Below are 55,307 nucleotides of genomic sequence, written 5' to 3'. Positions count from 1 at the left end.
GTGGCGAGCCAGCGGCTGTGGCGGCGGGCGGTATGGAAGACCCGGGCATGGAACGCGCTGGAGAGCATCGTCCTGCTGGCGCTGTCCCTCTATCTCGCGACATGGATCTTCGGCGAGCGGACATGGCACGCAGCGATGATGGCCGCGGCCATGGTTGCGCTGCTGTGGTGGTCGCAACGCAAGCGCTATCGCCTGCGCGGCGAGGAACTGGGCACCGGCGATCCAGAACGCGTGACGCTGCTCGACCGCGAACGCGGTCGTGTCCGCGCGCGCCTGATCCGCAACAGCCTGGCGATCGGCTTGATCGTTCCGCTCTTCGCACTGGGCTTCGTCATGGCGCGTCTGGGCCGTGTCGGTGGCGTGCGGCCATCGGACGGCCAGTGGTGGTCTTCGCCCGCGGTCAAATGGCTGGCACTTGCCCTGCTGACCTGCGTCCTGATCCGGCTGGCGACGGCGTGGCTGCGCGATCGGCGCGCGATCGTCTATCTTGCAGATCTGGCCGAGGAATACCGCGCCGAATATCGCCGCGACCAGCCCAGCGCGCCCTGACTTTCACTCTTTTCAAAAAAAGTTCCGAGGCCGCGACAGATTTCCCGTCGCTGGGCGACTATGGTCAACGATGGCGCCGATGCCATCGCAATACGCTCATGGATCGTCGCATTCATTCCGGCGCGGGAGACACCCGTGCCGGAAGCCGAGAGAACTTGGCCATCACAGGTCGAGCAGGTCGGATGCGACATCTTCAGGGCGAAAGGGGCCTGAGATGACCAAAATGGAGCTTTCCGACCTGGATACCACCATCGCCTTCTACGGCCACGCCGCCGGCGACGAAATCGGTGGGCCGCCGTGCCTTGCCGTCTTCGTCGGCATTCTGGTCGGCAGCGGCAACACCGACCCGCGCGATCCCCCGCCCACGTTCTGATCGCCGGCCCGGCGGCGCCTCGCCGCGGACCAATTCGCCAATCCGTTGAGATCCCCAACCCGGGCGCCAGGCGGTGCCCGGGACAGGAGAAGTCATGCTTGCCAGCCCTCCCCTGTCCGCGTGGCTCGCCGATCGCGAGGCGCAGCGCACGACGCTCGACCGCAGCGTGGCCGCACATGTCGCCTGGCGCGATCAGGGTGCGTTCGCGCAGCTTGTCGCCCGCCTCGACCAGGCCGGCGGCGACCGGGACGGCGTGGTCGCCATCGCCATGGACGTGCTGGACGATGTCGATCTGGCGCATCGCTACGTCGCCGACATGCTCGCGCATCTGGCGGTCGATCCGTTCTTCACGCCTCCCCTCCGTTCGATCCCGGGGGCGATCGGCCAGGGCATCCGGTTATTCGATCATCCCGACCTGTCGGTCTCGCTGATCACCATCCGGGTCGACAGCCTAGCGGCGAAGAAGCGCCAGGACCCGAACGGTCGCGTGATCGCATTTTCGGGCGACCTCGCGCTGCGCCGGATGATCCGGGCGGGTGACGCCACCGTGCACCGCTTCGTCGCGGTGCCCGCGGGCCGGGACTTCCGGCTGGCCAGCCACCCGAGCTGCCGGCCGGGCATCAGCGAGAGCCTGTCCGATGGCGACCTGTTCGTGGTGGATGGTGCCTGCGAAAGCTTCACCTTCGCCCACGCCAGAAGCGCGATCGTCTATCTGGAATGCACGGTCCTGACCGGACGGGCGCCGTTCCGCGTCGAATACGACGCCGCAACCTTTCGCCCGCTGGCGGCAAGCTCGACCGATCTCGCCGCGTCGCGCGTGCAACTGATGCTTTCCACGCTCGGTGCGCTGGAAACGCCCGCAGTCGACCTCCCGCTCTACGATCGCCTGCTGGTGGACACCGACTTCGCGGTGCGTTGGCATACCGTCCGCGAACTGATGCGAGTCGATCCCGCCAGCGCCTGGCCGCGTCTCGCCCGCCTCGCCGACGATCCCCATCCCGACATCGCCGCGGCCGCCGCGCGCGCTCTTCACCAGCGAGAGGCCGCCTGATGCCACGCGTGATCGATACCAATGACGCGCAGGCCCTGTCGCTCGGCGACGTAATCGAGGCGCTGGAGGCCAATCCGTTCGATCCCCGCGACGAAGACGCTTTCTGCGCCTTCGGGACGAACCTGAAGCGCCTCGCGAACGACCGGGGCTTCCTGGCCCGGATCATCGCCGACGAACTGGCCACGCGGTGCAGCGGGCAGGCGACCAACGGCTATGGTGCGCAGGTTGTGATGCTCCACGCCGGTCGCGCGTTCACGATCCGCGCCAACATTTGGCCGGAGGCGGACCACAGCCTGGTCCGCGCCAACGGCCGGGGCACGTTCTTCTACGACGTGCCGCACGACCACAACGTATCCTTCCTGACGGTCGGCTATGCGGGTCCGGGCTATTGGAGCGATTATTACGACTACGCCTACGACGCGGTCGCCGGCATCCCCGGCGAATACGCGGGATTGCGGTTCGTGGAACGCAGTTGCCTGTCGCTTGGCAAGGTCCAGCTCTACCGCGCGCACCGCGACGTCCACAGCCAGCTGCCACCCGATCGGCTGTCGGTATCGCTCAACATCATGGAGGCGTCGCCCGCGTCTGCCTTCTGCGACCAGTATATGTTCGACACCGCGCACGGCACCGTCGCGAGCATAGGCAACCCGTCACCGCACGAACCCCTGTTCGCGACAGCCGCGGCGCTGGGCGATGCCGATTCGCTGGAGATGCTCGACCGGATCGCGACGACCCATCCCAGCACGCGCCTGCGCTATGCAGCGATCGCCGCGCGCGCCAGCGCCGCCCGAGACACCGCCCACCGCGTGGAGGTGCTCGAGGCGGGCTGCCGCAACACCGACCGGACCGTCCGCACACTGGCGCGGGCACGCCTGGCCGAGGTCGCCGACCTGGGGGCCTGGTTTGCCGGCACCGCGCCGATGACCAACAACAACACCCTGATTAGCAACGAAATCGGATAGATGTTTTGCTAGAAATATACAGTCTAGCATGAGCATACTTCTCTTGCGGCAAACAGTCGCTCTCAAGGAGAATAGCAATGACCAAGTTCGATACGGCACAGCTGCCCAACCTCGACTTCGAAGCCGGCATGATCGACTGCGGTTCGGTCGAAGGACTGAATTCCGGTGTACGCGCACTCGTGCACGAAGTCGTCGCAAGCGCGATCGATATCCTGGTTTAACTCACTCTCATATTTAGGAGCATCATCATGTTCGATTCCAGCAACCTGCCCGCCCTCGACCTCGAAATGGGCCTCGCCGACTGCGACAAGAGCGACGGCATCACCAGCGTCGGTGGCGTGATCATCGGCATCGTCACCGGCATCATCGCCGGCCTCTCGGCCGACGCCGTCGCCGAGTGACGTCACGGCGGCCCCGGCCGCCGTCAGATGTCCGCGAACGGTGACGCATCCGCCGCCACCGTTCGCGGACACCCGCTCGACGACCCGATCCATCGGGCGCGACCGGTACCAGGGAGAGATTTCGTGAAGAATAGCAGCGAGTGGGTGTCTCTGTTTCGCGACGAAGCCTATGTCGCCAATGTCGTGGACACCGCCAAGCGACTGGCCACGCACCACCGCGACCATTCCGGTCTCGGCGCTTTGGAGAAAGCCGCCGCCGGCTTTGGCGACGACGCGACCCGCGTCTTCGACCTGGTCGAGCAGACCCTGGATTTCGAGGCCGTGGCGACGATCCTGGATGTCGAGCGCGGGGCCTTTGCAGCCTCCAGCACCTATTCCTCGAAGTTCCAGGGCTATTCCACCGGTGCGCAGAGCGCGATGGCCCTGGCGCGCGCGCGCAATTTCATCTCGCTGGTGGTCGCGATCGATCCGCACATGCTGCGCCTCGCCAAGCGACGGATCGATGGCGACACGCGGTCGGTGTCGTTCGCCGGCACGCCGAATTCGGTGCGTGTGCTGAAGGGAACGCTGACCGCGCGCGTGTGGACGCTCTCTCCAATCACCGACAGCGACGATCTGGCGGCGATCGACCGCGCGGCGACGCCTGGCCAGCCGATCGAGCTGCAAGCTGGCGACGTGTGCCGCATGACCAGTTTCCAGACGCTGGAATATCTGCCGAGCCCAGGCCCGGTGCTGATGCTGATCAGCCAGATGTCGGACGGCGAGGCCCCGATGTCGGTGGTGTGCGATGCCGATACCGGGCGGATTCGCAGCACGCAGGCGATCGGCCAGGCGCCCAGCCGGCTGCAGATGCTGTCGACGTTGCTGCGCATGAGCGGTCGGACCGACGCGTGGGACGCGATCCGCGACCTGCTGTCCCACGAACTGCACTTCGTCCGCTGGCACGCGATGCGCGAACTGGTCGCGCTCGATCCGGGCCGCGCGCTCCCCGACCTGTTGCGACTGATGGAGACCGATCCCCAGCCATCGGTCCGGCGCTGCGCCCGCAGGACGCTGGATCTCGTCAACGCCCACCTGGCCGAAACCCGCGCCGCCTGACCGCGCCAACCAAGGGATATCCCGATGCCCATCGTCCGACCCTGCGACGACACCGACCAGATCGAACTCGGCGACATCCTCGCCTATCTCGACGATATCAAGATCGATGCCCGTGACGAGGCGGCGATGCTGGAGGCAGCGCCGATGCTGAAGAAGCTGGCGAACAACCGCACGTTCGTCGCCGACCTTGCGCTGAAGGAACTCAAGGAGCGCAAGAACCTCGATTCGATCGACAACAACTACACGCCGCAAACGATCATGCTGACGAAGGCGGATCGCGGGTATTTCATGCGCGCCAATTTCTGGCCGTCCGAAAACGACCATATCCTGCGCGCGTCGGGACCCAAGGCGTTCTTCTACCACGCCCCGCACGACCACAACTTCAACTTCCTGACGGTCGGCTACATGGGACCGGGCTATCGCAGCAACTACTACGAATACGACTATGGCGCGGTCGAAGGCTTCGCCGGCGAACCTGTCGCGCTGCGGTTCGTCGAACACTCGGCGCTCAGCCAGGGCAAGGTGATGCTCTACCGTGCGTTTCGCGACGTCCACGACCAGCAGCCGGGCGATGCCATGTCGATGAGCATCAACATCATGGAAAATTCCATGCGCGGCAATTTCATGGACCAGTACAGCTTCGACACCGACCACGGCTGCGTCGACGGCATCCTCAACCGGATCGGCGCGACCGCCCTGCTCCCGATGCTGGCGGTGTCGGGCGGCGACGACGCGCAGGATTTCCTGACGGAAACCAGCCGGTCGCACCGGTCGGGGCGCGTCCGCTGCATCGCGACCGACGCGCTGGCCGCTGTCCAGAGCAGTGCGGCCGCATCGATCGAGGTGCACCGACGCGGAGCCGCCAATGCCGATCCACAGGTTCGCGGGCATTGCCTGAAGCGCATCGCCGTCCTCGAACCGCTGCTCGCCTGACCGCCGGGGACATCGCCATGCCGACCGATCTTGCCGACAAGCTGCGCGAACTGAAGCTCTCGCCCGGGCGAAAGCTGCCGATGCCATCTATGGCGAGCACGCCTGCCCCGGCGCGCCCTCGCAGCGGGGGGCGTGGTCGCGGTATGGGAACAGTTGCGATGCTGGTCGGAGTCGCTGCGCTGGCGTTCTGGACCGGCGGGCGGCTGGGCGCGGGGCCGGTCGTGGCCGCCGCGCCGGCCGCACCCGCCCCCGCCGTCGCCGCGCCGGTCGATCGCGGCTTCAGCGGCTCCGGCCATGTCGTTGCCCGCCGCGCCGCCACCATCGCGGCGCAAGCCACGGGCATGATCCAGAGCATCGCCGTGGAGGAAGGCCAGCATGTCGCGCGCGGCGCGCTGATCGCCCGGCTGGACGATCGCGCGATGGTCGCCGGGCTCGCCCGCGCGCAGGCGGCCGTGGTGGCCGGGGGCGCGGAACTTCAGGGCCTGGCCGCACGCCACCGCGAACGCGCGCTCACCGAAGCGCGGTTTTCCGCGCTGGCCGCGCGCGGCTTTGCCCGCGGCGCCGATCTCGATCAGGCGCGCGCGGACCTGCAGGCCATCACCGCCGACATCCGCCGTGCCGAGGCGCAGCGCGCCGGAGCGGCGGCGGACGTGCGGTCGGCCGCGGTCTCGCTCGACCGGTTCAGTATCCGCGCGCCCTTCGCCGGCGTCGTGACCCGACTGAGCGCCCAGCCGGGCGAGATGATTTCACCGGTCAGCGCCGGCGGTGGCTTCACCCGCACCGGCATCTGTACGATCGTCGACATGTCGAGCCTGGAGGTCGAGGTCGATGTGGCGGAGGCGCAGATCGCGCGCGTCGCCGCCGGCCAGCGCGCGCGCATTACGCTCCAGGCCTATCCCGATCGTCACTACGCCGGCCGGATCATCGCGGTCGTCCCCGTCGCCGACCGGGCCCGCGCCAGTTTCCGCGTCCGCGTCGGCATCGACGATCCCGATGCGCGAATCCTGCCGGAAATGGCGGCACGCGTCTTTTTCCAGACGAAAGGGTGACCATGAACGACATGACCCACATCACAGCCGCGCCATTGCCTGCGCTGATCGAGCTGTCCGGCGCGGTGAAGACGTATCGCAAGGGGTCCGAGCAGGTGTCGATCTTCGACGGTCTCGACCTGCGGTTCGACGAGGGCGAGTTCGTCGCCGTGATGGGCCCGTCCGGATCGGGCAAGACGACCCTGCTCAACCTGCTGGGCGGAATCGACACCATCGATGGCGGCGACATCCGGTTCCAGGGCGCCTCGATCCGCGACCGGGGAGATGCCTGGCTCACCCGCTGGCGCGCGGCGCACGTCGGCTTCGTCTTCCAGTTCTACAATCTGATGCCCTATCTGACCGCGGCGCAGAACGTGGAACTGCCGCTCCTGCTGACGCCGCTGGGGGCCAAGGAAAGGCGACACCGTGCCGCGCTGGCGCTCGATCTGGTCGGGCTGTCGGACCGCAGCCGGCACCGGCCGGGCGAGTTGTCGGGCGGGCAGCAACAACGCGTCGCGATCGCCCGGGCGCTGGTAACGGACCCCGAACTGATCCTGGCGGACGAGCCGACCGGTGATCTCGATCGCGCAACCGCCGACGAAGTGCTCGACATGCTGGACCAGATCAGCCGCGTGATCGGCAAGACCGTGGTTATGGTCACGCACGATCCGCGGGCGGCCGAGCGGGCGCGCCGCGTGCTGCACCTCGACAAGGGACAGCTCGTGACCCGGCCGGAGCTGGTGCGATGAAATTCGCCTGGCTCGCCTGGCGCAATCTCGGCCGGCAGAAGCTGCGGACCGCGCTGATGCTCGTTGCGATCGTCGCCGCCTTCGCGCTCTACGGCACGCTCTTCGGCATGGATCGCCTGCTGGGCGGGGACACAGTTGCGGGCGGGCGCGATCTGATCGTTCATCACCGCGCCGGCCTGCTCCAGTCCGTCCCCGCCCATTACCGCACGACTCTGGCGCAGGTGCCGGGTGTCGACAGCGTCGCGGCGGTAGCGATCATCGGCGGCTATACCGGCGATCGCACGGCGAAGGTGCCGACCCAGATGGTCGATCCCGAACCCTATCTGGCGCAGAACCCGTCCAGCATCGTCCTGCCGGCCGACCAGCGGCGCGACTTCCTCGCCAGTCGGGACGCCGCAGTCGTCGATTCGGTCACCGCGCGCGAGCGGGGCTGGTCGGTCGGAGACCAGGTGGTCGTGACCAGCGAGATCGCGCCGCGCAGCGACGGCAGCTTCGACTGGCCGTTCCGGATCGCCGGCATCTACCACGCGACCGACGCCGACGAACGGATCAGCGGTGCGATCGCGCATCTCGACTATTATGCGCAAGCGGCAGCGCTGCGGTCCGACGGCGTGAACTGGTTCGCGATCCGGACTGCCGATCCTGCGCTGAACGACCGGATCGCCGGGCAGATCGACGCGCGGTTCGCCAACAGCGATGCCGAAACCCGGACCGAGCCCGCCGCGGCGATGGCCCGCGCGTTCCTGTCGCAGGTGGTCGATTTCGCGCTGGTGATCCGCGTCGTCGTGGCGGCCGCGTTCGTCACGGTGTTGATGATCGTCGGCAATACCATCGCCCTGATCGTGCGTCAGCGTCGGCGCGAATTCGGTGTGCTGCGCGCGATCGGCTTCGATGTTCGCCGCATCTCGGCGATGGTGGTGGGCGAGGCGCTGTTGGTGACGGTGGTCGGCGCGGCGATCGGCCTTGCGCTGTCGGCCGGACTGCTGACCCTGATTGCCGCGGCGATCACCGGCAACGCGCCGTCGGCGTCGGCCCTTCCGATCGGCGTGTTTGCCGGCGGCATCGGTATCGCCTGCATCTTCGGCATCGCCGTCGCGCTGCTGCCCACCTGGCGCGCCACCCGCATCGGCCCGGCCGAAGCCTTCTCGAGGAGCTGAACCATGTCCGCATTCTCCTCCACCGCCGCCGCGATCCGGATCACCCTGTCCAGCCTGCCCGCCCGCTGGCCGATGGCGCTGGCCAGCCTGGTCGGCATCGCGCTGGTCGTCGCGACGCTCCTCGGCTTCCTGGCCATGGCGGAAGGGTTCACCCGCTCGCTGGCCGGCGCCGGATCGCGCGATGTCGCCGTGATCGTCGGTCGCGGTGTCCGATCCGAACAGATCGGCGTGCTGACGCCCGAAACGCTCCAGATCCTCGAATCGCGCCTGGCCGACGCCGGCGTTCCGCTTCGTCGGTTGTCGGCAGAAACCGTGCGCGTGGTGGCCGTGCCCCGCACCGATGGCAGTACGGCCAGTATCGTGCTGCGCGGCGTCGGTCCGGCTGCGACCGCCCTGCGCCCGCAACGCCGATTGCCGGATGGCGCCGCTCCACCCCAGCCGGCCGAAGGTGAAGTGGTGCTCGGTCGCGCGGCCGCCGTGCAGCTCGGCGCGACTGCGGTCGGCACGAACGTTCGCCTGGGTGGACAGCAATGGCGCGTCGCCGGGATCGTCAGCGCCGACGGCAGCGCGCTTGAGTCAGAGGCGTGGATCGATGCCGGCGCGATGCGCACCGCCTTTCCCGACCAGCCCGCCGTCCAGTCGCTGCGCCTGCCCGTCGCCGATCCGGCGGTGCTGACCCGCCTTGCCGGGACGCTCGCCAACGATCCGCGACTGTCGGTCCGTATCGAACGGGAGGATCGCTTCTTCGCCGGCCAGTCGGCGGGACTGTCGCGGATGCTGCGCGGCATCGGCTGGCCCCTGGCCATCGCCATGGCCGTCGGTGCGCTGGCGGGCGCGCTCAACACGATGTTCAGCTCAGTCGCCGCCCGCGCCCGCGAGATCGCGACACTGCGCGCGATCGGCTTCGGACCCGGCGGCACGTTCGTCGCCACGTTTACCGAAGCCCTGGTGCTGGCGCTGGCCGGCGCCGCGCTGGGCGTGGCGATCGTCGCGCTGTTCCTCGACGGGCGCGTCGGCTCGACGCTGGCCGGCGGGGCCGATGTCGGCTTCGCGTTCCAGCTGACACCGGCAGCGATCGGTGCGGCATTCCTGTTCGCCGCCGTCGTGGGCGTCCTTGGCGGCGCGGCCCCCGCCTTCCGCGCCGCGCGCCAGCCGATCCTGGCGGGCCTGGCCAGCGACTCGCAGTGATGGAGATCATCGTCATGAACCGCCGTATCCGCTCGCCACTCGCCCGGGTGATCGCCGCAGGGAACCCGCCCCGGCTGCTGATCCTGGCCGCCATCGTCGTCGCGCTGTTCGATGTCGCCGCGACGCTTGCCTTCCCCGTACTGACCCGCGACCTGATCGACCATCTCGGCACGACGGGTACCGGCGCCGCGCTGACCAGTCCGCAACTCGTCCTGCTGGTCTGCGTCCTGGTCGGCGGTGCACTGTGCGGCGCGGCATCCGCCTACATGCTGGCGCGCGCGGGCCTGTCGATCCTGCACCGCACGCAGCGGCGCCTGTTCGAAAGCGTCGCCGATCGCCCGGTCGCCTTCTTCGACGGACAGGAAAGCGGCGCGCTGGTCAGCCGCATCACCGGCGACACCCGGGTGATCGCGCAGCTGCTGACCAACGGCATCTCAGGGCTGGTCACCGGATCGCTACTGCTGGTCGGCTCGGTCGTGGTGCTCGCCCTGCTCGACGGCCCTCTCACGGCGATGATCTTCGCCATCGTCATCGGGACGTTCGTGCTGATGGTGCCGATGGTGATGCGCCTTGCCGCCATCAACAAGGCGATCAACGGCCACACCGCCGACGTCGGCGCGGCGCTGACCCGCGTGTTTTCGGGCATCCGCCTCGTCAAGGCGTTCACTGCCGAGCCGATGGAGCGCGACCGTATCGCCGCGCATCTGGCGCATGGCGAGCTCGCCGGGCGACGTCTGGCCAAGGTGCAGGCGACGCTCAGCCCCGCCAACGGCCTGGCCATCACGGCGGCGCTGATCCTGCTGTTTACCTACGGAACCGCGCGGGTCGCCGCCGGCACGCTGTCGGCGGGCACGCTGACCGCGTTCATCCTGTACATCTTCAACATCATCGCGCCGTTGATCCACCTGTCGCGGTTCATATCGCAGTATCGGATGGCACAGGGTGCCGCCGAACCGCTCGCCGACCTGCTGCAAGCGCCCACGCCGTCGCGCGCGGTCGCTACGCCCGTGCGCTGGTCCTCGACCGATGCCGGCGACCTCGTGCTGGAGGACGTGCGCTTCGGCTACGGCGACGATCCTGTCCTGACGGTCGATCGGCTGGTGATCCCCGCCGGCGCACGCACCGCGATCGTCGGCGCCAGCGGCTCGGGCAAGTCCACCCTGCTGGCCCTGCTGGAACGCTTCTACGCCCCGCAGCACGGACGCATCCTGTGCGGGGGGGTCGACATTTCCCAAATCGATCTGACCGTGTGGCGCCAGGCGATCGGATATGTTCCCCAGACGCCGACGCTGGTGTCCGGCACGATCCGCGACAACATCGTCTATGGCGCACACGATATCGACGAGCCCCGCCTCCTTGCCGCTGCTGCCGCCGCCAATTGCCTCGAATTCGTCGATCGCCTGCCCGGCGGGCTCGACGCGGCGGTGGGAGAGAATGGCGTGCTGCTGTCGGGTGGCCAGCGGCAGCGCATCGCGCTCGCCCGCCTGTTCTACCGCGATCCGGTCATCCTCCTGCTCGACGAAGCGACCGCCAGCCTGGATGAAGCCAACGGCCAGCTCGTGATGCAGTCGTTCCAGCGATTGATGGAGGGGCGCACCACGGTGATCGTCACGCACCAGCTCGGCATGCTGCGCGATCTCGACCGCCTCTACACGGTGGTGGGCGGCCGGCTTGTCGAAACCGACCTGGGCGCGACCCGACCGGTCGTTCGCGAAACCCTGGCCGCGGCCAGCTGAGGCAAGGAGAACCGATATGCATGCCATGCTGCAAAGGGACATAATCGACACAGCACCGGCCCCGGTCGTGCCGGACGTGCCGATCGGCCTGCCCGACCCGCTGGTCGCGCAGATCCGACGCTGGCGGGTCATCCTAGCCAACGCCTATGAAACGCGCGGAACCCGCCGCGACCTGTTCGGCCACAACATGCTCGCCGACCCGGCGTGGGACATGCTGCTCGCGCTGGCGCTGGCCGCCTGCGATCGGCGCGAGATGACGGTGGGCGAGCTGTGTGCCAGCGGCCGGACGTCGATGACCACCGCGCTGCGCGTCATCGACTATCTGTCCGATCGCAAGCTCGTCAGTCGCCGGCCGAACCCGTTCGATCGCCGGTCGATCCTGCTGGCGATCAGCGAAACCGGCCTCACCCGCATGACCGCCTTGATCGAGCGATCGGCCGCCCGCCTGTCCTCCGCCAACCAGCCCCAGGAGTATTCGACATGTCTGATCTGACGACCGCCGCGCGTCCGCTGGTGACCGAACGCCTGTTTGAACTCACCCTGCTCGCCGCCGCGCTGTTCGAGACCGCCCATCTGCTGGGCCTGTTCGGACGCCGCGCGGAGGTCGACGGGACACCGCTCGCCATCGCCTTCACCTTCGGCGTACCGTGGCTGATGCCGCTGCTCGGCCTGGCGATCACCCGCACGGGCAGCGTGACCGCGAAATGGGTGCTGGTCGTCCTTGGCGCCATCGCGCTGCTGACCGCCGTGCGCGTGGGCCCCGGTCGCTGGAACGAGCCTGCGATCCTGCTGGGCGCGATCGCCGGCGTGTTGCAGATCGCGGCCATCGCGATGCTGTTCACCCCTGCGGGCCGGCGATGGACAAGCTGACCGACGACTAGGGCCTGTACTCAATTAGGACGGGGTCGTGACGGAGCCGATTTTGGTTCGGGGCAAGAAGCGAGGAGCGGAGCGATGCTATGGCATCGTGACCCCAGGGCTTTCTCGGCTCGCGACGCCGCCCTGGGCCAAAAACGGCCCGCGGCAAAGCCGTCGCCCGCAGGAAGGCGCTGGTCGTCGTCGCTTGCTTGCAGGTAGCGCCGCTACCTGCTGCGCGGCACTCCTCGCCAGCGCCTTCCTGCGGGCGATCACGATCCCCGTCCTGATTGAGTACAGACCCTAATCCGGTCGAGCGGCGGCTCAGCGCGCGATCAGTCGGCCGCCGCCGCGACGATCGCCGCCCAGCCGCTTTCGTCGACCACCGCCACGCCCAGGTCGGCGGCCTTCTTCAGTTTGGACCCCGCCCCCGGCCCCGCCACCAGCAGGTCGGTCCTGGCCGACACCGATCCCGCCACGCGCGCACCGAGCGACTCGGCCTGCGCCTTGGCCTCGTCGCGGCTCATCGTTTCCAGCGTGCCGGTGAAGACCACGGTCTTGCCGCTGACCTGCGACGTGCGGGTTTCGTGGACGATATCGGATGGCGCGACGCCGGCGGCGAACAGGTCGTCGAGCGCTTCGCGGTTGTGCGGTTCGTCGAAGAAGTCGAGCAGGGCGTTGGCGACCTCCGGGCCGATGCCGGCGACGCCGATCGCCTCGACCACCGCCTTGTCGCGGCGCTGGGCAAATTTGCGCTCCGGCTCGGCCGGGGTCGGCTGGGTCGCGGCACGCAGGGCGCCGGCCGTGGCGATCGCCGCCGACAGCGCGTCCCAGCTGCGATAGCGCCGGGCGAGGTCGCGGGCGGTGATCTCCCCCACATGGCGGATGCCCAGCGCAAACAGGAACCGGTCGAGCGGTGGCGTGCGCTTCGCATCGATCGCGGCGACCAGATTGTCGGCCGACACCGCGGCCCAGCGCTCGCGCGCCAGCAGGTCGTCGCGCGTCAGGCGGAAGATGTCGGCGGGCTGTGTCAGCAAGCCATCTGCGACGAACGCCTCGATATGTGTGGCACCCAGCCCGTCGATATCCAGCGCGTGGCGCGAGGCGAAGTGGCGCAGCCGCTCGACCCGCTGCGCCGGGCAGACCAGGCCGCCGGTGCAGCGTATATCGACCTGCCCCTCTTCTCTAACGGCGGAAGACCCGCAGGCGGGGCATTCGGTCGGGAAACGATAGGGCTCGCCCGGTGCGTCGCGGGTCAGGTTCTCGACGATCTGCGGGATGACATCGCCGGCCCGTTGCAGAACGACCCGATCGCCTTCGCGTACGCCCAGCCGTGCGATCTCGTCGGCGTTGTGCAGCGTCGCGTTGGACACGACGACACCGCCGACCGTCACCGGCTCCAGCCGCGCGACCGGGGTAAGCTTGCCGGTGCGGCCGACCTGGATGTCGATGCGCTCCAGCGTCGTCTGCGCGCGTTCGGCCGGGAATTTATGCGCCAGTGCCCAGCGCGGCGCGCGGCCGATACTGCCCAGCCGCTCCTGCCAGTCGAGCCGATCGACCTTGTACACGACACCGTCGATGTCGAAGGCGAGGTCGGCGCGCTGCGCCTCGATCGCGCGGTAGACGCCAAGCGCCGCCTCGACCCCGTCGCAGCGCTGGAACTGCTCGGCGACCGGGAAGCCCCATCGCCCCAATGTCGCGACGACCTCGGCCTGTGTCGCCCCCGGCACGGCGCTCGCTTCGCCCCAGCCGTGCATCAGGAACCGCAGCGGGCGACCGGCGGTGACCGCGGCGTCCTTCTGGCGAAGCGATCCGGCCGCGGCATTGCGCGGGTTGGCGAACTGGCGCGCGACCTTCCCCGTCGCATCCGCCTCCGCCGCCAGCCGCGCGTTGAGCGCGGCAAAAGCGGCTTTCTCCATGTAGATCTCGCCGCGCACCTCGAACACCGGCGGCGCGTCGGCGGGCAAGGTGCGCGGGATGTCGCGCTCGGGAATCGTCAGGACGTTGGCGGTCACATCCTCCCCCACCGCGCCGTCGCCGCGGGTCAGCGCGCGGACCAGCCGGCGATCCTCGTAGCGCAGCGAGCAGGACAGGCCGTCGATCTTGGGCTCAGCGGTCAGCACCACATCGGCGTCGGCGGCGAGCTTCAGGAACCGGCGGACGCGGCCGATGAAGTCGCGCACGTCGTCGTCGGAGAAGCCGTTGTCCAGGCTCATCATGGGCCGGGCATGGGCGACCTTGGCCAGATGCCCGGCAGGTGCCGCGCCGATCAGGCGGGTCGGGCTGTCGTCGCGCACCAGTGCCGGAAACGCCGCCTCGATCGCGGCATTGCGGCGGACCAGCGCGTCATAGTCGGCGTCGCTGATCTCGGGCGCGTCGTCGGTGTGATACAGGCGATTGTGGTGCGCGATCTCGCGCGCCAGACGGTCTAGCTCGGCCGCCGCAGCGGCTTCGGTGGTCGGCAACGCGCGTGTCATCGCAGTACCGGGTAATCGGCGTCGGCCAAATCGGCAATGCCGTGTCGGTTCAGCTCCGCTGGCGGGCGGCGCGCGGTGCGGGCGCGTCGGGCGCGATCGCGCGGTCGAAGGCGATGCCGGCGCGGTCGCCCGCCGCCCAGCGCACCGATGCGCCGACCAGCCGGCCGTCGCCCAGGTCGATGCGAACGCGCACGCCGCTGCTGTCGGCGGGAAATTCGATGCCGTCGATCAGCGCGCCGCCCGACGACAGGTTGCGGATGCGCACATCGCCGGTTTCGCCGCCGACGTCGAGCGTCGCCCAGCGCAGGACCTTCGTGCGCGGTGCCCGGCTGACCAGATGGCCGACCGGCGCCACGACGGCGCTGCCCGCGACGGCCCGGGCCAGAACCTCCGTATGCGGCACGGCCTTGCCGTACACCCATCCCTGGATCTGGGTGCAGCCGAGCGCACGGATCTGCACGATCTCGTCCTGCGTCTCGACGCCTTCCGCGGTCGTCTCCATGCCCAGCGTATCGGCCAGCGTCACGATGGCGCGGACGATGGCGGCGTTGCGATTGCTCGCATCGGCGACGCCGCAGACGAAGCTGCGGTCGATCTTGATCTTGTCGAACGGTGCGTGACGCAGATAGCCGAGCGAGGAATAGCCGGTACCGAAATCGTCGAGCGCCAGCCGCACGCCCAGCCGCTTCAGGCTGGCGAACATCGCTTCAGTCGATGCACCGTCGTTGACGAAGACGCTTTCGGTGATCTCCAGCTCCAGCCGTGCAGCCACGACACCGCTGGCCGCAAGGGTGTTGGCGATGATGGCGGGCAGCGCCGGGTTGGCGAACTGGATGGGCGAGATGTTCACCGCGACGCGGATCCCGTCCGGCCAGGCCGCGGCATCGGCGCACGCGCGACGCAGCACCCAGGTGCCGATCGACTCGATCATCCCGCATTCCTCGGCGATGGGCACGAATTCGGCCGGGCTGATGGGCCCCCGGACGGGGTGATCCCAGCGCAGCAGCGTCTCGTACCCGACCACGCGTTCGTCGACGACGGAGACGATCGGCTGGTAGACCAGGTGCAGCTGGTCGCCGACCAGCGCCTGGCGCAGGTCGTCTTCCAGTTGCTTGCGGCTGCGCGCCTCCTCCAGCATCTCTTCCCGGAAGAAGCGGTGGACGCCGCGGCCGTCGCCCTTGGCCGAATACAGCGCCAGGTCGGCATTGCGGACGAGCGCGTCGGCATCGCGCCCGTCGTCGGGGGCGACCGCGATGCCGATCGAACAGCCGATCGAGATCGACGATCCGCCAATGAAATAGGGTTGCGACAGCGCAGTGATGATCGTGTCGGCCAGCGTCGCCAGCCGGTCGCGATCGGCATCGCTCGGCACCACCACCTTGAATTCGTCGCCGCCCAGCCGGCCGACCAGCCCCGCATCGCCGACCGCGCGGGTCAGGCGTTGGGCGACCTGTTTCAGCAGCGCGTCGCCGGTCTGGTGACCCAGCGTATCGTTGACCGCCTTGAACCGGTCGAGATCGAGCAACAGCAGCGCCGCGGTGCGATAGCTCGCCGCGACCTGTGCCAGCGTCTGTTCCAGCGACAGCAGCATCCGCTGGCGATTGGCGAGCCCCGTCAGGCCGTCGAACAGGGCGAGTCGCGTGATCTCCGCTTCCGACCGGCGCTTGGCGGTCAGGTCGCTGCCCCAGCCGACAAAGCCCTGGAAATTGCCGTTGGCATCGACGATCGGGCGGCCGGAAATCGACCACCAGCGATCGGGATCGCCAGCGACCGCGCAGACCGAGTACTCGGCAAAGGACGTGCGCGACGACAGGTGGAACCCGAGCGTCCGTTCGGTCTCCGGCGTGTCGCTGTCGATGCGGAACAGGTCGGTCAGCGTGGCGCCGATTCCGCCATCGGCGGCGTTCACCTGCCCTGCGACCTTGTTCGACAGATAGACGATCGATCCGTCGCGGTCGGTCTGCCAAAACCAGCCTGATCCCTGTTCCTCGAATTCCTGCACCATCAGCAGCGCGCGCTGGCCGCGTGCCAGCGCTTCCGCCGCGACGCGGTCGGCGTCGGTGACCGACGACCGGGCATGGCCAAGACTGCGCAGGGAACGGATCATGCTCGACACCGCCACGAACTACCGCAGCGAGACTTAAGAATTTCCTCCCGGGCACTCACGCGTGATCGCGGTTTTACGTAATTTCCGTAGTGCCCGCTCGACCGTTGTCGCCGGCCGGATCGCTCCCTAAGAACCGGGTGCATGACCGCGACGCATTACGAGCAGCAGTATCTCGACCTCCTGCGCGACGTGTGGGAGCGCGGCGACGAGCGGCGCGACCGGACCGGCGTCGGCACGCGGTCGCTGTTCGGCCCGACGATGCGCTTCGACCTGTCCGACGATCGCGTGCCGCTGCTGACGACGAAGCGCGTCGCGTGGAAGACCGCGGCGCGCGAGATGCTGTGGTTCCTCTCGGGCAGCACCAACATCCGCGGCCTGGTCGAACAGGGCGTCCACATCTGGACCGACTGGCCGCTCGACGCCTACAACCGCGCAAGCGGCGAGACGCTGGACCGGGACGCGTTCGAGGCCCGCATCCTGGCCGACGACGCGTTTGCCGCACGCTGGGGCGAACTGGGCCCGGTCTACGGCAAGCAATGGGTCGACTGGCCGGTGTACGAACCGGTCGGCGACGGCCTGTATCGCAAGGCGGAGCGCGGGATCGACCAGATCGCCGCGCTCGTCACGTCGCTGCGCACCAATCCCACGTCGCGCCGGCATATCTTTACCGGCTGGAACGTCGCCGAACTCGACGCGATGGCGCTGCCGCCATGCCACATGACGTACCAGTATCACGTCTCCGGCGGCAAACTGTCGGGGATGCTGTGGCAGCGATCATGCGACCTGGGCCTGGGTTTCGCCTTCAACGCCTTTTCCGCAGCGCTGCTCGTCCGGATGCTGGCGCAGCAATGCGACCTGGAGCCGGGCGAGCTGGTGTGGAGCTGCGGCGACGCGCACGTCTATCTCAACCACGCGCATCTGGTCGCCGAACAACTGGCGCGCGAGCCCCGCGGCGAACCGCGCCTCACGATCGCGCGGCGGCCCGACAGCATCTTCGACTATGCAATCGGCGACTTCGCGGTCACCGGTTACGATCCGCACGCCCATATCGCCGCGCCGGTCGCGGTGTGACTGGCGGCAACGCGGCGTAAACGCCTTTACGGCTAAGCCTCCGCGATGGACAGCGCACGCTTCACGGTCGACGTACATCCCGACACGGGCCTGTTCGAATCCGCGATCATCGGGTTCTGGACCCTTGCCGACGTTCACGCCTTCGGTCGGGCCATCGCAGCTGCCGCCAAACGCATCCTTGACGAAACCGGTCGCGCGCCGGTGTCGGTGTGCGACTATACGCGCGCAGGCACCCAGTCGCAGGAGGTCGCCGAGGCGATGGAGGCGATGATGCGCGCGCCCGTCGTCCGGTCTCGCCGGATCGGCATGGTGACGGGGACGATGCTGTCGCGCATCCAGGCCCGGCGGCTGCTGGCCGAGCGGCCGGAGGTGCGGTTTTTCGCGACTCGGGAGGAGGCGCTGGCCTGGGTACTGGCGCCGGAGCCTCCCGACGCTGGTTGAGGGCCACCGTTTCAAGAAGATTTTATTCCGCCACTCCGTCAGACGGGATCGCTTCGCGACCCCGCTGCCCGCCGTGGCGAGTCCGCGATTTGCCTCGGCAAATCGCCGGCCGCCCGCTTAAAAAGAAAGAGGCCGCCGGGGCGTCTCACGACGACCCCGACGACCTCCGACATGGTCAGCGGCCGGAGAGCTCCAGCCCGGGAAACCATGCGAGCCTCTGCAACCTGACGCGGGCGGCGTTGATTGGGGGAGGATACCCCCCGCGCACCCTCACGGACCGGCGTCGCCGCCTGGTCCGCGCGTCAGGTCAGACGCGCGTCTCCCGAACGAACTGAACCGAACCCACTGCTGAACCATGAGACATCGGATCACCTCCTTTCGCTTGTTGAACACGATCGTGCCGGTTGCTCGGCACCCAGCGAATGTGAATCGTCCTGCCCGTGCTTTCAAGACTTGTTTTGCGTGCACATGCCGTAAGACTCCTCGGTTCGTCGCAAGCGCCGGCACTCAGCCGCGGCAGTCCTCGACGACGCGCAGCACTTCGGCCCAGGCCGGCACGACCAGCGGCGTGGGTCCACCCTCGACCACGAAGCGGCCGCGACTGAACCCCATCGCATCTAGCAGGCGATCGCCAGCGGGCAGCACCGCCTCCACCCCGCCCGCTACCGTCTGCGCGGCCAGGCTGCGCGCGGTCGTGCTGGTCCGCACGGTCAGCGTCGTCGTCGCGGTTCCGCCGCGCACCATCCGCACGACAGTGCCGGCGCGATCGCACGTCAGCGTCAGGACCGGCACCCCGCCCTGTCCGAACGTCGCCCGGCTGCCGCGCGGATCGGCCGCATAGCGCCACGTCCCCGGCGTCAGCGCCCAGTCGCGCCAGTCCGACGACGGCGGCGGTGCAGGGATCGTGGCCACCGGCATCCGGACCGGCCGGGGAATCGGCCGCGCAGGCGCGGGCGGCGGCGCCTCAGCCGTGGGCACGCAGGCGGACAGGGCGATCGATCCGGCCAGGCCGGCGAGGAGGAAAGGACGCATCACGGCTCCGTCATGGACGAGTGCACCGCCCGCCTCAACCACCGATCGGTCGGGACGGTATGCGCCGCGGGGGAACCGAGCCCCGCCCCGCCGGTTCCCCCAAGACGACACACCCAACCTGAATCAGGATTGAAAGAGATGACCACCGAAATCGACGCCGGCACGATCCTGCTGGTCCAGGCAAGCGTCGCCAACACGCTGAAGGTCCAGAGCCGCGACGGCAACAGCGTCGGCACGGTCCACGCGCTGATGGTCCACAAGGGCACCGGCCGCACCACGCACGCCGTGCTGAGCCTGGGTGGCTTCCTGGGGATGGGTAAGAGCTTCTACGCCGTGCCGTTCGAACTGCTGACCTACGACATCGCGCACGACCTCTACACGATCACCGTCGACAAGCGCCTGCTGGAAGGCGGCCCGAGCTGGGCGAACACCGCGCCGACGTTCGACCAGGCCTACGCCGACCGAGTCGCGGGCTATTACGGCACGAGGACCGAGGACCTGCGCGAGGGTTGAGCGTCAGGCGGCGCGAACGGCGTAGATTGCAGGACGGTAGCGGGGCTCCGGGATCGGTAGCCCCGTTTCCTGCGCGACCTCCAGCCACAAGTCGATCGCAACCTGAGCTTCCTCCATTGCCTCGATCGGGGTCCTCCCATGCGCGGAGCACGGACGAAGATCGGGCACGTCTGCAATCCAGCAAGAATCTTCGGCCGACCAGAACACGTTGATATGGTAGCGATGGTCCATCAATCTTCCACCGTCAGCTGATATTCTTCGATCATATCGAGAAATTCCCGCACCTGATAGGGCTTGGCCTCCTTGCCGCGCGGCTGGATCACCAAAAGTCTGTCGGCGGCTGCGTGACGATAGGCCCTGTGACTACCACGGATGCGCATCAGCACGAAGCCAGCAGCGAGAACCAATCGCTCGAAGTCGCGAAAGTTGAGCGTGCCGCCCGGGTTGGTCAGAACCGACGCATAAAGTTTGCCGATCTTGGTCATCGTACTGCCTCCATATCAGTACGAGAATATTGAAGTGATAACAGACGCTGTTCGCCCCGGAACGCCTTCCGGGGCGTCACCGCGCCCGCCGCGAGCCCCCCGCCATCCGCGTCTTCTGCTGCTTGCCATAGCGCGTCTTGCGCGTGCCGGGCTTGCCTTCGTTCGAGCGGCCCATCACCGGCGCGCGGTGTTCCTCGACCGGCAGGCCGAGTTCCTCCTGCTCCAGACTGCGGATTTCGTCGCGCAGGCGTCCGGCCTCCTCGAATTCCAGGTTCGCCGCGGCATCGCGCATCTTCTTTTCGAGCTCCTCGATGTACGCGCGCAGGTTGTGGCCGACCATGTGCGGGCGGTCCTCGTCGATCTCGACCGTCACCTGATCCTTCGATGCGACATGGGCGATGATGTCGCCGATGTTTCGCTTGATCGTCGTGGGCGTGATGCCGTGTTCGGCGTTGTACGCCTGCTGCTTCTCGCGGCGGCGGTTCGTTTCGTTGATCGCGCGTTCCATGCTGCCGGTCATGCGGTCGGCATAGAGGATCACCCGCCCCTCCACGTTACGCGCGGCGCGGCCGATGGTCTGGATCAGCGAGGTTTCGGAACGCAGGAAGCCTTCCTTGTCCGCATCCAGGATCGCGACCAGTCCGCATTCGGGGATGTCGAGCCCCTCGCGCAGCAGGTTGATGCCGATCAGCACGTCGTACACCCCCAGCCTGAGGTCACGGATCAGCTCGATCCGCTCCAGCGTCTCGACGTCGGAGTGCATGTAGCGGACCTTCAGACCCGCCTCGTGCATGTATTCGGTCAGGTCCTCGGCCATCCGCTTGGTCAGCGTGGTGACGAGGGTGCGGTAGCCCATGTCGGTGGTCTTCTTGCACTCCTGGATCAGGTCCTGAACCTGCTCCTCGACCGGCCGGATTTCGACCGGCGGGTCGATCAGCCCCGTCGGGCGGATGACCTGTTCGGCGAAGACGCCGCCGGTCTGCTCCATCTCCCATTCGCCCGGCGTCGCCGAGACATAGGTCGTCTGCGGGCGCATCGCGTCCCACTCGTTGAACCGCAAAGGGCGGTTGTCGATCGCCGAGGGAAGCCGGAAGCCATATTCCGCCAGCGTGATCTTACGACGGTGGTCGCCGCGCGACATGCCGTTGATTTGGCCGATCGTCTGGTGGCTTTCGTCGACGAACAGCAGCGCGTTCTCGGGCAGATATTCGAACAAGGTGGGCGGCGGCTCGCCCGGCATCCGCCCGGTCAGGAAGCGGCTGTAGTTCTCGATTCCTGCGCAACTGCCCGTCGCCGCGATCATCTCTAGGTCGAAATTCGTACGCTGCTCCAGCCGCTGTGCCTCCAGCAGTTTCCCTTCCGTCACCAGTTCCTGCAGCCGGTCTGCCAGCTCGAACTTGATCGCTTCGGTCGCCTGTTTCAGCGTCGGCCCGGGCGTCACATAGTGGCTGTTGGCATAGACGCGGACGTAATCCAGGCTGGCGACCTTCTTGCCGGTCAGCGGATCGAATTCCACGATCTCCTCGATGTCGTCGCCGAAGAACGACACGCGCCACGCGCTGTCCTCATAGTGCGAAGGAAATATCTCGAGATTGTCGCCGCGCACGCGAAAATTGCCGCGCTGGAAGGCGGCGTCGTTGCGCTTGTACTGCAGCGCGACCAGCTTGCGGACGATCTCGCGCTGGTCGACCGACTGGCCCTTCTTAAGGTCGAAGATCATCGCCGAATAGGTTTCGACCGAGCCGATACCATAGAGGCAGCTGACCGACGCGACGATGATAACGTCGTCGCGCTCCAGCAGCGACCGCGTCGCCGAATGGCGCATCCGGTCGATTGCCTCGTTGGTCGAGCTTTCCTTTTCGATATAGGTATCCGACCGCGGCACATAGGCCTCGGGCTGGTAATAATCGTAGTAGCTGACGAAATATTCGACCGCGTTGTTCGGGAAGAACGATTTCATCTCGCCATAGAGCTGCGCCGCCAGGATCTTGTTCGGCGCGAGAATCAGCGCGGGGCGCTGCACGCGCTCGATCACCTGCGCCATCGTAAAGGTCTTGCCCGATCCGGTGACGCCCAGCAGCACCTGGTCACGCTCGCCGGCTTCGACCTGCGTCACCAGTTCCTGGATCGCCGTCGGCTGGTCGCCGGACGGCTGGTATTCGCTGACGATTTCGAACCGTCGCCCCCCTTCCGCCTTGGGTGGACGTGCCGGGCGATGCGGCACGAAGCTCTGGTCGGTTTCCGGCTCGGCGAGGCTCTTGCGGATCTGGATTGCCATGGCCGGTATATGGGCCCTGTTGCGGTTTCGTTCCAGTGGGTCAGCGCAGCGAGCGTACCGCGGGCGTGTCGAGGCAGCGGAGCAGCGCGTTCCGCTCCATCGGCGGCGCGGACGCTTGCCCGTTGCCCAGTGGCGGAACGGCAAACGGCACCCCGATCGCGACCGGCGCGAAGCCGCGTTGCCCGGTACAGCGCATCGCCGCCGCCAGCAGTCTGGGTGGCGTGTCGTACGCCTCGTAGCTCAGGCGGAACGTGCCCCAGTGGATCGGGATCGCGGTCTGCGCGCCCAGCCGGCGATAGACCTCGACCGCGTCGAGCGGGCCGATGTGGCTGCCCGTTCCCATCTGGCCCGGGGTGAAGCGGAACGCACCGATCGGGAGGATCGCCAGCCGGATGGGGCCGAGCGCCGCGGCTTCGCCCGGCCAGCGTCCGTCGCCGAAGCCCGTGTCGCCGGCAAAGAAGATGTTGCCGCCCGGCAGCGTGATGACGAAGCTCGACCACAGCGCGCGATCGCGATCCGTGAACCAGCGACTGGACCAATGATGGTTGCGGGTCAGGTATACGCGGCCCCGCTCGGGGCAACCTGTCGACACCTGTGGTCGGTTCAGGCAGGCGCGGTCGTCGATGGCAACCGACTGTCCCCAGTCCGGCTTTCCGCCCGCGTTCGTGGCAATGCCGTTGTCCCGCAGGATCGCATCGTTGCCGGGCGCGGTGACGATCAGTGGGCGATCACGGCCCCACAGCCGCTTCAGCGTCGCAAGATCCATGTGATCGTAGTGATTGTGGCTGACGACGATCACGTCGATCCGCGGCAGGTCGACCAGCGCGATGCCCGGCGGCGCCACCCGTTTCGGGCCGAAGCCGAACGGCCCGGCGCGCTCGCTCCATACCGGATCGGTCAGGATATTGAGGCCCGCGGTCTGGATCAGGACGGTCGCATGACCGACCCAGGTCGCGACCATCGCATCGCTCTCGACCCGCGGCGCCGGTCGCGTCGGCGTTACCGCGACCTGCGCCGGCCAGGCCGGTCGCCCGCGGCTGCCGGTCGCCTGGTTCCACAAGAACCCGCCGCGGCCGCCGCCCGAGGGCAGGCGGATCGTATCTTCGCCGTCCGGATTGAAGAACCGCTCGCCATCGAAATGGCCGGTTGCCGGGCCGTCGTAATACCGCCGGTCGAGGAAGCGGGGCACGATCACAACCGCCAGCAACCCGGCGATCAAAAACCAGAGCAGGATCGCGCCGGACAGGCGAAGGATACGAGTCATATGTGCTTATCGCCGGGGTCGATGCCGGGTTCCAGAGCGACAGAGCTTGATCGACATTGCTGTGACAGATCGATGCCACCGCATCGCCGCATTTCGTTCATGATGCAGCAAGAAACCGTGGCGGAAATGCAACAAGGTCGGTTTTCCGCCGTTTATTTCGCATCGCAGCGCAACAAAGCCGAGGGATCGGCATTCAGCATGTCCCTAGACGGACGGGGCTCGCCACAATCGATGAGCCCAAAGTCCGACACTGTAACGAAGAAGGTTTTCTATGCGTAAGATCCTGACCGCTGCCGCGCTTGCGGCCATGACTGTTGCTGCGCCCGCGTTCGCGCAGGACGCGAGCACCGCCCCGACCGAAACCGTCGCGGCGCCGGACGGCACCCGCGCGTTCGGCATCGAGCCGTATTTCGGCATCCGTGGCGGCTGGGAGCAGTTCGACAGCGAAGGCAACCGCGCAGGCATCCCGCCGGTCAACCGTCGCGACAAGCTGAACGGCAGCCTGGTCGAAGGTCTGGTCGGCGTGAATATCCCGCTGGGCCCGGTATTCGTCGGCGCCGAAGGTAACGTCGCCAAGGGCGTGTCGGGCGACATCGACTGGCAGTATGGTGCCGCCGGCCGTTTCGGCCTGCGTGCCGGTGACTCGGGGCTGATCTACGGCAAGGTCGGCTATCAGTGGGTGAACTTCGCCAAGCGCGTCCCGACCAACCGCGACTATGATGACGTGACCTACGGCATCGGCTTCGAGGTCGGTCCGAAGAGCATCGGCCTGGGCGGCATCACCGGCAATTCGGGCTTCCGCCTGCGCGGCGAAGTGTCGACGTTCGGCAATGCCCACAGCTTCCGTCCGACGCTGGGTGTGGTCACCCACTTCTAAGCGGATGACGCTTCGGCCCGGTGACGTAAGCCGGGCCCGGTAATCTTGCGTAACGGCAGGCGGGTCGTCCGAAAGGGCGGCCCGCCTGTCTTTGTTGACCAACATGACGAATTGTTGTCTATAAACAATATGTCATCATCATCGGACAAGATCGCGATCTACAATCGCATCGCGGTGTTCCGGACCGAACGTGGCATATCCCGCCGCGATCTTGCCGAGGCGGTCGGCGTCAATCCGCAGACGATCGGCTATCTCGAACGCGGCGACTACGCCCCGAGCCTGGAACTCGGCCTGCGGATCGCTGCCTGGTTCGATGTGCCGGTCGAGGCCGTTTTTTCCTTCACCCCATTTCCCTCGCTCAGCGACGCGCTGCGTCGTGCCGGAGATCTGTGATGTCGCTCGACTTTCGCAAATGGACTGCGGAGGAGATGAAAAATCGACCACGGCGCGCCTCCACGCGCTGGCTCCTGGCCGGTAGCTTGGCAGTCCTTGCCGTGCTGCCGATCGCGGAGATGCTCTCATCCGGCGCGTCCGGTACCTTGCCGAACACTCTCCCCTTCATGGTGCCGCTGCTTGTCGGAACGATGCGATCGCCGTTCATGCGGGACACAAGCTTCACCGAACGCGGCATGGCGCAGTACGACGAGTTCGAGCGCGCTGCGATCGCCGCGGCGATGCGTCGGGCCTATCTCACCGTCTTCGTGCTACTGGGCTGCCTGTTCCTGTGGCTTGCCATCGGCGAATATCACGGCTGGCCGCTGCCGAGTTCGACGCGCCAGTGGCTGTCGATCGGCTTTGCTCTGCTGTTTGCGATGCTTGCGCTGCCGACAACCTATGCCGAGTTCATGGTTCCGATGCCGGACCCCGAAGACGAGTTGCTGTAAGCCGTCCTCAGGCCGGCTGCAGCAACCCTTCCTTCGCGATCCTGTCCCGCCACACCAGCGGGGCGAGCTGGTGGACATTCGCCCCGTCGCTGTCGACCGCGACCGTGACGGGGAAGTCGGCGACCTCGAATTCGTAGATCGCTTCCATGCCCAGGTCCTCGAACCCGACGACCCTGCTGCCCTTTATCGCACGGGCGACCAGATACGCCGCGCCGCCTACGGCCATCAGATAGGCGGACTTGTGCTCGGCGATCGCCTGCGTCGCGGCGGGGCCGCGTTCGGCCTTACCGACACAAGCGAGCAGGCCCTGGTCGAGCATCATGCGCATGAACTTGTCCATGCGCGTCGCCGTGGTGGGGCCCGCCGGACCGACGACCTCTTCGCCGACCGGATCGACCGGCCCGACATAGTAGATCACGCGGCCCCTGAAGCTGACCGGCAGCTCCTCGCCCTTCGCCAGCATGTCCGCGATCCGCTTGTGCGCGGCGTCGCGGCCCGTGAGCATCCTGCCGTTCAGGAGCAGGCGGTCGCCGTGCTTCCAGCCCTGCACTTCCTCGGGCGTCAGCGTGTCGAGATCGACGCGCTTGGCGGCCTTGTCCGGCGTCCAGTTGACGTCGGGCCACGCCTCCAGCTTCGGCGCCTCCAGAAACGATGGCCCCGACCCGTCGAGCGTGAAATGCGCGTGGCGGGTCGCGGCACAATTCGGGATCATCGCGACCGGCTTGCCCGCCGCGTGGCACGGCGCGTCCAGGATTTTCACGTCGAGTATGGTCGACAGGCCACCCAGTCCCTGCGCGCCGATGCCCAGCGCATTGACCTTGTCGAAGATTTCGATGCGCAGCGCCTCGATATCGTTCTGGGGCCCCCGCGCCTTCAGCGGCCCCATGTCGATCGGCTCCATCAGCGCCTGCTTGGCGAGCAGCACGCAGTGCTCCGCCGTGCCGCCGATGCCGATGCCGAGCATCCCGGGCGGGCACCAGCCCGCGCCCATCTGCGGCAGCATTTCCAGCACCCAGTCGACGATCGAATCGCTGGGGTTCATCATCTTGAACTTGGACTTGTTCTCGCTGCCCCCGCCCTTGGCCGCGACGTCGATCGAAACCTTGCTGCCCGGCACCATCGTGACGTGGAGAACAGACGGCGTGTTGTCCTTCGTATTGCGCCGCGTGAAGGCGGGATCGGCCAGCACCGACGCGCGCAGCTTGTTCTCCGGGTGGAGGTAGGCGCGGCGGACGCCTTCGTCGACGACCTCCTGCAAGCTGCGTGAGGTATCGTCGAGCACGCAGTCCATGCCCCATTCGACGAAGACGTTGACGATACCGGTGTCCTGGCAGATCGGGCGATGCCCCTCCGCGCACATGCGGCTGTTGGTCAGGATCTGCGCGATCGCGTCCTTGGCCGCCGCCGATTGCTCGGCGGTATAGGCTTCGCCCAGCGCGCGGATATAATCCATCGGGTGGTAGTAGCTGATGAACTGGAGCGCGTCGGCGACGCTCTCGATCAGGTCGGCGGTGCGGATCGTCACGGTCATGTCCCGTCCGTTACTGCCGACGCCCGCCGCCGCCAAGCCCGCACGCATCGCCGCCGTTTCGGCACCGAAGTCGCGGCGGTTGCGGTGGATCGGTCCTGCCCCGGCGCCCAACAGGCTGGTCGATGGCCGCCCTGCCGCTCCCGATCGATCGCCTGTCGCGGGCGCAGGCGCTGTTCGCCGGGCTGGCGCGGGCGGCGGGTGAAATGGCTGGCGTCGCCTATCTGACCGCCGACGCGCGCGTGCTGGCGCTGCGCATGATCCCCGGTGACGCCGACCGCGTGACCGTGCCGGCCCGCACCCTGGCGATCGACGCGCTGGCCTTCGGCGCGTACGGCGTCATCGTCGCGCACAACCACCCGAGCGGCGACCCGGCCCCCAGCCGGCACGACCTGGACCACGCCCGCACCGTCGCCCGCGCGCTGGGACTGGTCGATGTGCGGCTGGTCGATCACCTGATCGTGACGGCAGGCGCCGTGACGAGCCTGCGGGCGATGGGGATGGTGTGAGCCAGGCCGTTCGCTACGAACGGAAGCAGCGTTCTACCCCGCCCCGCCCGCGATCCGGCAGGGCTTGATCGCCTGCGGTTCCGGACGCGGGCCTTCGGGGCGAAACAGCGCGATGTAGCCGCCCGCCGACGGCATCGACCGCAACTCGATCCGCTTGTAGCCGACCGCGGCGAATTCGCATTCCAGGAGCGCCGGCGGCGTGCCGTGGTTCTGCGTCGAGCGATCGGCATCGACCACCACCACCGCGCCGTCCGTCTTGAGCGACGGGCGAAGGTTCCACAGGAACTCGTACGGCTGCTCGATCTCGTGGTACATGTGGACCATCAGCACGCGGTCGAAGCTGTTCTCGGGCAGTTCGGGATCGTCCGCCTCGCCCAACCGGACGCTGACGTTGTCGAGCCGCTCGCGCGTCACGCGCTGCGCCAGCGCATCGCGAACCTGGGGCACGATATCCTCGGCCAGCACACGGCCCTTCGCCCCTACCCGGCTCGCCAGGCGGATGGTGTAGTATCCCTCGCCCGCGCCGATGTCGGCAACGGTCATGCCGGGTTGGATGCGCGCCAGATCCATGACCTTGTCCGCCTCGCGCAGCCGGTCGCGCGCTTCCTCCGTCGACCAGCGCGGGCTGACGATGCGGGCGATCGGACGCTCGGGCGCGGGGAAGCGGGGCTCGTCGGTCTTGTTGGCAAGCGTCACCGGCGCGCCGGAACAGGCGGTGAGGAGCAGCCCCAGAACCACCGTGGCGACACGCATCAATCGACGTCCTCCACCTCGACCGCTTCGCCCGTCACCCGCTGCGACAGCGCCGCCGCCATGAAGGGGTCGAGCCCGCCGTCGAGCACGTCGCCCGGCGCGGTGGAGGTGACGCCGGTGCGCAGGTCCTTCACCAGCTGATACGGCTGGAGCACGTAAGAGCGGATCTGGTGGCCCCAGCCGATGTCGGTCTTGGTCGCATTCTCGGCGTTGGCGATCGCCTCGCGCTCGGCCAGTTCGCGCTCGTACAGCCGTGCGCGCAGCTGGTTGAAGGCCTCCGCCTTGTTCTTGTGCTGCGAACGCTGGTTCTGGCACTGCACGACGATGCCGGTCGGCAAGTGGGTGATGCGAACGGCCGAATCGGTCGTGTTGATGTGCTGTCCGCCCGCGCCGCTCGCGCGGTAGGTGTCGATGCGCAGATCGGCGTCGTTGACCTCGACCTCGATATTGTCGTCGATCACCGGATAGACCCAGACGGACGAGAAGCTGGTGTGGCGCCGCGCCGAGGAATCATACGGGCTGATCCGGACCAGGCGGTGCACGCCGCTTTCGGTCTTGGCATAGCCGTAGGCGTTCTCGCCCTTCACCAGCAGCGTCGCCGACTTGATGCCCGCCTGCTCGCCGGCGTGATAGTCGACCAGCTCGACCTTCATGCCGCGGCGTTCGGCCCAGCGCGTATACATGCGCTGGAGCATTTCGGCCCAGTCCTGGCTTTCGGTGCCGCCTGCGCCCGAATTGATCTCGATGTAGGTGTCGTTGGCATCGGCCTCGCCGGCCAGCAGCGCCATGACCTTATCGGCCTCGGCGCGCTTGGCCAGCGCCGCCAGCGCCTCGGTGCCTTCGCTGGCCATGGCGTCGTCGCCCTCGGCCTCGGCCATCTCGATCAGTTCGACCGTGTCGTTCAGCTCGCTTTCGATATCGCGCGTCGCGGTGATCGCCTCGTCCAGCCGGCGGCGCTCGCGCATGACGTCCTGCGCGGCCTTGGGGTCGTTCCACAACGCCTGGTCCTCGACGCGCGCATTCAGTTCGTCGAGCCGGCGCAGCGCGACGTCCCAGTTGAGGAACCGGCGCAACAGCGACAGCGCATCCTTGATCGTGTCGACGTGAGCCTGCGCTTCGGCGCGCATAACGGGAAACTCCAGAAAATTCATGGCGGGGCGCAAAACCCCGCTGTCGGGACACGCCCTAGTAGATACCGCCCTCGCGCTGCAAGAAATCGCTGTCGCGGGCCTTTTCGGTCGGCCGCGCCGTCGTCGTCGCCTGCGCCTTGGGCAGGTCGTCGGCGGTCGTGCGGCGCGCGCGACGGCCTTCGCTCTGCGGCTTGAACGCTTCCCAGATGACGCCCGCCTTCGGATCGTCGGAGGTCGGGAAGGTGCCGTAGACCGGGCGGCCGCTCATCCGGTCGATGCGGACCATGCGGATGCCCGGCGGCGCGCGGAACGGCACGACCGGCAGGCCTTCATAGGCTTTCACTGCGAACGACTTGAAGATCGGCGCGGCGAACGTCCCGCCCTGCACCGCGCTCCCCAGGTTCCGCGGCGTATCGTAGCCGATGTAGAGCCCGCCGATCATCTGCGGCGTGCCACCGACGAACCAGACGTCGGTCGGGCCGGTCGTCGTGCCGGTCTTGCCCATCATCGGACGGCCCAGGTCGCGCAGCACGGTCGCGGTGCCGCGCTGGACCACGCCTTCGGTGATGTGGACCATCTGATACGCGGTCATCGCGTCGATCGCCTGGCGCCAGCGGCGCTGCGGGCGCGGCATGGCCCCGCCGTCCCAGTCGGGCGCGTTGCACCCTTCGCACGGGCGCCAGTTCTCCGGCCAGATCACGCCGCCGCGGCGGTTCTGGACATAATCGACCAGCGATGGACTCATCTGCCGGCCGTGGTTGACCAGCATGGCATAGGCATTCGTCATCCGCGTGACCGTCGTCTCGCCGGCGCCCAGCGCATAGGAGAGGTACGGCGGCAGTTTACCGGTCGAGACGCCTAGGCGCTGGATGTAATCGACGACGCGCGGCATCCCCACGGTCGCGGCGGTGCGCACCGTCATCAGGTTGCGCGACTGTTCGATGCCCCAGCGCATCGTCTTAGGCCCGGCGGCGCGCATGTTACCGAAGTTGCGGAAGCATTTCTGCCCCAGCCGCGCGCCCTGGTAGACGCAGAACGACCCGTCGACGATGATCGACGCCGGGGTCATGCCGCTGGCGAGTGCTGCCGAATAGACGATCGGCTTGATGGTCGATCCCGGCTGGCGCATCGCCTGCGTCGCACGGTTGAAGCTGCCCAGGCGGCTGTCGAACCCGCCCTGCATGGCGAACACGCGGCCCGACGACGGTTCCTCGACCACGAATGCGCCCGACACCTTGGGCACGCTGCGCAGGCCCCAGCCGGCGCCGACCGGCGCGACGGCGATGATGTCGCCCGGCTTCAGCGCGGCGAACGCGGTTCCGCCGACGCCGCGCATCGGCATCTGTGCCGTATCGCGCGACAGCGTGCCGGTCTTGCCATCGGTGAAGCCGATGTCGGCGCTGCCGCTGCCCTTCGACACGACGATGGCGATGCGCCAGTCGAGGTAGTCGATGCCGAGGTTCGCCGCGATCAGCCGGCCGCGCCAGTCGTCCGCCGTCACGTCCTCATGCGCCAGCGGTCCGGCCCAGCCGCGCCCGGCGTCGTAGCGGAGCAGCCCGGCGCGCAGCGCGTCCTGCGCAAAGCCCTGGAGGCGCGGGTCGAACGAGGTTCGCACCCACAGCCCGCCGTCATACACACTGTACGGGCCGGCATCGCTCTTCTCGCCGTAACGCTCGAGCAGCTCGCGGCGCACTGCCTCCACGAAATACCCGCCGTCATGGTCGATGCGCACGCTCTGCCGCGGCACGGTGCCCAGCGGCTGGGCGACCGCGGCGGCATGCTGGGCGGCGGTGATGAAGCCGTTCTTCAGCATCTCGCCCAGCACCCAGTTCCGCCGGCCGATCGCGCGGTCGTAATGGCGTTCGGGCTGATAGTTGGACGGTCCCTTGGGCAGGATCGCCAGATAGGCGAGTTGCGCGAGACTGAGCTCGTCGAGCTCCTTGTCGAAATAGGCGTGCGCCGCCGCGGCGACGCCGGCGGCATTCCGGCCGAGCTCGATCTGGTTCAGGTACAGCTCCAGTATCTGCTCTTTGGTCAGCGCGCCTTCGATCTTGTACGCCAGCAGCGCCTCGCGCGCCTTGCGGACGTAACTGACCTCGTTGCCGACCAGCAGGTTCTTGGCGACCTGCTGCGTGATCGTCGATGCGCCGATCGGGCGCTTGTCGCTCTTCAGGTTGGTGATGAACGCCGCGACGATGCCGGGATAGTCGACCCCCGAATGTTCGAAGAAGGTGCGATCCTCGGCCGCCATGAACGCGCGGACCAGCAGCGGCGGATATTCGTCATAATCCAGCTCGACGCGGCGCAGGCGGGCGTAGCTCTGGAGCGGCTGGCCGTCGCGGTCGCGCACGTTGGTCGGCAGCGACGGTTCGTACGCCCGCAGCTTCTCGACCGACGGCAGGTCGCGCGACACCGCGACCCACAGGCCGGCGACGGCGGCCAGGCCGATCGCGGCCAGATAGGTGAGGATGCGGACCCAGCGCCGCGCCCACGCCCGGCGTATCCTGCCGGGCTCGCGGGGTTCACGCGCCGCGCGCGGCTCGGTCGGAAGGGGATCGGGCATTGCGCGGGCGTTCTATCGATCCGCGGGGCGGGAGGGAAGCACCGAGAAACAAAGAGGTTCGGATCCCGGCAGCACCCCGCCCGCCGCCTATTCCTCCGCCGATGCCATATCGACGCCACCACGTCCGGCCAGGCGCGTCGCGAAATGCACCTCGACCGCGCGGCGCACGCTCTCGGCCACCTTCTCGCGCCCCTCGCGCGACGCCAGGAAATCGGCGTCGTTCTGGTTCGAGATATAGCCCGTCTCGAACAGGATCGACGGCACGTCGGGCGCCTTCAGCACCATCAGCGACGCCATGCGGTGGAATGTCGCCTTGGTCGGCATCAACGGGCGAGCCTCGCGGCCGAGCACGCGAGCGAAGCTGGCGGAGGTGTTCATCGTCTCGCGCTGGGTCAGGTCGATCAGGATCTGCGAGATGTCCGCCCCCGCGTCGCCCAAGTCGACGCCGGCCAGCACGTCGGCCTTGTTCTCGCGCGCGGCGAGGCGCGCCGCTTCCTTGTCGGACGCGATCTCGGACAGGGTATAGACGGTCGCACCGGTCGCTTCCGGATTCCCTGCGCTGTCGCAGTGGATCGAGATGAACAGCGCCGCCCCCATCCGCCGCGCGATCTCGTAGCGCTCGCGCAGCACCAGGAAGCGGTCGTCGTCACGGGTCAGCGCGACGCGCGCGCGGCCCGACGACACCAGGTCGTCGCGGATCGCCCGGGCGACCTTCAGCGTCAGCTCCTTTTCCTGAAGCGACCCGTCCGGCGAGATCGCACCGGGATCATGCCCGCCGTGACCGGCGTCGATCACCACCAGCGGGCGATCGGCCGGTCCGACGACGCGCGGCAGCGGCAGCGCCTTTGTCACGGTGGGCACGCGCATGGTGACGCTGTAGCCGTTGGCGCGCGCCGGAGTGGCGAAGGCCATGTCGGGCAGGAAGGTCCTGCGCCCCTCCGCCGAGGCCCGCGCGAAGCGACCGTCGTCGACCGATTTCAGCTGGAGCGTCAGCGTGCGTCCGTCCTCGCCGAAGTGGCCGTCGGTGACGATCGCGGGTGTATCGAGGTCGAGCACGATCCGTGCGCCACCGTCGCGCGCCGCCTGTCGCACCCCGGCGATCGGTCCGCCGACGCTGGCGCTGCCGCCCGGCGTCGCCCCGCTCAGGTCGATCGCAATGCGCCGCGGCTCGTTCAGGACGAAGCTCGACGCCTCCGCCACGCGCTCGTCGAAGGTCAATATGATGCGGCCACGCTCGACACGAATGTCGCGCACGGTTCCCGCCCAGCTCGGCACGCCGGTGAACAGCCCGGCGACGAGGGCGAGGAAAGCAAGCACACACGACCTATGCCGCGTGCCCCCGGCGGCGGTCCAGCCAAAAGACATGAGGGTTATTCCCTTTGATCCCTGTGCCCTCTGCCTAGGCCTGCGTCCGCGAAAACGGGGTTGAGCGATCTGGTAAATTTGCCGTTCGGCATTTTTTTGCCGGCAAGGCGGCAAACGCATGCCGGTTCGACCACCGTAGCGGCGGCGCAACGACCGACGGTTGCCGGGGTGGCACATGGGTGCTACGCAAGCCAAGTCGGGAGGTGGGCCAACCACTTGGGATCGCCCGTTTGCCTGTCCCGACGCTTAGAACAGACCGCCGCGGCCGTCCGGTCGCGTGCGCGCAACCAGGTTGACGCTGACCCATGAGGCATACCCCGCTCCGCCTCCACCGCACCGCCCCGGCGGTTCGCGTGGGCGCTGCGGTCGCAACGGACCAAGTCTCCGCTGCGTGTGCGGTGTCAGCAGACGCACTTCGTATTTTCGCCTTCACCCCGGCCCGGTGCGCACCGCACGGGCCGCGAACCATAGACATGCGCGCGCCGCGCCCCAGCTGCGGAGCAGCGCGCGCCCGGAGACTTCACAATGACCACGCGTATGCTGATCGACGCACGCCACCGGGAAGAAACCCGCGTGGCCGTCGTCAAAGGGAATCGAATCGAAGAATTTGATTTCGAGAGTGCCGAGCGCAAGCAGCTCAAGGGCAACATCTATCTCGCCAAGGTAACCCGCGTCGAACCGTCGCTGCAGGCGGCGTTCGTCGATTACGGCGGCAATCGCCACGGCTTCCTGGCGTTCAGCGAAATCCACCCCGATTACTACCAGATCCCCAAGGAGGATCGCGACGCGCTGCTGCGCGAGGAGGCGGAACACGCCGCCGAGGAAGCCGCGCTGCGTGCCGAAGCCGAGGACGAGTTCCACGGTGACGAGGGCGGCGAGGTCGAGCAGGCCGACGACGACTTGGATCACGACGCCGATCACGACGACGACTCGGAAGAAGTCTCGGAAGGCGAGAACGGCGGCGAATCGTCGTCGCGCCGCCGTCGCCGCGGCCGTGGTCGCGGGGGCGACGACAGCGCGGTCGACCAGCTGCGTGAGCGCCGCATGAACCTGCGCCGCCGCTACAAGATCCAGGACGTCATCCGCCGCCGCCAGGTGCTGCTGGTGCAGGTCGTGAAGGAAGAGCGCGGCAACAAGGGCGCGGCGCTGACCACGTACCTGAGCCTCGCCGGCCGCTACTGCGTACTGATGCCCAACACCGCGCACGGCGGCGGCATTTCGCGCAAGATCAGCAATGCGGGCGACCGCAAGCGGCTGAAGTCGATCATGGCCGACCTGGCGCTGCCGCCGTCGATGGGCTGCATCGTCCGCACCGCCGGCCTCCAGCGCACCAAGATCGAGATCAAGCGCGACTTCGACTATCTGGCACGCCTGTGGGACGGCATCCGCGAGGAGACGCTGAAGTCGGCCGCCCCCGCGCTGGTCTATGGCGACAGCGACCTGATGAAGCGTGCGATCCGCGACATCTACAACAAGGACATCGACGAGGTCATCGTCGAGGGCGAGGACGGCTATCGCCAGGCCAAGGAGTTCATGAAGCTCCTGATGCCGAGCCACGCCCGCCGCGTGAAGCATTACAGCGACCCCGTGCCCCTCTTCCAGCGCGCGCATGTCGAGGACCAGCTGGCGGCGATGTACCATCCGGTCGTCCAGCTGAAGTCTGGCGGCTATCTGGTCATCAACCCGACCGAGGCGCTGGTCAGCATCGACATCAACTCCGGGCGTTCGACCCGCGAGCATTCGATCGAGCAGACCGCGACCGCGACGAACCTAGAGGCCGCACAGGAAATCGCGCGCCAGCTGCGCCTGCGCGACATGGCGGGCCTGGTCGTCATCGACTTCATCGACATGGACCACGGATCAAACGTCCGTAAGGTCGAGAAGGCGATGAAGGAGGCGTTGAAGGACGACCGCGCCCGCATCCAGGTCGGCCGCATCTCGTCGTTCGGCCTGATGGAGATGAGCCGCCAGCGTCTGCGCACCGGCGTGCTCGAAGCCTCCACCCGCCAGTGCCCGCATTGCGAAGGCACGGGCCTGGTCCGCACCGCATCGTCGGCGGGCCTCAGCGCGCTGCGCCTGATCGAGGACGAGGCCGCGCGCGGCCGCGGCGCCAACATCACGCTGCGGGCTTCGCAGGAAGCCGCCTTCTACCTGCTCAACAACAAGCGCGCCGAACTGGCCGAGATCGAGGACCGCTACGGCGTCCAGGTCGAGGTGCTGTCGGACGGCGAAGTCGAGGGCGCGCGCATGTCGGTCGAGGCGAGCGGCCCGCCGCCCGCCCACGCACCGCGCTTCGACGCACCGATGCAGGATCTCGACGAGGACCTGCCGGAAGAGGACGACGAGGACGAGGTCGAGGAGGCCGAAGAGGCCGAGGACACCGAGGAAGTCGAGGAGCGCCCGGCCCGCCGCGAGCGCGCCGAGCGTCCCGAAGGCCGCGACGACGACGGCGAAGGCCGCAATCGCCGCCGCCGCCGTCGCCGCGGGCGTCGCGGTCGCGGTCGTGACGAAGGCGAGGGTCGCGAAGACGGCGAGGTCGAGGGCGAGGCTGACGCCGCAACCGAGAGCGACGCCGACGTGACCGAGGACACCGACGCCGAGCCGGCCGAGGCGCCGATCGCCGAGACGGCCGCTGCCGACGAGGGCGAACCCCGCCGTCGCCGTCGCCGCGGGCGTCGTGGCGGTCGCCGCGAGGCCGGTGATCGTGCCGAGGCCGCCGAGTTCGTCGGCGAGCAGCCGGCCGACGACGTGTCGCCGGAAGCCGAGGCCGAGGCAATCGTCGCCGCCGCACCGGAACCGGTGGCCGAGGACGCCCCGGCCAAGCCGCGCCGCTCGCGCCGCAAGAAGGCGGACGCGATCGACGGCGAGGCCCTCGCGGTCGAGGCACCTGTCGCCGTCGAGGCACCGGTCGCCGAGGACGCACCGGCCAAGCCGAAGCGCACGCGCCGCAAGACGCCTGCCGCAAGCGAGGCCGAGACGGTCGAGGCGCCAGTTGCCGAGGCTCCGGTCGAAGCCGACGCCGAGGCAGCACCCAAGCCGCGCCGCCGTCCGTCGCGCAAGAAGGCCGATGCCGCGCCTGCCGCCGACGCCGCCGACCTGCCGGCGGTGACGGTCGCACCGACGGTCGAAACCGACGCCGCCGTCCCGCTGGACGACGCTGCCGGCCCGGCCGAAGGTACGGACGACGGCTTCGACGAAACCCCTCGCCGCGGCTGGTGGCAGCGGACTTTTGGCGCCTGACCCAAACCGATCCTCCCCGCGAGCGGGGAGGATCGATAGCCTTCACGCCCCATTCAGCCCCGGATCGCCACGACCCCGCACCATGGCGCCACCCCTGACCCAGTTCCTTCGCCGCGGAGTCGCCGCGCTGGCCGCCGTCGCCGTGCTGGCGGCGCAACCCGCCGCTGCGCAATCGATCCTGCGCGATGCCGAGACCGAGGCGCTGTTCGCCGACATGTCGCGCGGCATCGTGACCGCCGCCGGCCTGAACCCCAAGAACGTCCAGGTCGTCGTCATCAACGATCCCTCGATCAACGCGTTCGTCGCGGGCGGGCAGATCGTCTACGTCCACTCCGGCCTGATCGATGCCGCGACCAGCGCGAACGAAGTCCAGGGCGTGATCGCGCACGAGGTCGGGCATATCGCCAACGGCCACATCCCCTTGCAGGACCGCGGCTACAACGGCGCGATGGGTATCTCCATCCTCAGCCTGGTGCTGGGCGTCGCGGCGATGGCGGCCGGCGCGGGCGAAGCCGGGGCGGGCATCCTGGCGGCGGGCCAGCGCGCGGCGCTGGGCAAGCTGCTGGCCTTCACCCGCGTCCAGGAATCGAGCGCGGACGCCGCCGGTGCGCGCTACCTCTCCACCGCCGGCATCACCGGCAAGGGGATGCTCAGCTTTTTCAAGAAGCTCCAGAACATGGAATTCCGCTACGGCATCAGCCAGAGCGAAGGCAGCTACGATCGCACCCACCCGCTGACCGGCGAACGCATGGCCGCACTCGATGCGGTGACGCGCGGCACGCCGTCGTGGAACACGCCATCCGACGCGGGTATCGAGGCGCGGTTCAAGCGCGTGCAGGCGAAACTGCGCGGCTACGTCAACGACCCGAAGGAAACGCTGGTCAAATATCCGGCCAGCGACCAGTCGGTGCCCGCGCATTACGCCCGCGCCTATGCCTACCACCTGTCGGGCTATCCCGATCAGGCCGCGGTGGAGACGGCCGCGCTGGTCAAGGCGCTGCCGCACGATCCCTATATCCTGGAACTCCAGGGCCAGATCATCATGGAGGCGGGCAACCCCAAGGGGGCCGTCGCGCCGTTGCGCGAAGCGACCGAAGCCTCGCGCAACGCCCCGCTGATCGCCACCACCTTCGGCCATGCGCTCGTCTCGACCGACGACCCGAAGGACCTGGACGAGGCGGAGAAAGTGCTGCGGACCGCCGTCCAGCGCGACGGGCAGAACCCCTGGGCGTGGACGCAGCTCGGCACCGTCTACGAACGCAAGGGCGACATGCCCCGCACCGCGCTCGCGACCGCCGAGCGCGCGAACCTGACCGGCGACACGCGCACCGCACTCGTCTCGTCACGCGCGGCGATGACCGGCCTGCCCAAGGGCAGCAGCGACTGGATTCGCGCGCAGGACATCTACCTCGTCTCGCAGACCGCATGGGAAGACGAAAAGAAGGATCGCCGCCGGTGACGCTAAGACCGTGGATGCTCGGCGCCCTCCTGCTGCTCGCCGGGGTGCTGGGCGGGGCTGCCGCGTTCGGCCTGCAACAGCTGCAACCCGCCCCCGGCGATGTCCGCGCATACCTGCTCGCCCATCCCGAGGTCCTGCCCGAGGCGATGGCCAAGTTGCAGGAGCGTGAGACGGGCAAGCTGGTCGCCGCGAACCGCGCCGCGATCTTCACGCCCGTCCCCGGCATGGTCGGCGGCAACCCGAACGGCGACGTCACGGTCGTGACGTACATGGACTATGCCTGCGGCTACTGCCGCGCCAGCCTGCCCGAAATCGAACAGCTTCTGGCGTCCGACCCGGGCGTGCGGATCGTCTACCGCGAACTGCCGATACTGAGTGCGGACAGCCGCACCGCCGCGGCGTGGGCCGTGGCCGCCGCCGAACAGGGCAAATACCTGCCGTTCCACACCGCATTGTTCGCCGCCGGTCGCCCGACGCAAGACGCCGTGATGGCCGCGGCGGCAAAGGCCGGGCTGGACGTGGCGCGCGCGCGGACCGTCGTCGCATCGCCGACGACCGCGGCCGAACTCGACAGGAACCTGCGCACCGCCGGCGCGATCGGCATGACAGGCACCCCGGCCTGGGTGATCGGCGACCGCATCGTGTCGGGCGCGATCCCGCAGGAGCAGCTGGTCACGGCGGTAAAGGCGGCGCGCGACCGCGGCTGACACGACCCGTCCTTGTCCGGCACGGGATCGCACCCTAGCTAGGCAAGCAAAGGGGCCAGCCATGCCGGACACGATCCTCGCCGTTCGCGGCGTCTGCAAGACCTATGGCTCCGGCCATCACGCGCTCGACGACGTCACGCTCGACATCCGCCGGGGTGAAATCTTCGCGCTGCTGGGACCCAACGGCGCGGGCAAGTCGACGCTCATCAACACCATCTGCGGCGTGGTGACGCCGACGGCCGGTACCATCACCGTCGGCGGACACGACGCGATCCGGGACTACAAGCCCGCGCGCATGATGATCGGGCTGGTGCCGCAGGAACTGTCGGTCGACATGTTCGAAACCGTGCTGGCGACGGTCAAGTTCAGCCGCCGCCTGTTCGGGCGATCCGCGCACGACAACTACATCGAACAGCTGCTGCGCGACCTGTCGCTGTGGGAGAAGCGCGGCGCCAAGATCATGGAACTGTCGGGTGGCATGAAGCGCCGCGTGCTGATCGCCAAGGCGCTCGCCCACGAACCCGACATCCTGTTCCTCGACGAACCCACCGCCGGCGTCGACGTGTCCCTGCGCCGCGACATGTGGAAGCTGATTGGCGGTTTGCGCGAACGCGGCGTCACGATCATCCTGACGACGCATTACATCGAGGAAGCCGAGGAAATGGCCGACCGCGTCGGCGTCATCACCGGCGGCAAGCTGCTGCTGGTCGAGGAAAAGGCGGCGTTGATGGCGAAACTCGGCAAGCGCGAGCTCGACCTGGCGTTGCAGGACCCGATGGCCGCGATCCCGCCGGAGCTGGCGGAATGGCACCTCAGCCTGGAAAACGACGGCCATACGCTGCGCTACGTCTTCGACGCGCAGGCCGAACGCACCGGCATCCCGTCGCTGCTGCGCAAGCTCGGCGAAATGGGGATCGGCTTCAAGGACCTGGAGACGTCGAAATCCAGCCTGGAGGATATCTTCGTCGACCTAACCGCGAAGAAGGCGGCGTGATGGGCGGCACACATATCCTCCCCGCTCGCGGGGAGGGGGACCATGCGCAGCATNGGGGGGGGGGGGGGGGGGCGCGTGCGACGAGTGGGCTGGCAGGTGGGCAACCCCCTCCACCACCGCCTGCGGCGGCGGTCCCCCTCCCCGTGCCGGGGAGGATTTGAAAAGTGAACACCCACGGCATCTGGGCGATCTATCGCTTCGAAATGGCGAGAGCGCTGCGCACCCTGTGGCAGAGCCTGGTCACCCCGGTCATCACCACCAGCCTGTATTTCGTCGTCTTCGGCGGCGCCATCGGCAGCCGGATGCAGGCGGTCGACGGCGTCGGCTACGGCGCGTTCATCGTCCCCGGCCTCATCATGCTGTCGCTCTTGACCCAGAGCATCGGCAATGCCTCGATCGGCATCTATTTCCCGAAATTCACCGGCACGATCTACGAACTGCTGTCGGCCCCCATCTCCGCGTTCGAGATGGTGCTGGGCTATGTCGGCGCAGCGGCGACCAAGTCGGTCGTGCTCGGCCTCATCATCCTCGCCACCTCGGCGTTCTTCGTGGATTTGCGAATCGAACACCCGCTGGCGATGATCGCGTTCCTGATCCTGACCAGCGTCGCCTTCAGCCTGTTCGGCTTCATCATCGGCGTCTGGGCAAAGAGTTTCGAACAGCTGAACTTCGTCCCCGCGCTTCTCATCACCCCGCTCACCTTCCTTGGTGGCGCCTTCTACTCGATCTCGATGCTGCCCGAACCGTGGCGCACCGTCAGCCTCTTCAACCCGGTCGTCTATCTGGTGAGCGGTTTCCGCTGGAGCTTCTTCGGCCAGGGCGACGTCAGCATCGCGTGGAGCTTAGGGTTCACCGCGGGCTTCATGGGCGTTTGCCTCGCGGTGATCGCGTGGATCTTCAAGAGCGGATGGCGGATGAAGAACTGAGCGAGCGGCACGCGGCAGCGCAAACGCCGGTGTCGCGCATCGTCATAACGCCGTCCGCACGCTCAACAGCTCGGGAAAGAACCCCTGCTCCAATACCTTGGCGAGATACGCGACCCCGGCCGTCCCGCCGGTCCCGGTCTTGAACCCGATCACCCGCTCGACGGTCTTCAGATGCCCGAAGCGCCACAGCTGGACGTGATATTCCAGGTCGACCAGCTTCTCGGCCAGCTCGTACATGTCCCAGTGCGTCTTGGCATCGGCATAGACCGCCGCCCACGCCGCCTCGACCGCGGGCGATGCCGCATAGGGCTGGGTCCAGTCCCGCTCCAGCCGGTCCGCGGGCACGTCGAAGCCGCGACGTGCGAGCAGGCGCAGCGCTTCGTCATACAGGCTCGGCCGCGCCAGCTCCCCGGCAAGCGCCGCGGCGACCTCGGGCTCGCCGGCATGGACGTCGATCATTTCGGGCTTCTTGTTGCCCAGCAGGAATTCGATCGATCGATACTGGTCCGACTGGAACCCGCTCGACGTGCCGAGCGTCCCGCGCATCGCGGTGTAATCGGCCGGCGTCATCGTCGCGAGCACTTCCCACGACTGGATCAGCTGTGCCTGGATGCGCGCGACGCGGCTCATCATCTTGAACGCCGTGTTCACGTCATCGACGATCAGCGCATCGCGCGCGGCGCGCAGTTCGTGCAGGCACAGCTTCAGCCATATCTCGCTCGACTGGTGGATGGCGATGAACAGCAGTTCGTCATGCGCCTCGGAAAGCGGCGATTGCAGGTCGAGCAGCTCGGGCAGGCGCAGATAGCTGCGATAGGTGATTTTCGACATGGCGCCATCCTACCCCGTTCGCGCCGAGCTTGTCGAAGGGCCGTCCTTTCTTCTACCGATTCCGCGACTACCGGAGACTGAAACATGAAGACCCGCGCCGCCGTTGCGTTCGAAGCGAAAAAGCCGCTGGAGATCGTCGAGCTCGATCTCGAAGGCCCCAGGCCCGGCGAAGTCCTCATCGAGATCATGGCGACCGGCATCTGCCACACCGACGCCTACACGCTGGATGGGCTCGACTCGGAAGGCATCTTCCCGAGCGTGCTGGGCCATGAAGGGGCCGGCATCGTTCGCGAGGTCGGCGCTGGCGTGACCAGCGTGGCGCCGGGCGACCACGTCATCCCGCTCTACACGCCCGAATGCCGCCAGTGTAAGTCGTGCCTCAGCGGCAAGACCAACCTGTGCACCGCGATCCGCGCGACGCAGGGCAAGGGCCTGATGCCCGACGGCACGACGCGGTTCAGCTACAAGGGGCAGCCGATCTTCCATTACATGGGCTGCTCGACCTTTTCGAACTTCACCGTCCTGCCCGAAATCGCCGTCGCGAAAATCCGCGAGGACGCCCCGTTCCAGACGAGCTGCTACATCGGCTGCGGCGTCACGACCGGGGTTGGCGCGGTGACCAATACCGCAAAGGTCCAGGCGGGCGACACTGTCGTCGTCTTCGGCCTGGGCGGCATTGGCCTGAACGTCATCCAGGGCGCGCGGATGGTCGGCGCGAACCGCATCGTCGGCGTCGACCTGAACCCGGACCGCGAAAGCTGGGGCCGTCAGTTCGGCATGACCGACTTCATCGACGCGCGCGGGCTGAGCCGCGAGGAGACGATCGCGGCGGTCGCCGCGCTGACCGACGGCGGGGCCGACTATACCTTCGACTGCACCGGCAATACCGAGGTCATGCGTACCGCGCTCGAATGCTGCCACCGCGGCTGGGGGACGAGCATCGTCATCGGCGTGGCGGAGGCGGGCAAGGAGATCAGCACCCGCCCGTTCCAGCTTGTCACCGGCCGCAACTGGCGCGGCACCGCGTTCGGTGGGGCCAAGGGGCGCACCGACGTACCGAAGATCGTCGACTGGTACATGAACGGCAAGATCGCGATCGACCCGATGATCACGCACGTCCTGTCGCTCGAAGAGATCAACAAGGGCTTCGACCTGATGCACGCGGGCGAAAGCATTCGATCGGTGGTGGTGTACTAATCATCGTCACCCCCGCGCAGGCGGGGGTCCATCTCCCGCTCCAGCCCCGCGGCCAATCCGGGAGATGGATTCCCGCCTTCGCGGGAATGACGGATACTTCAAAACAGAAGAAGAGCAAAACCATGTTCAGTCACATCATGCTCGGCGCGAACGATATCGAAGCGTCCAAGGCATTTTACGATGCAACGCTCGGCGCACTCGGCGCGAAGCCCGGCCGCGTCGATCCCTACGGCCGCGTGGTGTACCGGCACGATGGCGCGACCCTGTTGCTGACCAAGCCGATCGACGGCCAGCCGGCGTGCCACGCCAACGGCGGCACGATTGGCTTCGCCGCCGCGTCCCCCGAAGCGGCCGACGCCTGGCACGCGGCGGGTGTCGCTCATGGCGGCACTGCTATCGAGAATGCGCCTGGCATCCGTGACGGCGGCTTCGGCAAGTTGTACCTCGCCTATCTGCGCGATCCTGCCGGCAACAAGGTCTGCGCGCTGCACCGCGTCGTGGAGTAACCGTCTCCACCTCCCCCGTTCGCCCTGAGCTTGTCGAAGGGCTGTCCTTCTTGTCATATGCCGACCGGTCGAAGACCAAGGCGGTGCTTCGACACGCTCGGCACGAACGGTGTGAGTGGCTGGCGGTGTTCGCCCACGCAACCAATCCCGCGCCCACACATTGCCCCCTTCGAGCCGCTTTAGAACCGGGCGGCGTCGGAGACCGCCTATGCCCGCCGCCACCCGACCGGGGTTGCTCCATCCGCTGCACGCGATCCTGCTCGCCTTTCCCGTCGTGCTATTCACCGGCGCGCTGGTGTCGGACATCGCCTATCTGAACACGGCCGAGATGCAGTGGTCGAACTTCGCGGCATGGATGATCACCTTCGCGCTCGTCTTCGGCGGGCCGGTGCTGCTCTGGTCGCTCCTGCTGCTGCTCCGGCGGCGCAACCGTGGACCGGCGCGACTGTATTTCGCCGGCCTTGCGGTCGCCTGGGTGCTCGGCCTCGTCAACGCGTTCCAGCATAGCCGTGACGCCTGGGCGTCGGTCGGAATGCTGGGCCTGCTGCTTTCGCTGGCCTCGACCGGCCTGATCCTTGTCGCCGGCTGGATCGGCTTTTCCGCCACCGTCGATCGGGAGATGGTTCGATGACCTCGCGCAAGATCGTCGCGCTCGCCCTCCCGCTGGCGCTCGCCGCGTGCGGGGGCCAGCCGCAGGACCTGAACCAAACCGGCGCCGACCCGCAACTGCCCGCGCAGGACCAGACGCTCGTCCCGCCGATGAAGATCGCCAAGCCGATCGGGTGGGGCAATGCGGTGCCGACCGTCCCCGCAGGCTTCACCGCGACCGCGATCGCCACCGATCTCGCCATTCCGCGCCAGATGCTGGTGCTGCCCAACGGCGACCTGCTGGTGGCCGAGGGGCGCGGCGGTCACGCGTCGGCGCTCCGCCCGAAGGACGTGATCGCGGGCTATATCAAGAGCCTGGGGACGACCAGCGTGCCCGGCGGCGACCGCGTGACGCTGCTGCGCGATACGAACGGCGACGGGCGGCCGGACGTGCGGACGGTGTTCATCTCCGACCTCGACGCGCCTTACGGCCTCGCCTTTGCCAATGGCTATGTCTACGTGGCCAACCAGGGCGACCTGCTCCGCTTTCCGTACCAGGACGGCGCGACGCGGCTGACGCGCGGCGAGCGGATCACGAAGCTGCCGTCGGAAGTCAACCACCACTGGACCAAGTCGCTGACGGTCAGCCCCGACGGCCGGCGCCTGTACGTCGGCATCGGCTCCAACAGCAATGTCGGTGAACGTGGGCTGGAGGTGGAGGAGGAACGCGCGGTGATCTGGGAGATCGATGCCGCGACCGGTGCGCGCCGCACGCTCGTCACCGGGATCCGCAATCCCACCGCGCTCGACATCAACCCGGAAACGGGCGCGCTGTGGTCGGTCGTCAACGAACGCGACGAACTAGGGCCGCGGCTGGTGCCCGACTATATGACCGAGATCCGCCCCGGCGCCTTCTATGGCTGGCCCTACAGCTACTGGGGCCAGAACGCCGACCCGCGCGTCCACCCGCAACGCCCCGACATGGTCGCCAAGGCGACGCGGCCGGACTATGCGCTGGGCAGCCACGTCGCCGCCCTTGGCCTGTCGTTCGCTCGGAACGGCGGCTTCGGCGGCAACTATACCAACGGCGCCTTCGTCGGCGAACACGGCAGCTGGAACCGCCAGGACCTGGCCGGATACAAGGTCGCGTGGATCCCGTTCGCAAAGGGCCGGCCCGCCGGCCCGCCGCAGGATTTCGTGACCGGCTTCATCACCGGCGACAAGGCCCGCGGCCGCCCGGTGGGTGTGGCTTTCGATCCGCAACGCCGCGCGCTCTACGTCGCCGACGATCTCGCGAACACGATCTGGCGGGTGGCGCCGACCGGACGATGATATGAAAACGGCCGGCGTTGCCGCCGGCCGTTTATTTGGTTCAGTCGCGCCGCGGCAAAGCAGCGTCGTCGGTCGTCGCTTTGGCGACGCCGGCCGGGCCGCCTGAGTGGGCGCCAGCCGCAGCTGGCGCTGTGGCGTCGCTTCAGGCGGCCTTGGCGCGGCTGGCGCGCTTGCGCTCGTTCGGGTCCAGGTGACGCTTGCGCAAACGGATCTTCGTCGGCGTGACTTCGACCATCTCGTCGTCGTCGATGTAGGCGATCGCCTGTTCCAGCGTCATCTTCTTGGGCGGAGTCAGGCGGACGGCGTCGTCCTTGCCCCCGGATGCGCGGAAGTTGGTCAACTGCTTCGCCTTCATCGGATTGACCTCCAGGTCCTCCGTCTTGGCGTTCTCGCCGATGATCATGCCCTCGTACAGGGCCTCACCGTGACCGACGAACAGGATGCCGCGATCCTCGAGCGGGCCCAGCGCATAGCTCTGCGCTTCGCCGTTGCCGTTGGAGATCAGCACGCCGTTCTTGCGGCCTTCGATCTGGCCTTTATGCGGGCCGTACTTCTCGAACAGCCGGTTCATGATGCCGGTGCCGCGCGTGTCGGACAGGAATTCGCCGTGATAGCCGATCAGGCCGCGCGACGGCGCCGAGAAGGTGATGCGCGTCTTGCCGCCACCCGACGGGCGCATGTCGGTCATCTCGCCCTTGCGCTGGTTCATCTTGTCGACGACCGTGCCGGAGTGTTCCTCGTCGACGTCGATGACGACCGTTTCGTACGGCTCCGTCTTCTGGCCGTTCTCGTCGCGGAACAGCACGCGCGGACGGCTGATGCCGAGTTCGAAGCCTTCGCGCCGCATCGTTTCGATCAGCACGCCCAGCTGAAGTTCGCCGCGGCCGGCGACTTCGAAGCTGTCCTTGTCGGCCGCTTCGGTCACCTTGATCGCGACGTTGGTTTCCGCTTCGCGCATCAGGCGGTCGCGGATCATGCGGCTGGTCACCTTGGTGCCCTCACGACCCGCCATCGGCGAATCGTTGACCGCGAAGCGCATCGACAGCGTCGGCGGATCGATCGGCTGCGCCTGGATCGGGATCGATACCTCGGTATCGCAAATGGTGTTCGACACCGTCGCGACGCTGAGGCCCGCCAGCGAGATGATGTCGCCGGCACGCGCTTCCTCGACCGGCACGCGCTCCAGCCCGCGGAAGCTCATCAGCTTCGACGCGCGACCCGTCTCGATCACCTTGCCGTCCATGTCGAGCGCGTGGATCGGCTGGTTGACCTTGACCACACCCGACTGGACGCGGCCGGTCAGCACGCGGCCAAGGAAATTGTCGCGGTCGAGCAGCGTGACGAGGAAGCTGAACGGTGCGTCCTGATCGAGCGAGGGCGGCGGCACGTGATCGACGATCTTCTGGAACAGCGGCTCCAGCGTACCTTCGCGGCGCGTGGGATCGTCGCTGGCATAGCCGTTGCGGCCCGAGGCGTAGAGAACGGGGAAGTCGAGCTGCTCGTCAGTCGCTTCCAGCGTCACAAACAGATCGAACACTTCGTCCAGCACTTCCTGGATGCGCTCGTCCGGACGGTCGACCTTGTTGACGACGACGATCGGCTTCAGGCCCAGCGCCAGCGCCTTGCCAGTCACGAACTTCGTCTGCGGCATCGCGCCTTCCGACGAATCGACCAGCAGGACGACGCCGTCGACCATGCTCAGGATGCGCTCGACTTCGCCGCCGAAGTCGGCGTGGCCGGGCGTATCGACGATGTTGATCCGCGTGCCGTTCCATTCGATCGACGTCGGCTTGGCGAGGATCGTGATCCCGCGCTCCTTTTCGAGATCGTTCGAATCCATCGCGCGCTCTTCGACGCGCTGGTTGTCGCGGAAGGTGCCCGACTGGCGGAACAGCTGGTCGACCAGCGTCGTCTTGCCATGATCGACGTGCGCGATGATGGCGATATTGCGGAGGTTCATCGAAAATCCCGGGATGCGCCGCGGTAAGTCGCGGGCGTTCACGGGCGGGCCCTTAGCGCAAATGCTGCGTTGCGGGAAGGGGTGGGGTCAGGCCGCGGTCCAGTCCTCGACCCGCAAACCTGCGACGCGGGCGAATTCACGGGTGTTGTTGGTGACGAGCGTAAGGCTGCGGGCAAGCGCCTGACCGGCGATCAGGGTATCGTACGGACCGATCGCGGTTCCCACTTTACGAAGCGTCGCGCGGACATCTCCCGCGGCACGGGCGTCATTCTCCGTGAAGTCCAGGCGTTCGAACGGGAGATCGTCGATCGTCCGCAAATGATGCTCGGGCCTGTCGCTGACGAACGCGCCATAAGCAAGTTCATGCGCCACGATCGTCGACAGCCCGATCGTTCCGTAATGCAGGGCGATCCGGTCACGGACCACGGGATGCTGATGTCGCGTCAGCGCAACGATGGTATTGGTGTCGAGCAGAAAGCGCATCAGTCGAACAAGGGCGGTTCTGGCATGGTTTCGGGGCCGGGCCGGTCGAGCGCTGCTTGCGCGGCATCTTCGTCCCAGCTGCCGGAAACGCGGTCGATCCACGACAGATCGTTCGCGTCCTTTGCCTCCAGAATCACACGCCCCCCCTCGCGGCGGATGCGAACTTCCTCGCCCTCGAACCGGAATTCCTTGGGCAGGCGCACCGCCTGGCTGCGCCCGCTCCAGAACAGTTTTGCGGTCTTGGGCGTGTTGCTCAGGTCGTTCATCGCGCACCGCCTCCTTGCGGTTGATATATAGCAGCGGTATCCAGCATTGTCAGCCAGCCAAACTGTATTATGTGTCTAGTGCACAAAGGATAAGGGCGATCATGGCCACCCAGACGACGACTGCCGAACCGACCCTGACGCTCACCCCGCCCGATCCGGTGCCCACCGTTCAGGCGGAAAAGGCTGCCGGACTGGTCCCGGTCGATGCCGGTACCCGGTCGAAGCTGGAGGAGCGCGTCGATACCTTCGTGACCGACCTGGTCGCGCAGGATGTCAATTCGCCCGAATTCGGCAAGCGGGTCGATGCCATCACCGCGATGGGCGCGCGTGAAATCCGCGAGGCGGCGGGCCAGTCGAACCGCTTCCTCGATCGCCCGGTCAAGGCGATGGACAAGGACAGCGGCGTCGGCGCCGATCTCGCCGCGCTGCGCCGGACGATCGAAGACCTGGATCCCGGCAAGCAGGGCAGCCTCACGTCATCCAAGAAATTGTTCGGCATCATCCCCTTCGGCAACAAGATGCGCGACTATTTCGACGGCTATAAATCGTCGCAGACGCACATCTCGACCATCCTGAAGAGCCTCGCCTCGGGCAAGGACGAGCTCCTCATGGACAATGCCGCGATCGACGTGGAGCGCCAGAATCTGTGGAACGCGATGGGGCGTCTCGAACAGATGATCCACCTGTCGAAGACGATGGACCAGGCGCTGGAGGACAAGGCGAACGATCTCGACCACAGCGATCCCGCCAAGGCCAAGGCGATCCGCGAGACCGCGCTGTTCTATACCCGCCAGCGCACGCAGGACCTGCTGACCCAGATGGCGGTTACGGTGCAGGGCTATCTGGCGCTCGATCTGGTCAAGAAGAACAATGTCGAACTGGTGAAGGGCGTCGACCGCGCCAGCACCACGACGGTGGCCGCGCTGCGCACCGCCGTGACGGTCGCGCAGGCGCTGACCAATCAGCGCCTCGTACTCGAGCAGATCACCGCGCTCAACACCACGACCGCGAACATTATCGATTCGACCGGCAAGCTGCTGAAGTCGCAGACCGCGACGATCCACGAACAGGCCGCCGCCTCAACCATCCCGATCGAGACGCTCCAGCGCGCGTTCCAGAACATCTACGACACGATGGACGCGATTGACGTATTCAAGCTGAAAGCGCTCGACAGTATGAAGACGACGGTCACCACCCTGTCGAATGAGGTCGAGAAATCGAAGGGCTATATCGCCCGTGCCGAGGGCCAGGCGCAGGCCAGGGTGGCGGGTCCGGCGACCGATCAGTTCAAGCTGGAATCGCTCTGATCCGATGAGCCAGGTCGACGACCAGATCGCGCGCTCCACCGAAATGCTGGATCGCACCCGCGCCAATTCGCGGGGCGCGTCGATGCGGTCGCGCAAGAGCCGCCAGAGCGACATCGGTAAGCGCGTCGCGCGGATCGCGATCGTCGATGCGATGATCGTGATCGGCGCGATCGTCGTCGGCTTCTTCATTCCGCTCGGCATGTTCGGCGCACTGGCGGTCATGGCACTACTGATCGCGGCGACGGTCCTGCTCGCGATCGCGCCCGGCGTGCCCGAAGTGAAGGCCGAGGCGCTACCCTCCGCGCCCCTGCGCACGCTGCCCGTGCAGACCGAAGCCTGGCTCGATCGCCAGCGCCCGGCCCTGCCCGCCCCTGCCCAGACCTTGATCGACGCGATCGGCGTCCGGCTCGATACGCTCGGGCCGCAATTGACCGCCCTCGACGATGGCGCACCGCTCGCGGTCGAACTGCGCAAGCTGATCGGCGAGCAGCTGCCCGAACTGGTCAAGGGCTACGCCGCCGTCCCAGAACCCCTGCGCCGGACCCCACGTAACGGGCGCACGCCCGACCAGCAACTGACAGACGGGCTGAAGCTGATCGAGGAGGAGATCGGCGAGATGTCGGCAAGCCTCGCGCAGGGCGACCTCGACCGCCTGTCGACTCGCGAGCGCTATCTGCAGATCCGCTACCGCGAGGATGGGGTGGAGGGTTAACCCGCCGCCTTCGCCGCCCGCTCAGCCAATCGCTCGACCGCCGCGTCGTGGATGCCCGGCGCGGTCGCCAGCACGCCGAACGCCTTGGCGCTGGGCGTATTGAACTCCAGCCGCCCACCGAACGCGTCGGTCACCGTCGCGCCGGCCTCCTGCGCGATCAGGACGGCGGCGGCGATGTCCCATTCGTTGCCCCAGCGCAGCGTCGCCAGCAGGTCGGCTTCTCCGGCCGCGACCATCGCTATGCGCAGCGCGATCGAGTTGGGCTTGGCGACGACGACCAGATCGCGATCTTCACGCGGCAGGCTGTCGGTCGGGGCGCGGCTACCGGCGAGCTGGGTGCGAGCGGCGACGCGTAGCGCCTCCCCGTTGCGCACCGCCCCGCCACCCAGCGTCGCGCTCCACAGCTCGTCGCGGGCGGGGGCGGCCAGCACCGCGACGACGGGCCGCCCGTCCTCGACCAGCGCGACCGATACGCACCAGCCGATCCGGCGGCGGATATAGTCGCGCGTGCCGTCGATCGGATCGACCACCCACAGCCGGCGCTTGCCCAGCCGGATGGGATCGTCGACCGTCTCCTCCGACAGCCACGCCGCGTCGGGATCGATCGCCGCGAGCCGGTCCTTCAACAGCGCATCGACCTCCAGATCGACCGCGCAGACCGGATGACCAGGCGCCTTGTCCCACGTCTCGAAGCCTTCGTCCCACCGCTGCATGGCAAGCGCGCCCGCTTCGTGCGCGGCCGCGACGATGGCGGTGACGACGTCAGGCACTGGCGACCGTCATCCCGTCGATCCGGAGCGTCGGCGCATTTATGCTGCCGCGGAATTCCAGGTCGTTCGCCGGGGTCAGCGCGGCGAACATGTCCCGCAGGTTGCCGGCGATGGTGAATTCGCTGACCGGGCGCGTCACTTCGCCGTTTTCGATCAGGAAGCCCGCCGCGCCCATCGAATAGTCGCCGGTCACGCCGTTGATGCCGTGGCCGATCGTCTCGATCACCAGCACGCCGCGGTCGATCTCGCCGATCAGCGTGTCGCGCGGCACATGGCCTGCGGCCATGTAGAGGTTGGTCGCACCGATGCCGGGTGCCGAGCCGACGCCGCGCGTGGCATGCCCGGTCGGCTCCAGCCCCAATTGCCGGGCCGAGGCGCTGTCGAGCAGCCACGTCTCCAGCATGCCGTCTCGGACGATCTCGGTCGGCGACACCGGCAGGCCTTCGCCGTCGAACGGCCGAGAGCGCAGGCCGCGCGGCCGGTGCGGATCATCGACGATGGTGACGCCGGCCGGAAACACGCGCTTGCCCATCGCATCGAGCAGGAAGCTGGTCCGCCGCGCGATCGCCGGACCGGCGATGGCACCAAGCAGCGCGCCGAGCAGTCCGCCCGACAAGCGCCGGTCGAACACCACCGGCATCGCGCCACCGGCGATCCGCCCCGAGCCGACCCGCGCGGCGGTGCGCTCGCCCACCAGCCGCCCGGTCGCCTCGGGCGCCTCGAGCAGGCTCTGGTGGCGCGCGCTGTGCGCAGCGTAATCGCGCTCCATCGCGCCGGTCGGCCCGGCGAGCAGCGATGCGGACTGACCGTAGCTGCTGAGCGTGTAGCCGCCGGCGAAGCCATGGCTGGTGGCCAGACCGATGACGATGCGCGACGCCGATGCGCTCGCGCCGTCGCTCTTGGTCACGCCAGCGACGCTGCGCGCCGCGCCCTCGACCGCCAGCGCGCGGGCCTTGAGGGCGTCGGGCGCAGGATCGCCGCCGTCGTCGAGGTCGAGGTCGGGCGCCGTGCCCTTCAACAACCGCTCGACGGGCGCCAGGCCGGCCCACGGGTCCTCCGGCGCCAGCCGCGCCATCGCCACCGCGCGATCGACCAGCGTGTCGAGCGCGTCGTCGGACAAGTCGGATGTCGCGACGCTCGCCGATCGCGTGCCGACGAACAGCCGCAGGCCAAGCTCCGAGCTTTCCGACCGGCCGACGTCCTCCAGCGCACCGTCGCGCACCTGGACCGCGGTCGACCCGTCGGCGACGAAGACGGCATCGGCGGCATCGGCCCCGGCGGCGCGGGCACGCTCGACGATGCGATGGGCGTGATCGGTGGCTTGGGAAGCGGTCAGCATGAGTGGCAGGTAGGGAGCCGGGGGCTCAAGGTCAAAGCACCGTGCCGACGCAGGCGCACGCCAGCGCCATCAGCAGCCCGGCGTTGCGGTTCGACCGGAACCGGGCAAGCGCATTGGCGCCATCCGCAGGGCTAAGCGTCGCGACCTGCCAGCCGAGATGCGCCGCGATCGGCAACAACGCGACCAGCGCCAGCGGATCGGGCCGCGTCAGCCACACCGCCCCTGCCCACAGTGCGACCGCGGCGGCGTAGAAGCCCGCAACGCCGCCGCGCACCGCCGCGCCCATCGCCCGCGCCGACGATCGGACGCCGACCATCGCGTCATCCTCGATATCCTGGAGCGCGTAGATGGTGTCGTAGCCGATCACCCAGGCGATCGATCCGGCGTAGAGCAACGCGCCCGCCAGGCTGAGCCCCCCTGTCACCTCGACCCAGCCGACCAGCGCCGCCCAGCTGAACACCATCCCCAGCCACGCCTGCGGCCACCAGGTGATCCGCTTCATGAAGGGGTATGCCGCGACCAGCGCGAGGCTGGCCAGCGCGACGATCGCCGCGGGCAGGTCGAGTTGCAGCAGGACGACCAGACCGATCAGGCTGAGCGCCACCAGCCACGCCCACGCCGCCTTCACCGACACCGCGCCGCTCGCCACGGGCCGGCTGGCGGTGCGGGCGACCTGCGCGTCGAGATCGCGGTCGACGATGTCGTTGTACACGCACCCCGCCCCGCGCATCGCGATGCTGCCCAGCAGGAACCACCCGATCAGCGGCCAGCGCGCCTGCAAGCCCCCCGCGAGCAGCACTGCCCAGGCGCCGGGCCAGAACAGCAGCCACCACCCGATCGGCCGGTCGAACCGAGCGAGCAGGGCATAGGCGCGCACCCGTGGCGGCAGGCGTCCGACCAGCCCGCGGTGTTCGCTGTCGGGGACGATCTGCGGCGCCTTCATCGCGCGGAAGTTGAGAAAGTTGAGACGTGCGACACTGTCATCGATCGGCATCGAACGGCTGTGCGGGGCGGGCGACGGACCATCCCCGCCCTGTGGCAGATTGCCGCGATGTAGGAAAATGGTTCGTGGCGGAACCCTCCGGCCGGACAGGCCTTGTTCAAGCAGGCAGCGTAAAGCTGCCGCGTCTGTCTGTTGTGGAAAGTTCGCCCATGCGTATCGCCCTGTCCCTGCTCACCGCCGCCCTGCTCGCCACCCCGGCTGGGTCCGCCCCTGCGCCTAAATGGCAGGGCGTGTGGCGCAACGCCGCAAACAGCGTCCACATTCGGACCGCGCCGTGCGGTCGTGGGGCGATGTGCGGTACGGTCGTCTGGGCGAATGCCAAGGCTAAGGCGGATGTCGCCGAGCGTGGTGGTCAACTGGTCGGCGCGCAGCTGTTCCGCAATTTCGAACAGGGCCCGGACGGCGTTTGGGAGGGCGAGGTCTACGTCCCCGACATCGACCGCAGCGTCTCGGGCACGATCATGCTGGAGGGCGCGAACACGCTGGTCGGCGAAGGCTGCCTGTTCGGACGGCTGGGCTGCAAGCAGCAGGTGTGGACGCGGGTCGCGGGGAAGAAGTGACCCCTCTCGACTAAGTACAATCTACTGGGCATCTGAACCATCATGATCGCCACCCCCGCCTGGCCGCCGCAATCGACCCCGCGCCTGTTCGTCGCGACACCGCTGTCCGAAGGCACCGCGGTCAGGATCGAGGGCGGGCAGGCGCATTATCTCGGCACCGTCATGCGGACGAAGGCGGGCGATCCGGTGAAGCTGTTCGACGGGGTCAGCGGCGAATGGCTGGCCGTGGCGGAAGTGGTCGGCAAGCGCGACCTGACGCTGGTCGTGCGCGAGCGGTTGCGCCCGCCCGAAGTGGTGCCCGACCTGTGGCTGGTCGCGGCACCGCTGAAAAAGGGGCGGATCGACTGGCTGGCGGAAAAGGCGTGCGAACTGGGCGTCGCGCGGCTGGTGCTGGCCGAGACGCGGCGGACGGTGGTCGATCGGGTAAACCTCGACCGGCTGCGCGCGCATATGATCGAAGCGGCGGAGCAGTGCGGACGGACGGCGGTGCCGGAACTGGCCGATCTCGCCAAGCTGCCCGCGGTGCTGCGCGACTGGGACCCGGCGCGCACCCTGTATTTCGCGGATGAGACGGGCGGCGTGCCGGCCTATGACGCGATGCGGGCGCGGCCGGGACCGGCGGCGGTCCTGATCGGCCCGGAGGGTGGCTTCACGACCGACGAGCGCGACGCGGTCCGCGCGGTGCCCGGCGCGGTCGGCGTGTCGCTGGGCCCTCGGATCCTGCGGGCGGACACCGCGGCGGCGGCGGCGATCGCGGTGTGGATGGCAGCGGCGGGGGACTGGGGAGGCTGACGCCCAGCCCGCCAACCTTCGTCATCCCCGCGCAGGGAGTCGCTGGTCGTCGTGAAACCCGCCACCATCAGCCAGAATATATTCCCGCCGTCGCGGGAATGACGAAGGCCGGTTGCCCGTTCAATACCACCGCCGCCGCCGCTCTTCACGCGGCGGCTCGCGGAAGTCCTCTTCCGTCATCTCGTTGATCCATTCGTGGTTCTCGACGATGTCGGCCTGGACCGGCCGGCCATAGCCGTCGAGCGAGGGGCGATAGCGGAAACGCTGTTCGATCAGCCGGCAGGTCGCCTGGTCGAGCAGCCGCTCGCCGCTCGACCGGGTGATGCGGCAGTTCGCGACGCGCCCATCGGTGCGCACGGTGTAGCGCACGCCGACCACGCCGCCGCGGGTGGTTTCACGCAGGGCATCGGGGAAGTCGGCATCGCTGATACGCCCGCTGCGGAAGCGTGGCGGCGTTTCTTCGCGGCCCCCGCCGCCACCGCCGTCGCCGTCACCGCCGTCACCGCTGCCCAGGCCGTCGCCGACACCGCCCGCCCTCGTCCCCGGACCCGCGATCGGCGCAGAGCCGGTCGTCGCCTGGACGCCGACCGAGGGCGCGGGTGCCACCACCACCGGTGGCGGGGGCACGGGGACGGGCAACTCGACCTTCGGCGCGACAATGTCGGTGGCGCGGCTGCGCAGGTTGGGCGGCGAGGCGGCGGCTTCCTTGCGCAGGTCGGGCGCGCGGTTGGGCTGGACCGTCTTCGGCTTGGGCGGGGTCGGCTCGGGCGGCTTTTCGGGCGTGACGGTGAACAGGTCCAGCGGATTGCTGGCCTCCGGGTCGAACCGCACGCCGAGCCCGGTAACGAGCGCCCACAGCAACGCGCCGGGTATCGCCACCGCGGCAAGTGCGGCGGGGAGGCGGTTCTTGGTCGGGGCAGCGTAGCGGGCCATTGCGATAGGTTAAACGCGCAAGGCTGAATTTCGGCTGGCGATGAT

The 55,307-nt window shown here is 68.0% G+C and carries 55 protein-coding genes (1 of these 55 running past the window's edge); 35 read left to right on the top strand and 20 right to left on the bottom strand.

The annotated features are described in order from the left end of the window. The 15 genes from ASE86_RS04155 to ASE86_RS04100 form a co-directional block, all read left to right on the top strand. Nucleotides 1–549 carry the 3' portion of a hypothetical protein gene (locus ASE86_RS04155; RefSeq protein WP_162233305.1) on the top strand. The gene continues 69 nt to the left of window position 1, outside the view, so the window shows 549 of its 618 coding nt (coding positions 70–618); the start codon falls outside the window, past its left edge; the stop codon is at nucleotides 547–549. A gap of 214 nt (nucleotides 550–763) precedes the next feature. Continuing rightward, nucleotides 764–922 carry a hypothetical protein gene (locus ASE86_RS15895; protein ID WP_156347025.1) on the top strand — a complete coding sequence of 53 codons (159 nt, stop codon included), beginning with the start codon at nucleotides 764–766 and terminating at the stop codon, nucleotides 920–922. Nucleotides 923–1,016: 94 nt separating this feature from the next. Then, a complete protein-coding gene (locus tag ASE86_RS04150) occupies nucleotides 1,017–1,973 on the top strand; it encodes a HEAT repeat domain-containing protein (RefSeq protein WP_056422727.1) in 957 nt (318 codons plus the stop codon). Then, nucleotides 1,973–2,935, top strand: coding sequence for a hypothetical protein (locus ASE86_RS04145; RefSeq protein ID WP_056422725.1), 963 nt, complete (start codon nucleotides 1,973–1,975; stop codon nucleotides 2,933–2,935). The genes ASE86_RS04150 and ASE86_RS04145 overlap by 1 nt, the downstream gene beginning before the upstream one ends. A gap of 77 nt (nucleotides 2,936–3,012) precedes the next feature. Continuing rightward, complete coding sequence (locus ASE86_RS15890; RefSeq protein ID WP_156347024.1) at nucleotides 3,013–3,156, top strand: hypothetical protein; 144 nt, start codon at nucleotides 3,013–3,015, stop codon at nucleotides 3,154–3,156. Between the two features lie 27 nt (nucleotides 3,157–3,183). Beyond that, the gene (locus tag ASE86_RS15885) at nucleotides 3,184–3,336 is read left to right on the top strand and encodes a hypothetical protein (RefSeq protein ID WP_156347023.1); all 153 of its coding nucleotides are present in this window, start codon (nucleotides 3,184–3,186) and stop codon (nucleotides 3,334–3,336) included. Nucleotides 3,337–3,459: 123 nt separating this feature from the next. Next, nucleotides 3,460–4,434: a HEAT repeat domain-containing protein gene (locus ASE86_RS04140; protein WP_156347022.1), complete on the top strand. Its 975-nt coding sequence runs from the start codon at nucleotides 3,460–3,462 to the stop codon at nucleotides 4,432–4,434. Between the two features lie 24 nt (nucleotides 4,435–4,458). Beyond that, a complete protein-coding gene (locus ASE86_RS04135) occupies nucleotides 4,459–5,367 on the top strand; it encodes a hypothetical protein (protein WP_056422719.1) in 909 nt (302 codons plus the stop codon). A gap of 17 nt (nucleotides 5,368–5,384) precedes the next feature. After that, nucleotides 5,385–6,416: an efflux RND transporter periplasmic adaptor subunit gene (locus ASE86_RS04130; protein WP_156347021.1), complete on the top strand. Its 1,032-nt coding sequence runs from the start codon at nucleotides 5,385–5,387 to the stop codon at nucleotides 6,414–6,416. A 2-nt stretch (nucleotides 6,417–6,418) separates the two neighbouring features. After that, nucleotides 6,419–7,144: an ABC transporter ATP-binding protein gene (locus ASE86_RS04125; RefSeq protein WP_235523983.1), complete on the top strand. Its 726-nt coding sequence runs from the start codon at nucleotides 6,419–6,421 to the stop codon at nucleotides 7,142–7,144. After that, on the top strand, nucleotides 7,141–8,301 hold the full coding sequence (locus tag ASE86_RS04120; protein ID WP_056422714.1) for an ABC transporter permease: 1,161 nt from the start codon (nucleotides 7,141–7,143) through the stop codon (nucleotides 8,299–8,301). Before ASE86_RS04125 ends, ASE86_RS04120 begins: the two co-directional genes overlap by 4 nt. Nucleotides 8,302–8,304: 3 nt before the next feature. Next, entirely contained in the window at nucleotides 8,305–9,489 is a 1,185-nt protein-coding gene (locus ASE86_RS04115) for an ABC transporter permease (RefSeq protein ID WP_056422712.1), read from the top strand. Nucleotides 9,490–9,503: 14 nt separating this feature from the next. Further along, entirely contained in the window at nucleotides 9,504–11,225 is a 1,722-nt protein-coding gene (locus tag ASE86_RS04110) for an ABC transporter ATP-binding protein (RefSeq protein ID WP_162233304.1), read from the top strand. 25 nt (nucleotides 11,226–11,250) lie between these two features. Beyond that, nucleotides 11,251–11,718, top strand: coding sequence for a MarR family winged helix-turn-helix transcriptional regulator (locus ASE86_RS04105; protein WP_162233303.1), 468 nt, complete (start codon nucleotides 11,251–11,253; stop codon nucleotides 11,716–11,718). Further along, nucleotides 11,706–12,095, top strand: coding sequence for a hypothetical protein (locus tag ASE86_RS04100; RefSeq protein WP_056422702.1), 390 nt, complete (start codon nucleotides 11,706–11,708; stop codon nucleotides 12,093–12,095). Before ASE86_RS04105 ends, ASE86_RS04100 begins: the two co-directional genes overlap by 13 nt. Nucleotides 12,096–12,415: 320 nt before the next feature. Here the strand turns inward: ASE86_RS04100 and ligA are convergent, their stop codons facing one another. Together ligA and ASE86_RS04090 are read right to left on the bottom strand one after the other, a co-directional pair. Beyond that, a complete protein-coding gene (gene ligA / locus ASE86_RS04095) occupies nucleotides 12,416–14,557 on the bottom strand; it encodes an NAD-dependent DNA ligase LigA (RefSeq protein ID WP_056422698.1) in 2,142 nt (713 codons plus the stop codon). A gap of 49 nt (nucleotides 14,558–14,606) precedes the next feature. Further along, complete coding sequence (locus ASE86_RS04090; RefSeq protein WP_056422695.1) at nucleotides 14,607–16,664, bottom strand: EAL domain-containing protein; 2,058 nt, start codon at nucleotides 16,662–16,664, stop codon at nucleotides 14,607–14,609. A 141-nt stretch (nucleotides 16,665–16,805) separates the two neighbouring features. On the opposite strand from ASE86_RS04090, the gene thyA reads away from it, so the two are divergent. Together thyA and ASE86_RS04080 are read left to right on the top strand one after the other, a co-directional pair. After that, entirely contained in the window at nucleotides 16,806–17,735 is a 930-nt protein-coding gene (thyA, locus tag ASE86_RS04085) for a thymidylate synthase (RefSeq protein ID WP_056422693.1), read from the top strand. Between the two features lie 45 nt (nucleotides 17,736–17,780). Beyond that, the gene (locus tag ASE86_RS04080) at nucleotides 17,781–18,176 is read left to right on the top strand and encodes a hypothetical protein (RefSeq protein ID WP_056422691.1); all 396 of its coding nucleotides are present in this window, start codon (nucleotides 17,781–17,783) and stop codon (nucleotides 18,174–18,176) included. A 507-nt stretch (nucleotides 18,177–18,683) separates the two neighbouring features. On the opposite strand, the gene ASE86_RS04075 is transcribed toward ASE86_RS04080, so the two are convergent. After that, nucleotides 18,684–19,208, bottom strand: a complete 525-nt coding sequence (locus ASE86_RS04075) for a hypothetical protein (protein ID WP_056422688.1) — start codon at nucleotides 19,206–19,208, stop codon at nucleotides 18,684–18,686. A 138-nt stretch (nucleotides 19,209–19,346) separates the two neighbouring features. Here ASE86_RS04075 and ASE86_RS04070 point away from each other — a divergent pair, with 138 nt between their 5' ends. After that, nucleotides 19,347–19,721 carry a PRC-barrel domain-containing protein gene (locus ASE86_RS04070; RefSeq protein ID WP_056422685.1) on the top strand — a complete coding sequence of 125 codons (375 nt, stop codon included), beginning with the start codon at nucleotides 19,347–19,349 and terminating at the stop codon, nucleotides 19,719–19,721. A gap of 3 nt (nucleotides 19,722–19,724) precedes the next feature. Here ASE86_RS04070 and ASE86_RS04065 read toward each other — a convergent pair whose 3' ends face one another. The 4 genes from ASE86_RS04065 to ASE86_RS04050 form a co-directional block, all read right to left on the bottom strand. Beyond that, nucleotides 19,725–19,952 (bottom strand): type II toxin-antitoxin system HicB family antitoxin, encoded by a 228-nt coding sequence (locus tag ASE86_RS04065; RefSeq protein WP_056422683.1) that lies wholly within the window; start codon nucleotides 19,950–19,952, stop codon nucleotides 19,725–19,727. Beyond that, nucleotides 19,952–20,206: a type II toxin-antitoxin system HicA family toxin gene (locus ASE86_RS04060; RefSeq protein WP_056422681.1), complete on the bottom strand. Its 255-nt coding sequence runs from the start codon at nucleotides 20,204–20,206 to the stop codon at nucleotides 19,952–19,954. Before ASE86_RS04060 ends, ASE86_RS04065 begins: the two co-directional genes overlap by 1 nt. A gap of 76 nt (nucleotides 20,207–20,282) precedes the next feature. Then, nucleotides 20,283–22,484: an excinuclease ABC subunit UvrB gene (uvrB, locus tag ASE86_RS04055; RefSeq protein WP_056422678.1), complete on the bottom strand. Its 2,202-nt coding sequence runs from the start codon at nucleotides 22,482–22,484 to the stop codon at nucleotides 20,283–20,285. 40 nt (nucleotides 22,485–22,524) lie between these two features. Further along, nucleotides 22,525–23,748, bottom strand: a complete 1,224-nt coding sequence (locus ASE86_RS04050) for an MBL fold metallo-hydrolase (protein WP_056422676.1) — start codon at nucleotides 23,746–23,748, stop codon at nucleotides 22,525–22,527. A 271-nt stretch (nucleotides 23,749–24,019) separates the two neighbouring features. Here ASE86_RS04050 and ASE86_RS04045 point away from each other — a divergent pair, with 271 nt between their 5' ends. From ASE86_RS04045 to ASE86_RS04035, 3 genes are all read left to right on the top strand, one after another. Then, on the top strand, nucleotides 24,020–24,625 hold the full coding sequence (locus ASE86_RS04045) for a hypothetical protein (protein WP_056422671.1): 606 nt from the start codon (nucleotides 24,020–24,022) through the stop codon (nucleotides 24,623–24,625). A 129-nt stretch (nucleotides 24,626–24,754) separates the two neighbouring features. Further along, nucleotides 24,755–25,018, top strand: coding sequence for a helix-turn-helix transcriptional regulator (locus ASE86_RS04040; RefSeq protein ID WP_056422668.1), 264 nt, complete (start codon nucleotides 24,755–24,757; stop codon nucleotides 25,016–25,018). Next, on the top strand, nucleotides 25,018–25,509 hold the full coding sequence (locus tag ASE86_RS04035; RefSeq protein ID WP_056422665.1) for a hypothetical protein: 492 nt from the start codon (nucleotides 25,018–25,020) through the stop codon (nucleotides 25,507–25,509). The genes ASE86_RS04040 and ASE86_RS04035 overlap by 1 nt, the downstream gene beginning before the upstream one ends. A 7-nt stretch (nucleotides 25,510–25,516) precedes the next feature. On the opposite strand, the gene ASE86_RS04030 is transcribed toward ASE86_RS04035, so the two are convergent. Then, entirely contained in the window at nucleotides 25,517–27,040 is a 1,524-nt protein-coding gene (locus ASE86_RS04030; protein WP_056426570.1) for a fumarate hydratase, read from the bottom strand. A gap of 122 nt (nucleotides 27,041–27,162) precedes the next feature. Here ASE86_RS04030 and ASE86_RS04025 point away from each other — a divergent pair, with 122 nt between their 5' ends. Then, the gene (locus ASE86_RS04025; protein ID WP_056422662.1) at nucleotides 27,163–27,546 is read left to right on the top strand and encodes a JAB domain-containing protein; all 384 of its coding nucleotides are present in this window, start codon (nucleotides 27,163–27,165) and stop codon (nucleotides 27,544–27,546) included. A 33-nt stretch (nucleotides 27,547–27,579) separates the two neighbouring features. On the opposite strand, the gene ASE86_RS04020 is transcribed toward ASE86_RS04025, so the two are convergent. From ASE86_RS04020 to ASE86_RS04005, 4 genes are all read right to left on the bottom strand, one after another. After that, complete coding sequence (locus ASE86_RS04020) at nucleotides 27,580–28,299, bottom strand: class I SAM-dependent methyltransferase (RefSeq protein ID WP_056422659.1); 720 nt, start codon at nucleotides 28,297–28,299, stop codon at nucleotides 27,580–27,582. After that, nucleotides 28,299–29,426, bottom strand: a complete 1,128-nt coding sequence (gene prfB, locus ASE86_RS04015) for a peptide chain release factor 2 (RefSeq protein ID WP_056422656.1) — start codon at nucleotides 29,424–29,426, stop codon at nucleotides 28,299–28,301. Before prfB ends, ASE86_RS04020 begins: the two co-directional genes overlap by 1 nt. Nucleotides 29,427–29,484: 58 nt before the next feature. Further along, nucleotides 29,485–31,992: a penicillin-binding protein 1A gene (locus tag ASE86_RS04010; protein ID WP_056422653.1), complete on the bottom strand. Its 2,508-nt coding sequence runs from the start codon at nucleotides 31,990–31,992 to the stop codon at nucleotides 29,485–29,487. Between the two features lie 87 nt (nucleotides 31,993–32,079). Beyond that, on the bottom strand, nucleotides 32,080–33,357 hold the full coding sequence (locus ASE86_RS04005; RefSeq protein WP_056422650.1) for an N-acetylmuramoyl-L-alanine amidase: 1,278 nt from the start codon (nucleotides 33,355–33,357) through the stop codon (nucleotides 32,080–32,082). 525 nt (nucleotides 33,358–33,882) lie between these two features. On the opposite strand from ASE86_RS04005, the gene ASE86_RS04000 reads away from it, so the two are divergent. From ASE86_RS04000 to ASE86_RS03980, 5 genes are all read left to right on the top strand, one after another. Next, a complete protein-coding gene (locus tag ASE86_RS04000) occupies nucleotides 33,883–36,597 on the top strand; it encodes an Rne/Rng family ribonuclease (protein WP_235523982.1) in 2,715 nt (904 codons plus the stop codon). An 82-nt stretch (nucleotides 36,598–36,679) separates the two neighbouring features. Next, nucleotides 36,680–38,056 carry a M48 family metalloprotease gene (locus ASE86_RS03995; protein ID WP_056422647.1) on the top strand — a complete coding sequence of 459 codons (1,377 nt, stop codon included), beginning with the start codon at nucleotides 36,680–36,682 and terminating at the stop codon, nucleotides 38,054–38,056. Further along, nucleotides 38,053–38,763: a DsbA family protein gene (locus tag ASE86_RS03990; RefSeq protein WP_235523981.1), complete on the top strand. Its 711-nt coding sequence runs from the start codon at nucleotides 38,053–38,055 to the stop codon at nucleotides 38,761–38,763. Before ASE86_RS03995 ends, ASE86_RS03990 begins: the two co-directional genes overlap by 4 nt. 61 nt (nucleotides 38,764–38,824) lie before the next feature. Next, nucleotides 38,825–39,757 (top strand): ABC transporter ATP-binding protein, encoded by a 933-nt coding sequence (locus ASE86_RS03985; protein ID WP_056422643.1) that lies wholly within the window; start codon nucleotides 38,825–38,827, stop codon nucleotides 39,755–39,757. Nucleotides 39,758–39,921: 164 nt separating this feature from the next. Further along, nucleotides 39,922–40,683, top strand: a complete 762-nt coding sequence (locus tag ASE86_RS03980) for an ABC transporter permease (RefSeq protein WP_056422640.1) — start codon at nucleotides 39,922–39,924, stop codon at nucleotides 40,681–40,683. A 42-nt stretch (nucleotides 40,684–40,725) separates the two neighbouring features. Here ASE86_RS03980 and ASE86_RS03975 read toward each other — a convergent pair whose 3' ends face one another. Continuing rightward, entirely contained in the window at nucleotides 40,726–41,514 is a 789-nt protein-coding gene (locus ASE86_RS03975) for a tryptophan 2,3-dioxygenase (RefSeq protein WP_056422638.1), read from the bottom strand. An 84-nt stretch (nucleotides 41,515–41,598) separates the two neighbouring features. Here ASE86_RS03975 and ASE86_RS03970 point away from each other — a divergent pair, with 84 nt between their 5' ends. The 4 genes from ASE86_RS03970 to ASE86_RS03955 all read left to right on the top strand — a co-directional run bounded on the left by ASE86_RS03970 (nucleotide 41,599) and on the right by ASE86_RS03955 (nucleotide 45,137). Beyond that, nucleotides 41,599–42,711: an S-(hydroxymethyl)glutathione dehydrogenase/class III alcohol dehydrogenase gene (locus ASE86_RS03970; protein ID WP_056422636.1), complete on the top strand. Its 1,113-nt coding sequence runs from the start codon at nucleotides 41,599–41,601 to the stop codon at nucleotides 42,709–42,711. 122 nt (nucleotides 42,712–42,833) lie between these two features. Next, entirely contained in the window at nucleotides 42,834–43,217 is a 384-nt protein-coding gene (locus ASE86_RS03965; protein ID WP_056422633.1) for a VOC family protein, read from the top strand. A 208-nt stretch (nucleotides 43,218–43,425) separates the two neighbouring features. Further along, nucleotides 43,426–43,848 carry a DUF2231 domain-containing protein gene (locus ASE86_RS03960; RefSeq protein WP_056422630.1) on the top strand — a complete coding sequence of 141 codons (423 nt, stop codon included), beginning with the start codon at nucleotides 43,426–43,428 and terminating at the stop codon, nucleotides 43,846–43,848. Continuing rightward, entirely contained in the window at nucleotides 43,845–45,137 is a 1,293-nt protein-coding gene (locus ASE86_RS03955; protein ID WP_056422627.1) for a PQQ-dependent sugar dehydrogenase, read from the top strand. The genes ASE86_RS03960 and ASE86_RS03955 overlap by 4 nt, the downstream gene beginning before the upstream one ends. A gap of 142 nt (nucleotides 45,138–45,279) precedes the next feature. On the opposite strand, the gene typA is transcribed toward ASE86_RS03955, so the two are convergent. From typA to ASE86_RS03940, 3 genes are all read right to left on the bottom strand, one after another. After that, complete coding sequence (typA, locus tag ASE86_RS03950) at nucleotides 45,280–47,097, bottom strand: translational GTPase TypA (protein WP_056422624.1); 1,818 nt, start codon at nucleotides 47,095–47,097, stop codon at nucleotides 45,280–45,282. Nucleotides 47,098–47,184: 87 nt separating this feature from the next. Next, on the bottom strand, nucleotides 47,185–47,580 hold the full coding sequence (locus tag ASE86_RS03945; RefSeq protein ID WP_056422621.1) for a type II toxin-antitoxin system VapC family toxin: 396 nt from the start codon (nucleotides 47,578–47,580) through the stop codon (nucleotides 47,185–47,187). Beyond that, nucleotides 47,580–47,846 (bottom strand): antitoxin, encoded by a 267-nt coding sequence (locus tag ASE86_RS03940; protein ID WP_056422618.1) that lies wholly within the window; start codon nucleotides 47,844–47,846, stop codon nucleotides 47,580–47,582. The genes ASE86_RS03945 and ASE86_RS03940 overlap by 1 nt, the downstream gene beginning before the upstream one ends. Before the next feature lie 101 nt (nucleotides 47,847–47,947). Here ASE86_RS03940 and ASE86_RS03935 point away from each other — a divergent pair, with 101 nt between their 5' ends. Further along, complete coding sequence (locus ASE86_RS03935) at nucleotides 47,948–49,153, top strand: toxic anion resistance protein (protein WP_056422615.1); 1,206 nt, start codon at nucleotides 47,948–47,950, stop codon at nucleotides 49,151–49,153. A 4-nt stretch (nucleotides 49,154–49,157) separates the two neighbouring features. Continuing rightward, nucleotides 49,158–49,865 (top strand): hypothetical protein, encoded by a 708-nt coding sequence (locus tag ASE86_RS03930; RefSeq protein WP_056422611.1) that lies wholly within the window; start codon nucleotides 49,158–49,160, stop codon nucleotides 49,863–49,865. Here the strand turns inward: ASE86_RS03930 and ASE86_RS03925 are convergent. Genes ASE86_RS03925 through ubiA form a run of 3 tightly spaced genes read right to left on the bottom strand, consistent with a single transcriptional unit; the run spans nucleotide 49,862 to nucleotide 52,917 of the window. Further along, nucleotides 49,862–50,635, bottom strand: coding sequence for a 3'(2'),5'-bisphosphate nucleotidase CysQ (locus tag ASE86_RS03925; protein ID WP_056422608.1), 774 nt, complete (start codon nucleotides 50,633–50,635; stop codon nucleotides 49,862–49,864). The genes ASE86_RS03930 and ASE86_RS03925 overlap by 4 nt on opposite strands. Continuing rightward, nucleotides 50,628–51,974 (bottom strand): TldD/PmbA family protein, encoded by a 1,347-nt coding sequence (locus ASE86_RS03920; RefSeq protein ID WP_056422605.1) that lies wholly within the window; start codon nucleotides 51,972–51,974, stop codon nucleotides 50,628–50,630. Before ASE86_RS03920 ends, ASE86_RS03925 begins: the two co-directional genes overlap by 8 nt. A 31-nt stretch (nucleotides 51,975–52,005) precedes the next feature. Beyond that, on the bottom strand, nucleotides 52,006–52,917 hold the full coding sequence (ubiA, locus tag ASE86_RS03915; protein WP_056426564.1) for a 4-hydroxybenzoate octaprenyltransferase: 912 nt from the start codon (nucleotides 52,915–52,917) through the stop codon (nucleotides 52,006–52,008). A gap of 209 nt (nucleotides 52,918–53,126) precedes the next feature. Between ubiA and ASE86_RS03910 the strand changes: the two genes are divergently transcribed. Together ASE86_RS03910 and ASE86_RS03905 are read left to right on the top strand one after the other, a co-directional pair. After that, the gene (locus tag ASE86_RS03910; RefSeq protein ID WP_056422602.1) at nucleotides 53,127–53,537 is read left to right on the top strand and encodes a DUF2147 domain-containing protein; all 411 of its coding nucleotides are present in this window, start codon (nucleotides 53,127–53,129) and stop codon (nucleotides 53,535–53,537) included. Nucleotides 53,538–53,579: 42 nt separating this feature from the next. Beyond that, complete coding sequence (locus tag ASE86_RS03905; protein ID WP_056422599.1) at nucleotides 53,580–54,329, top strand: 16S rRNA (uracil(1498)-N(3))-methyltransferase; 750 nt, start codon at nucleotides 53,580–53,582, stop codon at nucleotides 54,327–54,329. Between the two features lie 120 nt (nucleotides 54,330–54,449). On the opposite strand, the gene ASE86_RS15625 is transcribed toward ASE86_RS03905, so the two are convergent. After that, a complete protein-coding gene (locus ASE86_RS15625; protein WP_082441659.1) occupies nucleotides 54,450–55,262 on the bottom strand; it encodes an energy transducer TonB in 813 nt (270 codons plus the stop codon). Nucleotides 55,263–55,307: the final 45 nt, after the last annotated feature.

Source organism: Sphingomonas sp. Leaf33 (assembly GCF_001421785.1).
Classification (GTDB): domain Bacteria; phylum Pseudomonadota; class Alphaproteobacteria; order Sphingomonadales; family Sphingomonadaceae; genus Sphingomonas.
Note: the sequence above shows the minus strand (reverse complement) of the source record. Positions and strands in the feature narration are given on the sequence as shown.

Excerpts from the sequence above, each read along its gene's own strand:
- ASE86_RS15895 (WP_156347025.1), top strand. The coding sequence starts at position 764 with ATGACCAAAATGGAGCTTTCCGACCTGGATACCACCATCGCCTTCTAC.
- ASE86_RS04150 (WP_056422727.1), top strand. The coding sequence starts at position 1,017 with ATGCTTGCCAGCCCTCCCCTGTCCGCGTGGCTCGCCGATCGCGAGGCG.
- ASE86_RS04145 (WP_056422725.1), top strand. The coding sequence starts at position 1,973 with ATGCCACGCGTGATCGATACCAATGACGCGCAGGCCCTGTCGCTCGGC.
- ASE86_RS15890 (WP_156347024.1), top strand. The coding sequence starts at position 3,013 with ATGACCAAGTTCGATACGGCACAGCTGCCCAACCTCGACTTCGAAGCC.
- ASE86_RS15885 (WP_156347023.1), top strand. The coding sequence starts at position 3,184 with ATGTTCGATTCCAGCAACCTGCCCGCCCTCGACCTCGAAATGGGCCTC.
- ASE86_RS04135 (WP_056422719.1), top strand. The coding sequence starts at position 4,459 with ATGCCCATCGTCCGACCCTGCGACGACACCGACCAGATCGAACTCGGC.
- ASE86_RS04130 (WP_156347021.1), top strand. The coding sequence starts at position 5,385 with ATGCCGACCGATCTTGCCGACAAGCTGCGCGAACTGAAGCTCTCGCCC.
- ASE86_RS04125 (WP_235523983.1), top strand. The coding sequence starts at position 6,419 with ATGAACGACATGACCCACATCACAGCCGCGCCATTGCCTGCGCTGATC.
- ASE86_RS04120 (WP_056422714.1), top strand. The coding sequence starts at position 7,141 with ATGAAATTCGCCTGGCTCGCCTGGCGCAATCTCGGCCGGCAGAAGCTG.
- ASE86_RS04115 (WP_056422712.1), top strand. The coding sequence starts at position 8,305 with ATGTCCGCATTCTCCTCCACCGCCGCCGCGATCCGGATCACCCTGTCC.
- ASE86_RS04110 (WP_162233304.1), top strand. The coding sequence starts at position 9,504 with ATGAACCGCCGTATCCGCTCGCCACTCGCCCGGGTGATCGCCGCAGGG.
- ASE86_RS04105 (WP_162233303.1), top strand. The coding sequence starts at position 11,251 with ATGCTGCAAAGGGACATAATCGACACAGCACCGGCCCCGGTCGTGCCG.
- ASE86_RS04100 (WP_056422702.1), top strand. The coding sequence starts at position 11,706 with ATGTCTGATCTGACGACCGCCGCGCGTCCGCTGGTGACCGAACGCCTG.
- ligA (WP_056422698.1), bottom strand. The coding sequence starts at position 14,557 with ATGACACGCGCGTTGCCGACCACCGAAGCCGCTGCGGCGGCCGAGCTA.
- ASE86_RS04090 (WP_056422695.1), bottom strand. The coding sequence starts at position 16,664 with ATGATCCGTTCCCTGCGCAGTCTTGGCCATGCCCGGTCGTCGGTCACC.
- thyA (WP_056422693.1), top strand. The coding sequence starts at position 16,806 with ATGACCGCGACGCATTACGAGCAGCAGTATCTCGACCTCCTGCGCGAC.
- ASE86_RS04080 (WP_056422691.1), top strand. The coding sequence starts at position 17,781 with ATGGACAGCGCACGCTTCACGGTCGACGTACATCCCGACACGGGCCTG.
- ASE86_RS04075 (WP_056422688.1), bottom strand. The coding sequence starts at position 19,208 with ATGCGTCCTTTCCTCCTCGCCGGCCTGGCCGGATCGATCGCCCTGTCC.
- ASE86_RS04070 (WP_056422685.1), top strand. The coding sequence starts at position 19,347 with ATGACCACCGAAATCGACGCCGGCACGATCCTGCTGGTCCAGGCAAGC.
- ASE86_RS04065 (WP_056422683.1), bottom strand. The coding sequence starts at position 19,952 with ATGGACCATCGCTACCATATCAACGTGTTCTGGTCGGCCGAAGATTCT.
- ASE86_RS04060 (WP_056422681.1), bottom strand. The coding sequence starts at position 20,206 with ATGACCAAGATCGGCAAACTTTATGCGTCGGTTCTGACCAACCCGGGC.
- uvrB (WP_056422678.1), bottom strand. The coding sequence starts at position 22,484 with ATGGCAATCCAGATCCGCAAGAGCCTCGCCGAGCCGGAAACCGACCAG.
- ASE86_RS04050 (WP_056422676.1), bottom strand. The coding sequence starts at position 23,748 with ATGACTCGTATCCTTCGCCTGTCCGGCGCGATCCTGCTCTGGTTTTTG.
- ASE86_RS04045 (WP_056422671.1), top strand. The coding sequence starts at position 24,020 with ATGCGTAAGATCCTGACCGCTGCCGCGCTTGCGGCCATGACTGTTGCT.
- ASE86_RS04040 (WP_056422668.1), top strand. The coding sequence starts at position 24,755 with ATGTCATCATCATCGGACAAGATCGCGATCTACAATCGCATCGCGGTG.
- ASE86_RS04035 (WP_056422665.1), top strand. The coding sequence starts at position 25,018 with ATGTCGCTCGACTTTCGCAAATGGACTGCGGAGGAGATGAAAAATCGA.
- ASE86_RS04030 (WP_056426570.1), bottom strand. The coding sequence starts at position 27,040 with ATGACCGTGACGATCCGCACCGCCGACCTGATCGAGAGCGTCGCCGAC.
- ASE86_RS04025 (WP_056422662.1), top strand. The coding sequence starts at position 27,163 with ATGGCCGCCCTGCCGCTCCCGATCGATCGCCTGTCGCGGGCGCAGGCG.
- ASE86_RS04020 (WP_056422659.1), bottom strand. The coding sequence starts at position 28,299 with ATGCGTGTCGCCACGGTGGTTCTGGGGCTGCTCCTCACCGCCTGTTCC.
- prfB (WP_056422656.1), bottom strand. The coding sequence starts at position 29,426 with ATGCGCGCCGAAGCGCAGGCTCACGTCGACACGATCAAGGATGCGCTG.
- ASE86_RS04010 (WP_056422653.1), bottom strand. The coding sequence starts at position 31,992 with ATGCCCGATCCCCTTCCGACCGAGCCGCGCGCGGCGCGTGAACCCCGC.
- ASE86_RS04005 (WP_056422650.1), bottom strand. The coding sequence starts at position 33,357 with ATGTCTTTTGGCTGGACCGCCGCCGGGGGCACGCGGCATAGGTCGTGT.
- ASE86_RS04000 (WP_235523982.1), top strand. The coding sequence starts at position 33,883 with ATGACCACGCGTATGCTGATCGACGCACGCCACCGGGAAGAAACCCGC.
- ASE86_RS03995 (WP_056422647.1), top strand. The coding sequence starts at position 36,680 with ATGGCGCCACCCCTGACCCAGTTCCTTCGCCGCGGAGTCGCCGCGCTG.
- ASE86_RS03985 (WP_056422643.1), top strand. The coding sequence starts at position 38,825 with ATGCCGGACACGATCCTCGCCGTTCGCGGCGTCTGCAAGACCTATGGC.
- ASE86_RS03975 (WP_056422638.1), bottom strand. The coding sequence starts at position 41,514 with ATGTCGAAAATCACCTATCGCAGCTATCTGCGCCTGCCCGAGCTGCTC.
- ASE86_RS03970 (WP_056422636.1), top strand. The coding sequence starts at position 41,599 with ATGAAGACCCGCGCCGCCGTTGCGTTCGAAGCGAAAAAGCCGCTGGAG.
- ASE86_RS03965 (WP_056422633.1), top strand. The coding sequence starts at position 42,834 with ATGTTCAGTCACATCATGCTCGGCGCGAACGATATCGAAGCGTCCAAG.
- ASE86_RS03960 (WP_056422630.1), top strand. The coding sequence starts at position 43,426 with ATGCCCGCCGCCACCCGACCGGGGTTGCTCCATCCGCTGCACGCGATC.
- ASE86_RS03955 (WP_056422627.1), top strand. The coding sequence starts at position 43,845 with ATGACCTCGCGCAAGATCGTCGCGCTCGCCCTCCCGCTGGCGCTCGCC.
- typA (WP_056422624.1), bottom strand. The coding sequence starts at position 47,097 with ATGAACCTCCGCAATATCGCCATCATCGCGCACGTCGATCATGGCAAG.
- ASE86_RS03945 (WP_056422621.1), bottom strand. The coding sequence starts at position 47,580 with ATGCGCTTTCTGCTCGACACCAATACCATCGTTGCGCTGACGCGACAT.
- ASE86_RS03940 (WP_056422618.1), bottom strand. The coding sequence starts at position 47,846 with ATGAACGACCTGAGCAACACGCCCAAGACCGCAAAACTGTTCTGGAGC.
- ASE86_RS03935 (WP_056422615.1), top strand. The coding sequence starts at position 47,948 with ATGGCCACCCAGACGACGACTGCCGAACCGACCCTGACGCTCACCCCG.
- ASE86_RS03930 (WP_056422611.1), top strand. The coding sequence starts at position 49,158 with ATGAGCCAGGTCGACGACCAGATCGCGCGCTCCACCGAAATGCTGGAT.
- ASE86_RS03920 (WP_056422605.1), bottom strand. The coding sequence starts at position 51,974 with ATGCTGACCGCTTCCCAAGCCACCGATCACGCCCATCGCATCGTCGAG.
- ubiA (WP_056426564.1), bottom strand. The coding sequence starts at position 52,917 with ATGAAGGCGCCGCAGATCGTCCCCGACAGCGAACACCGCGGGCTGGTC.
- ASE86_RS03910 (WP_056422602.1), top strand. The coding sequence starts at position 53,127 with ATGCGTATCGCCCTGTCCCTGCTCACCGCCGCCCTGCTCGCCACCCCG.
- ASE86_RS03905 (WP_056422599.1), top strand. The coding sequence starts at position 53,580 with ATGATCGCCACCCCCGCCTGGCCGCCGCAATCGACCCCGCGCCTGTTC.
- ASE86_RS15625 (WP_082441659.1), bottom strand. The coding sequence starts at position 55,262 with ATGGCCCGCTACGCTGCCCCGACCAAGAACCGCCTCCCCGCCGCACTT.